Raw genomic sequence first — 57,671 nt, 5'->3', positions numbered from 1 at the left:
CCGTAACATCGTAGGTGCAGTTGTCGGTGTACAACCGTTTGGTGGTGAAGGTTTATCGGGTACAGGCCCTAAAGCGGGTGGTCCAATTTATCTATATCGCCTAATGCAAAACTGTTCTGCGAAAAAGTTGAATAAGCCATTTGCAACAGGTGCTGATTTGAACCCTCAGGTCAAGTTCAGCAACTCTGCATTGTTCCTTGAGTGGGCAGCTAAAACCTTCCCTGCTGTAAAATTGGCAAAAATTGAGAACTTCTGTTCAGGCCATCATTACGAGTTGCAAGGCCCAACAGGTGAAAGTAACCAATACATGGTGATCCCACGTCATGCAGTCTTGTCATTAGCTGAACAAGAAGCGGATCAACTACAACAGTTGAATGCGATTTTTGCAGTCGGTAGCCGTCCAGCAGTACTCGCAGATAATAGCTTTGTGTTAAAACACATGCCAAGCATGCCTAAAGCATTGGCTCAAGCGTTCCATGTCATCAAAGACATCAAAACTGGTGCATTTGATGCGGTATTGCACCATGGTACGACAGCACAACTTTTAGCTCTGCAACAGCAAATAGCTGAACGTCAAGGTGCGATTGTCGGTATTACTCACCTTAGCCCATCACAAACTGCCATTCCGTTGGAACGTTTTGTGATTGAGCGCGCGATCAGTGTTAACACTGCAGCTGCTGGTGGTAATGCAAGTCTGATGACTTTGAACTAAGCCCAATTTAAACCTGTAGTCCGCATTGGGGTTACAGGTTTTTACCGTGTTTCCTCTATTGCCAAGTCAACATCTCCTAGTCTGTTTACTTGGCATTTTTTATGCGACTTCGTTTGACTCAATCTGTTCGAAAATTTCCGATATAACAATACATCAATCCACCTGTAGCATGAATAAACTCCACGCTTTTGCTGAATATCTTTAGGCTAATTCGGCAAACTTTGTTACCATCTCTTTTTTCAATATGTTTGCGATTTTTACTGCATATGACTTCTTCTTATCAACAACAACTTGACGCCAAAATTGAACGAATTACAGCTCAATTTGCTGAATTCACTCCACCTTCGCTTGAAGTTTTTCAATCTTCTGAAAAAAACTTTCGCATGCGTGCAGAATTCCGTATTTGGCATACCGAAGATGATATGTTTTATGCCATGTTTGAACGTGATGAAGACAATCAGAAAAAAGTCATTCGTATTGATGACTTCCCAATCGCGGATGCCAGTATTAATCAGCTCATGCCTGTTTTATTGGCAGAATTAAAAAGCAATGATCTCCTCTCAAAACGCTTATTTGAAGTGCATTTTTTAGCGACCTTAAAAGGTGAAATGCTGGTTTCGCTGATTTATCGCTGCCCACTCAATGAACAATGGCAGGTTTTAGCTAAGCAACTCGCAGAAAAATTAAATATTAAGTTGATTGGTCGTAGCCGTGGTCAAAAAGTGGTACTTAGCGATGAATTTGTGGTGGAAGAACTGCAAGTTTTTGAGCGTAAATATCAGTACAAACAAATTGAAAGTAGTTTTACCCAGCCCAATGCGCAAGTCTGCCAAAAAATGCTCGAATGGGCCTGTAATGCTGCACAACAGTCGCACAAAGATTTGTTAGAACTTTACTGTGGCAATGGTAACTTCACCCTACCGCTTTCAACCCGTTTCAACCGTGTCTTAGCCACTGAACTGGCTAAGTCCTCAGTGTATGCCGCACAGTGGAATATCGAACAAAATAAAATCGACAATATCCAAGTCGCACGCTTGTCAGCAGAAGACTTCACCCAAGCTTATAACGGTGAACGTGAATTCCGTCGCTTACAAGAAGCAAATATCGACATGAGTAGTTATGAGTTCGATACTGTGTTTGTTGACCCACCGCGTGCGGGTATTGATGATGAAACATTAAAGTTGATTCAACGTTTTGAGCGCATCATTTATATTTCGTGTAACCCTGACAGCTTGTATGACAACTTAAAAACACTCAGCCAAACCCATAAAATTTCAAAGTTTGCGATGTTTGACCAGTTCCCGTATACGCATCATGTTGAAGCAGGAATTCTGCTCGAAAAAATCTAAACAATTTGTTGCAAAATATGCAACTTCAAAAATGAAGCCGTCACAGGCTTCATTTTTTACTTATTCTTAGAAAATAGTAATTTACATAAAATACAAGAATTTTCCCTGTCATAATAACGTTAACTTATGAAACTATAATCGGAATTTTTGGATACTGATTGTTGCTTTTATCTCTTTGCCCATCTTGCATTATTCTCTAGATTGGTTATATTTCACCCTATGTTAGGTTGTTAATGAAGTGTCTATGAGTTTTTGGCAAAAGCTGTTTTCAAATGAACAGCAAAACGAGCATAAAAATCAAATTGCTTGTGTTGAAAATGACTGCTCTTGTAAAACCAACGAACAACTTCTCGAAAAGCTGAAAGTAGCAACGGATGAAGATGTGATTGTTGGTATTAAAAAAGTTTTGGCTTCGCGTGGCTATAGCCGTAGGGAGTTAAATGAACTTCAGCATCGACCTCTACAATAGTAGAGTTTCTGAATATTCACCAAGAAGGCATTTAGATTAATCTAAATGCCTTTTTTAATGCCGACACATATAACTCCCCCCTAAGAAGGTTGAACAAGTGCAAAACAATTCACTTTTGCGACTAAAAATCACACAAAGCCTTAAATTTTTGCTACCTTACAGGCTCAATATAAAAATCAATAATGTTTCAAAATTAAAGGTTTAAGCAATGAAAAAATTACTCATGATTAATGCAAGTATCATCCTTTTGTCTTTGACCGCGTGCAGCAAAATGCCGAAGGCCTGTATTGAGTCATGGGAAAAGATGGAAAAACTTGGAAAACAAATGGGTTTAGCTGAAGAACAACTCAAAGAACAAAAGATGAAATTTGAAGAGGAAATCAAAACAATGAACGAAGAAGAAGCAACGCGGATGTGTAGTACTCAAAATTCACTTTTAGGCTTGGTTGGTCAGTAATCCGTTCTATTGCTAAAAAGAAAATGACATAGAAAAAAAGCCGTATTATTTGAATACGGCTTTTTGATTCATTATTTAAATACCTTGAAGCGCACCGTATCATCCACAAAGCCTTTTTCTTTAGCTTCACCCTCAACTGAACCAAAGACTAATTGTGCGCGTAATTTCCAACTGGCAGGCACACTCCATTCAGCATGGACTTCTTCATCCACAATTGGATTATAATGTTGTAAAGATGCACCTAGACCCAAGGTATGTAACGCAGTCCACGTTGAAAACTGAGCCATAGCTGTAGAATGCTCTGCCCAAATAGGAAAGTTCTCAGCATAAGATGGAAATTGCTCTTGTAAGCTCTGAATGACATCTAGATCTTCAAAAAATAAAACTGTTCCCACACCTGCTGCAAAACTGGCCATTTTAGCGGTTGTTTTAGCTGCACTTTCTTCGTCTTTAGCATAAGACTTCAGTTTTTCAGCCACAAAAGTCCAGAATTTTTCATGCTCCGCATTGAACAAAATCACAGCTCGAGATGACTGCGAGTTAAAAGATGATGGGCTTTGTTTAATAGCTGTTTGGATCAAATCAGTTAAAAATTCAGAACTGTGCTCAACTTTTTTACCAATAGCATAAATAGTACGACGTTTTGTAATTAAGTCGATGAACTGATTTGACATGTATTAAAATCCTTGTGGTTCTATTCAAAAAAAATTCATAGCAAATTTAAACATTAGTCTGCCATGAATGATGACCTAATGTATCAAGCAAAATTAATTCCAATATTTGACCAAATAATAAAATTTAATGCTTTAGATGTAGTTTAAATGCTTTGTGTTTACCACAAATACATAGTTCTGCTATCCATATAAAAAATCCTCCAAATGGAGGATTTTAAATTTGTTTAGAATTTGGCTTCTAAGACTTGAGTGGGAATTTTATTTTTCCATAAGTCCCGTAGCACGGGTAAATAGAATTTTTCACCCAATTCAACTAGTTCTGCATCAATTAACGCATGTATTTCATGCATAAATAAATAATCAAGTTCAACCGTTTTCAACTGTTGCTGTGTTTTGGCAAAGTCTTTGCGCTTTTGTTGTGCACGTTTCACTAGAGCATCTGCAAAATCTTTATCTTTAAACTGCTTAATCGCGTTTAAGCGTAACTCAATCACGCCCCAACCACTCAATAACAGCTTGAAAAGTTCGAAGTCAGTCGTGGTTGATTCCCATGTCATTTCTTCAAGATTTTCATTTTCAGGTAGAACAGGAAGCAATAATTCCATAACACTTGGGAAAATCTTTTTGAAATTTAAAACAAATTTAACAGGATGCTCACCCGGATAATCGTTAAATTGCACGTTTTTCTGAACATCTGTCAAATAAATATCAAGCATGGTAACTCATCAGCAGTTTATCTCTAGTCGACCATTGTACCGACTTCGCCCAAAGATAAAAACTGCTGATGTTCATTTGCTCTTTCATTGAGCAATTGAAGAAAATTTATTTTACATTTGGTGAAATCATTTGTTCTGGACGGACCACTTCATCAAACTGCTCAGCAGTGACTAAGTTCAACTCTACAGCCACTTGTTTTAGTGTTTTTCCTTCTTTATAAGCTGTTTTGGCAACTTTCGCTGCATTTTCATAGCCAATCACTGGGTTTAAAGCCGTAACTAACATCAATGAGTCATGTAAGAAGTGGTCAATTTTTTCACGGTTCGGCTCAATACCCACTGCACAGTGATCATTGAAGCTATTACATGCGTCACCCAAAAGCTGAATCGACTGCAACAAATTAAACGCAATTACAGGCATGAACACATTCAATTCAAAGTTACCCGATGCGCCCGCAACATTAATCGTGGTGTCATTGCCTAAGACTTGAGCCACCACCATAGTCATCGCTTCACTTTGAGTCGGGTTCACTTTCCCCGGCATAATACTTGAGCCTGGTTCATTTTCTGGAATACGTAATTCACCAAAACCACAACGCGGGCCACTAGCCAACCAGCGAATGTCATTGGCAATCTTATTCAAGCTTACAGCAAGCGTTTTTAATGCACCTGAGGCAAACACGGCTGCATCGCGCCCAGCCAATGCTTCAAATTTATTTGGTGCAGTCACAAAAGGTAGTCCGGTCAACTGTGCCAGTTGCTCCGCCGATTTTTCCGCATAATCAGGATGCGCATTCAGCCCTGTACCTACAGCCGTTCCACCTAAAGGCAGCTCATACAAACCTGAGAGTGCCTGTTGTAAACGCTTTAAGCCATGATCGAGCTGAGAAACATAACCGCTAAACTCTTGGCCCAACGTTAATGGTGTTGCATCTTGTAAATGAGTTCGCCCAATTTTGACGATGTCTGAAAATGCTTGAGACTTTGCATCTAAAGTATCTCGAAGCTGGGTAACCGCAGGAATCAGTAATTCATTGATCTGAATACTTGCTGCAACATGAATCGCCGTTGGAAATGAGTCATTGGTTGACTGAGCACGGTTCACGTGATCGTTCGGGTGTACAGGTTTTTGTGCGCCTAAAGGATTGCCGAGTTTCTGATTGGCGATATTCGCAATTACTTCATTACAGTTCATGTTACTTTGCGTGCCTGAACCAGTTTGCCATACTACCAAAGGAAACTGACTATCCCACTGCCCTGCAATCACTTCATCCGCAGCGCCGACGATGTATTGCGCCAATTCTTGTGGAATTTGGTTAAGTTCAGCATTGGTCTGCGCTGCTGCTTTTTTCACTAAGCCCATAGCACGAATCATTGGTCGCGGTAGACGTTCACTGCCAATTTTAAAGTTTTGCAAACTACGCTGAGTTTGGGCACCCCAAAGTGCTTCGCTTGGTACTTCAACTTCGCCCATCGTGTCGTGTTCAATACGTGTTTGCATTTTAACCTCTTCCTTTTTAAGTGAATTGCAAAATGATTATTTTGCGCTTGTTTTCCTTATCTTAATGATTAAGTAAAAGTATGTAAATGATAATTGTTATCAGCAAATTAATTAAAGACCCTCTAAACTTTGTCGGTAGAAACGCCATCCGTCCTCAAGGGTTTGTTGTAAACTGCGCTTCGCTTCCCAGTGTAAAACATTTTTTGCTTTACTACATTCGGATGCGACCTGATCTAATTCCACGATGTTCGAATCAACTATATCGACTGTAGCAATATCACTTTTCGTCACACTTTCTACTGTTTCAACCAACTGCTGTATCGACACACTTTGGCCTGCGATATTAAACGCTTCACAAGTAAACTGTTGATTGCTTAACCATTGTAACGAAGCAGCAATCGCATCACACGCATCCAGAATATGTAAAAAACTACGTTCGACCGTATGGTCTGCTGTTTGTGCTTTTTTTCTCAGTTCAATATGATCACGCTGTTTGGCAGCGACTTGCATCAACAGTGGGATAATATTTTTCGGTAAAGGCGGAAACAGCTCTCCGAGCATTGCATTTTCAAATGCGCCTGCGACATTGCCCATTCTTAAAATGGCAATTTTCCATTCATTATCTGTTTTTGCTGTATCTCGAATAATTTCTTCGACCATTTGTTGCGACTTGATATACGGGTTTGGGTAGCCGAAATTCAGTTCTAAGTCTTCTTCTAGATGTAGACTCGACTCACCATAAACTGCAAGACTGGAAAGATGCACCAAAGTTCGAACACCTGTGCGTTGCATGGCACGCAGTAAACTCATAATACAACTAACATTGTCATTATAATATTCCAAAGGCTTCAACACAGACTCTTCAAGCGATTTAAAACTTGCGGCATGTACCACTGCATCAATGGAATACTGCTCAAAAACTTTGTTCAAAGCAGGCGTATTTCGGATATCAATTTTGACAAAAGGCACGTACATGCCACTAATAAATTCTAATCGTTCAAGAGTTTGTAAATTCGCATTGGATAAATTGTCTACAATAATGACCTCTTGCCCATGCGCCATAAAGCTCAAAGCAATATGTGAGCCTATAAAGCCTAAACCACCAGTCACTAAAATCATTGTATACTACCTTTTTATTATGAAGTCCGAATGTACCAAGCAAGTTTTGGACATTCCTCTAGTGAAGTTTGATGAGTACTTTATTACTAATTACCTCCGCACCGAGTTCGATTCATGCATGGCATGCGCTGGGTTTAGCACAAGCACTGCATGCGAAAAATGAACTCTTTCGAGTGTTTTTCTACCAAGATGCTGTTCAAGTTGCCAATGCCCTACAATGGGTACCTGACGACCAACGGAATCTATGTTCTGAGTGGCAAAAACTCGCCATTCGCCTGCCAGTTTGTGTTAGTGCAGCCTTGGCTCGAGGAATTACCGATGCCGAAAATGCACAGCGTCATCAGTTAGCACAGCATAATCTTGCTACAGGTTTTGACTTGGTCGGCTTAGGGGAACTGGCCGATGCCGTTCAGTCTGCAGAGCGCTTAATTCAATTCTAAGTGCTAAGTTTTCAAGAATTTGTTGCTTTTAAAAGGTATATTGTGTGAAATCTGTACTGGTTATTTTAACCCAAGCCAATTTGAACTCTTTGCAGGTGCATGAAAGCCTCTCTGCTACGATGGTTCTTGCAACTTTTGGCTGTGAAGTCAAAGTCTTACTACAAGATGCTGCGCTCAGCTTATTAAACGATGCTCAGTCATTTGAACCCTTAAAGCATGCTTTTAAACTGGCGTCAAACATGGTTGATAGCTTTGAGTTTTATGACTTAAGCCCGATTTGGATTGAAACCAAAAATCAAGCTTCTGCCTTTGTTCAACAAACCGAGCAAGAAATAGAATGTGTTGAACTCAATGCCAATTTAATACAACAGTTTGACCATGTGCTGTATTGGTAAGGAGACAGTTATGAGCAAAACACTTTATCTCGTGCAGTCTCCATTTGCCGCGACAGAGTTAGCGCTGAGTAAATTGCAAAACCTGTATCAATCAGGGGATGATGTGGTTTTAATGGGAGATGCGGTCCTTTATATACAGCATCCTTTTATTCAGCAGTTAGCTTGTGTATTTGTGCTTGAGCAGGATGCTGAAAATATCGCTGCGGCCTATCCGAGTAACCTAGAAACCATCAGCTATGCTAGGTTTGCTGAGCTATGTTTAAACCACAGTCGTTGTATCAGTTTAAAATAATTTTGAGTGTTTAGATGAATTTAGAATTAGACCAAGATGGTCATTTAGTCGATTACACCATTTGGAATCAAGAGGTTGCAAAAGAATTAGCAAAATCTTTAGAGCTTGAATTGACCGATTGGCACTTTGAAATCCTCATGGCAGTGCGTCAGTTTTACCAGCAGTTTGGGCACTCACCTGCAACACGTCCACTGATTAAGTTTTTAATGAAAACAGTTAGTGCAGACATCAATAATGCCATACTGCAAGAAAAGTTTAATACTGGGCTTGTAGCGCGCCATCTGAGCCGTTTGGCTGGTGTACCAAAACCTGCAAACTGTTTATAAGCTTAAGCTTCTTTAACATCTGGTTGATTAACTAAAGCATCAACATAAACCTGTGTCGGTATCGCTTTGATGTCTTTGGCATGTATGGCATCACCACATTCGTTACAAACCAAATGTGGCTGAATACTATGCCCACAGGTTTTATGGATAAATTGCACGGGACGACCTTGCCCCTCGTCCATCCATTGATCGGCCCATGTTGCCATCGACATCAGCACTGGATATAAAGCCAAGCCTTTTTCAGTTAGACAGTACTCAAATCTTGCTTGACGATCCGTGTAGGGTCTTTTCTCCAAAATTTCATGTTCAACCAAGCGCTTTAATCGAGCAGACAACAGGTGCCGAGTCATACCTAAATTTTCTTGGAAGCTTTCAAATCGGCGCGTTCCTAAAAATGCATTTCGTAAAATCAGCACAGTCCAGCGGTCACCAATTACCGATAGTGTTCGTGCAATTGAACAAGGCTGCTCCCCGATCTCATCCCATTTCATTACAAAAGAACCATGTTGATTGTTCCCGTAACGTTAAAAGATTTAAAGACAGAAGAAAAGCCCTTTTATCTGGACTTCTCTTTAAACATCTAATTGTAGCTATGAACTACTCCATTACACACAACTGGCTTTTAAAGCCTTTTGCTGCGTCTGGAACATAAAGTCTACTATTTCAATTTCACCGTTTTGTAGCTCATTGAGACGTTTTTCCATGACGTAATACAAAGCTTTTTTATGTTCTTTAGACAGCGACATCTGTTGAAGCTGTTGTTTCAAATGAACCAAAAGGCTTTCTATTGGCTGATCATCTTCTATCATCAGGTATGCATAGCCAAAAATTGCACCACTTAATAAGGATTCAAAAGAAAATCCATGCGAGACATTGTAAGCAACCGATGAAAAAACACGTTCAAATGCGCTTAGTTTTCGAAGTGGGTCACGCGCAACACGGCTGCATGGGTCTTTATAAGCATACTGGCATGACTGATCAAAACTTTTTGCCAATCGTATTAAATCATTTTTGCGTTTTGACAGGTAATGCGTCAGACCTTGCGTCACTTCTGCAAGCAGTTTTTCAACATAATACTGCACTCGCGGATCGCCCATCGCTACTCCAATGGTCTGATGCCCGAGTAGGCTGGCATACCATGCAGTCATGGCATGTACGCCATTCCATAAGCGGTTTTTAATGAGCTGAATATCTGAAATTTGATCGACCAAGATCATTTGACGCATTTTACTGAGTAAAGGACTTTTGTTTTCTACATAGATTGGCATATCCATTTCAGCATTGAATAGAATTAAATCCATATGCTGTAAAATATGGCTCGGTTGAAAGTTTTGTCTCAAATCCTCAACATATTCACTGGCACGGCGTTCTTGATCTACGCTGAGTTTACTGACATCTTCAACTTCAATTTGATTACTCTCGTCATCAAGTTGATATTGCTTAAAAATATTGTATTTAATGCACAGTTGACGATATAGATTTTTATCGCTTAGCTTAGACACCATACGGTTGACTACCGTATCGCAGAAATAGTGTTGTTCTAAGATAAAGTCGGCAACAGCATGGTCTGTTAATTCCACCAAGGCTTTACGTACCTGCTCAAGAACCAACTGCTTGGCGCCTATTTTATTTAAGATAATTAACAGCGTCAGTGGAGTTTGAACTTGCTCATCTTGTGCCAAATAGCGTGCATAGAGGCCCTGTGCAATGGTTGCTGCTTCACTGACTAGAGCATTTTCAGCTAAACAAATCGCAATTAAACTCGACTCGACGTACATGGCATGCATCTGCTGTAAGTCTTCAGCATCAATAATATGCATATTTTCAATACGTTCATCATAAGACACTTGCCCATAGCGAATACAATATGCCCCAAATGCGTTAACGGCTGAGCGATATAAGCTATTCCGTGTAGACGCATAGATTTTTTTAGGACGCGTATAACCATCCCAATGCGATAAAATTTGTGCGATATAACCGCCACCAATCGCACCAAAACCGTGAATTCCAACAGTGAGTTGATTTAAAGTTTGAGGAAAGCTTTCTTGTAAATTGGGCATTTCCAGATGCGAGCTGTAGATATCTAATTCCATTAGATAGTCATACATATTTTCAAAATAATAATTGGCATGAGCCAACATACTTGCATTCGGTTCTTTAATATCTTTGAACAGTACACAGATGCCCCCAGCATCGTGTGCCGAATGGATACCATTTTCAGAGTCTTCAAACATGAAACACTGTGCAGGTTCAAGGTTCAGTTTTTGCGCTGCACTTAGGAAAATTTCAGGATGTGGCTTCCCCTGTTCAACTTCATCACCACAGACCAAGACATCAAAAAACTTATAAACATTGGCATTGATTAAATACTCTTCAGCAATTGCTCTTCGACTAGAGGTCGCCACGGCCATACGTAACCCCGCTTTACGCAACCGCTCTAAAACTTGCACCAATCCTTTTTTAATCGGAACACCATATTGGCGCACTGTTTCTAATTCTAATTCATCAGCTCGCTTACGAATGTCCCCGTAAGGAACTTCTTGACCATATTGCTTTTGAGCTAGCGCTTCAGAACTACGTGCACTTAAACCTAAACAAGCCATGAGGTAGGCATCTGAAAACTCGACCCCAATCTGCTCTTTGGATGCCTGTTTCAAGGTTTGAAACCGTAAACGTTCGGTATCAAACATTGTTCCATCCATGTCAAAAAGCGCACCATGCACAATATCATTTTTAAATTTAAACATTTAGCCTCCGTTTTTATGTTTGCACTTAGACTATACAAAAACCGGGCACAAATTTGATCCTCAGATTTCCTGAAACATTTTTGTTTATTTATTGATCAATAGATTAGGGTTTAAGCATTTTTTTGTAAACAAAAAGTAATTTTAGGTAATCGAACCGTAACCATAGCGATCATTTTTTAACAAATTCTATCTGGAGATGAGCCATCTAAAAATGAATTTGATCTTTATATTCATCAATGATCGACAACCATGCACGAGTAGCAGGATTCATGACTACGGTGGAATTCCATGCCATATTTAAGTTCCAGCGCAAACTTGGTTGTCCCACTAAACTGACACTGAATTTTGCGCGATCTAATTGCTCACAATAAATTTGTGGTAATAAAGCAATACCGACACCAGACTCGACCATTTTGGCAATAAAGTCCCACTGACTACTTTTACATAATACTTTGGGTTCAAAGCCTGCTGCCATAGCTGCTTCCAATATCACATGGTTCAATGTAAAGGTATCTGCATACAGTAGAAACGATTCTTCTTTGAGCTCGGCAAATTGCACCACGTCACGCTTTCTCCATTGTGAGTCATGGTTGGAAAGCAAACACAGCGGCGAATCAATAATTTGTATCCCCTGAATACTAGGCTTTAATTCTCCCAGTAAGATACCCACATCAATATTTTTCGCTAAAATTGCTTCTTCAATTCCTGTTGCACCGACTTCTAAAAAATTCAACTCAATATTGGGATAAAGTTTATGAAATTTAGCAATCAATGAGCTTAAAAGGACTGAACCTAAAGGTGGCAGACCGAGTCTTAGCACACCTTGCTTTACCCCTCGAATCTGATCAGCAGTTTCAAAAATTTGCTGTTGCTGTTGTAAAATCTGCAATGCATGCTGATACAGCTGTTCCCCCATATAGGTCAATTTAACTTCTCGCTTTCGTCCTGCTTGCCCTTTATGAAATAGGGGTAAGCCAATTTCATCTTCTAGTTGCCTTAATACTTTGCTGATAGTGGGTTGAGTTAAATAAAGTTCCTCAGCAGCTACACTAAAACTTTGGCTTTTCACTAGCTGCACAAATATTTTAAGGGTCTTAAAATCCAAAATTATTCCAGATAAGCATAATTATTATTTTATTATTCATAATTACCACCCTAGGTCAAACTTAAAATAACACTAACAATCCAAACATGGTGGACATCAGATGCGTCCGTTCAAACTGGTTTATCGTTCAATTCTTCAAGTCGGCCTGCTAATGGCCATTTGGTATATCGGTACGTTTGTACAAGCTACGCTGTCCTTGCCTGTATCTGGTGGAGTCGTCGGCTTAACACTTTTGCTTATTGCACTGTTAACAGGATTATTCAAACTAGAATGGATTAAGTCAGGCTCTGATCTACTCCTCACTGAGCTATTATTATTTTTTATCCCCTGTGTCATCGGGTTAATTAAATATAAACATCTCTTTCTTACTCAAGGCTGGCAACTGGTTTTATCTATTGTTGTTGGTACCATTTGCGTAATGACCTGCACGGCCTACTGTGTCTCCTTAGGCTTTAAGCTTGAAGAAAAGTTTCAAAAAAAGACCAAACGACCCCATCAGCTCAATACACAAGTTTAAGGAACCACCATGCATATTCATTTTGTAGCCTTAATCTGTTTTATCGGGACCATACTGGCATATATTTGGGGTAAAAATTTTTATCAGAAATATCCCTATCTGTTATTCTCACCAACCATTCTAATCCCTTGTCTCATCATCCTATGTATGATGATGTTCCATATTCAGTATGACAACTATATGTATTACAGTAAGTGGCTCGTATGGATGTTAGGCCCTACGACAGTTGCTTTCGCCATTCCAATCTTTGAGTATCGCAAAGTCATTCAACAACATGCTTTCTCTATAGCATTAGGTATTATCATCGGCATGATGATTGGAGTACTTAGCTCTTTTTACTTGGCACGTTTGTTTCATTTTGATGCTGTAACCAGTTACAGTTTGATGAGTCGTTCTATCTCTACCCCTTTTGCCATGGAGCTCAGCAAAGCCGTTGGTGGTTCTGTAGATCTGGTGATTTTATTCACTGTGATCACTGGTATAGTCGGCGGACTTTTGGCCAATTCTGTATTGTTAGTCCTAAAACTAGATTCCAAATTCGCTCAAGGAGCATCTTTGGGCAATGCAGCACATGGTTTTGGTACCAGCACTGCGTTCAAACGCCATAAAGAAGAAGGCGTAGCAGCCTGTCTCAGTATGGTTTTAGCAGGTATCTTTATGGTTCTTTTTGGTCCAAGTTTAATTAAAACAGTAGTTTATCTACTCAGCTAAGGCACAATAATAGCTTTAGCTAATACGACTAAAATTCTGCTCTTTAATGCCTTTAAAAGCAAAATACAGCATTAAGCCCATCATTAGTGCCAATAAAAAATAATAAGGCAAATGTTGGTTCACCTGATAGAGTCCAGTACTCAGCAACGGCGCGAAAACAAAACTTAAAGCCTGTGTTGCCGTACATAAACTGGCTATTTTAGTTTGTAGCGTGGTTGACGCTGTTTGGGCTGCCCCTGTGGTAAAAGCGGGCATTAAACAAGCTACAGCAATACCATAAAAAAGATAAGCGGCTTGAAAAACCCAAATCTGGCTAGCGCTGACTGAAAGTATTAACCCCAAGACCATTGTCGCTAGACCGAACCATAATAATTGTTTAATTGACCAATTGAGTCGTTTTGAAATCGCCAATTGCATTAAAACCAGTGCGATCCCCACAATCAATGAACACTGAGAAAAATAAATTGCACTTTGATAGGTATCGAAATGGAAGCGATCTTGAATATAAAAACCAGCAGTTAAATTTAAGGTAACAATCGCAACATATAAACTAAAACCTAACAATAACCAAATCCCTAATTTTGACCATTGCAATTTTTCTATCGGCAGAGTATCTAATTTCACCGTAGTATCCACTTGTTCCTGTACCTGTGGCGCTTGCTTTGCTTGAAAACCAAGTACAATCCAAACCGCCATACCCGTTAAAATAGCCACGGCACCCCAAAGTGGTGTCAACATGTTCCATGTCAATAACATGGTCGTCACCAAAGGCCCAATGACAACACCTATACTGTTTAGTGCGCCAAACTTTGCCATGTTTTGACTACGATCCTGCTCACTTTGAAAAGCCGTCATGACATAACTTTGCAGCGCAATTTGTGGCATTGCCATAAAAAAGCCCGTACTGGCACGGGTCAATATGAGTAAGCTAAACAAAACAATAAACGACATGGAATAACTCAGCCCGTAACTGAGAACACCTGCAAATAAGCCCCATGTCAGTGCCATACCAGTGAAACCAATACTTAATAATTGATAAATGCTGAATTTTTGGGTTTGCTTAGCGATATAAATAGCAGAAACTGCCATGACTAATGCCCCAGCCGACACCAATGCTCCACCTTGCAGCTCAGTCAACCCTAGTTGCCGAATAAAAGGCGCAAGCAAAGGTAAAATCATTGAGAAACAGGCGCCATTGGCAAGACTACCTGCAATAAAAATATTGTTATTGCTATTCATTTTATTATTTGAACCATATTTTAAGGCGAGATTACAAAGTAAAGAGGTAGCTGAACGCTACCTCTAGACATACAGTTAGTATTTCAATGTATAGCTCAGACCATAGGTTCGACCTTGAGCAGCTAAGCTTGAAATAGCCCCATAAACCGACTCAACCGATTGACTATAGACCGATTTGTAGTCTGTATTCCACACGTTATACACCCCAAAGCCAATCGTACCAGGACCTGCTTTTGCATTGGCAATCACATCCATCGTTGCAAAGCCTTTGATTTCAGCAGGAACAGTCGAACCGTACTTTTCAGCGTCTTTTTTTGCTTTATCCGTACCACCAATAGCTAAGGCTTGAACACGTAGACTCATGTCATTGTTAAACTGCCACTCAGAAAATGCTGTGCCTTTCAGTGGCGCAACTCTGATTGCATCTAGTTCTTGCCATTTCCCAGCAGTATTTTTGAACTGTCCACGGGTATACGCCATGGTTCCACCCACTGTCCAATTTGGCTGTAGTCGATATGACGCATTTCCTTCTACACCATAAACGCGCTCATCTGTATCTAAGACTTCAATGGTATAGTTTGGACGGCCAAACTTTAAACTTTTATCTGAGTCATTATAGAAAGTGGTCACGCCCGCATTTAGACCATTTGTAGCTTGCACACGCCAACCCAACTCGTAGTTATTCACTTTAATTGGGTCAATGGTTTGGCTGTTGACTGTAAAACTTGCAGGCACATCACGAAGCATACGTTGAATATCGGGTAAATTTGAGCCTTGGGAAAAGTTTGCAAAAATTTGTTGAGCATCGCTTAAGTGATAAACTGCACCCACATTAAACAATGTCGCGTCATGCTTTACTTTACCGCCATTTAAAGTCTTGGCTTGGTAGCCTGGTCGCAAGTCAGCAGTAATTGCCTCTAAATAAGGCGTTGATCCATCCACTTGGCTTTCTACACGTTCATAACGCACCCCTGCTTTTAAGCCTAAGCGATCTGTCACATCAAAGTCTGTTTGAATGAAGGTACCCAACTTTTCTGTTTCGACATCTGGCCCAAAAGCATAATAATTAAAAGGCTTATAATTTAGACCGTTACTAGCCACAAATGCAGCACTATCGTACATTTGAATATTTTGTTCATCTTGTTCATTTTCATAGTCAATACCATAGCTGAGTCCCAACTTCCGACCATTTAAGTCAAATTGTTTCTGCAAGGCAACTCGCGCACCGTAAACATCAATATCTGTTTCCGACTGATAAACAAGATATAAACCACCTCCCATAGCCTGAGCAGAAGGGAACCAGCGTGCTTGCTCATTCCGATAGTATGCTTCAGCATTTAAGGTATGCCCCAATACATTTTGATTTTCATATTGCGTATTAAATGCATAGCGTTCTGTTTGCGGTTGGGTCTCTAACTGCATGCCTTTGACCGCAGCAAGACTGGCAGTATAGGTTGGGTCACGTCTTAAATAGGCTAAACTCGGACCATAGTCAGGACCATATTCGCTATCTTGTTCGTCATTAAAATATTGAGCACCAAAACTCAAACTTTGACTATCTGAAATATTCCAAGTCAAACGACCATTGATATCTAATGTATCCGTATCTTGACGGTCTGTTTGCGCAACTTCAGGCCCAATACGGTTACCATGGCTGTCCTGAATTTCACCACGAGTGGTATAACTGGCACCGAAAGCCCCTTGTAGCGCACCTTGGTTAAACAAAATATTTTGTGATGCTTCATAGGCCATAGCATCTGATTTAAAGTTATTTCCCGCAGTCATCCCAACTTTAGTTTCAAAACTAATCGGGTCTTGACCACCACGTTTGGTAATAATATTAATAATCCCGCCTGTTGCTCCCGAGCCATAAATACTGGTTGCCCCTGAAACCACTTCAATACGCTCAATCATAGACGGTTGAATGCTATTTAACTGACGTGAACCATCGCGATAACCTGTTTGCGGTACACCATCAATCATGTATTGCACTACACGACCACGCATGGTCATACCATAGTTTGAGGTCGTTCCACTACTCGGTGTCAGAGATGGAACTAACATTCCCAAGATATCTGCAATACTCTTTCCTGCATTAGCCTGTTTTTCAATTTCAGCTTGATCAATGCTATAAACTGTCCCCGCAATATCCGCAATGCTCTTTGCAGAACGAGTTGCTGTCACCACAATCGGTGCCAGTTGTGTAGCCTCTTTTTGTTTAGCTTCAACACGGCTTGTTTGGCTATCTAATGTTGTAGTGACATCATCTTGTGCATACAATTGTGTACATACAGCAAGTGTTAAACAAGTCAACTGCATAGGTAACATAAAACGGCTCATATCTTTTTCCTTTTATTAAATTTCTTGATTCAAAAGTTTTGTTGAGTTTTTTGATGACGTGAAATGATGTATTGGCTCAGTAGTACACTGACCACAGACGCAACCGCCAATACCATATAAAAATTGCCATATCCGAGTGATTTGGCTAAAAATCCCGATGTAGCTCCCCCAATGAAATAAACCAGTAGCTCAAAACACACCAAAATGGTGAAGTCCGTGCCTGCCTGTTCTTTAGAACTGCTCTGCATGAAATAGGCATAGAGTGAAGTCATTGCTACATAACGAATCGCAAGCATGACAATCACAAATCCCCCCAAGAGTAAATGCCACTGGTTTAACCAGCCCAAAACAATGGCTGCGCCAATCACTCCATACAACACCGTTCGACACCACCCCGCCCAAATAAGCAACTGAGTAGCTTGCAACTTTTTCAGAAGAAATGCTGCCGTAACGGCAGCGAGCAAACCCACGCCTGCACCAATCACAGACATCAGCACCCCAATTTGAGCAAGCGTCCATTTTTGGTCAATGAGCATCGGATTGAGCATCGCCATTGCAGGTGCTTCAACCACGCGATAGCACAAAATCAGTGCTAAGGCCGATAAAATCTCTGGCCGTTTAAAAGCACGGATTAAGCTTGGAGCTTGTTTAGCGATATTCGTCTGTTCACTTGCATTCTCTTGAATGTAAAAAACAGCAAACATGGTCAATGCTGTCATGACTGCTAAACACACCAATGCGCTTTCCCAGCCGTAATATTGGTACAACCATAATGTTGCCGCACCACCTAACATACTCCCCAAAGCGACCCCAATACTTTGTGCCATACTGCCTAGACGGTATTCAGACTCTGAAAAAGCTTCAACGGTATAGCCATCAATAGCAATATCTTGAGTCGCAGCAAAGCTTGAGATCCATAAACCAATCACAACAAATACGATCAATCCATAAGAGAACTGGGTAAAAGCCAAGGCCAGAACGCCAAGAACCAATGCTATTTGAGTAAAAAGCAACCATGTTTTTCGTTTCCCTAACTTCTTGATATAGAGTCGGTCAATCAGTGGTGCCCATAAAAATTTAAAAGCCCATGGAATATAAAGCAGTGACAACATTCCAATCCAACGTAAATCCACCCCCTGATGTCGCAAAATAGCGGGTAATGCCACATTGTAAAAATACAAAGGCAAGGCATGCGCCAGATATAAAACAATAACAACGGCTAGGCTCAAAGCAGAGATTTGGCGTGTTGCTCTTTGTGAATTTAGGTTTTGCATATCCACCTCTGCACTGCCCATTGCAGTGCATCAGAATGATCAAGCGTGACGTAATAAGGCACCCGCCACGCAGCATGCAGTGCGGGTGTATTCAGTCGTTGTTGATCTGCCGGGTCTTGTGCGATTCGGACTAAACCCAAGCAATATTGAAAAAAAAGCTGTTTGTATGTTTTGTACCAAGCCGCTTGCAGTTGACGATATTCTTCCGGAAATTCCGTACCAACGTCGGTTTGCATGACCAAAGCAAAGTTTTGTTTCTTTAAGAAAAAACGTTCAATTTGGCTGAGCCATTGTTCAAATTCGGCGACTGTAACATCCTCCGAAAATCGCATATTCATGATGTGTATATGTTCTGAGCTATAGCTCATGTAAATTCCTCAGTCCTATTGAGTGGGTTGTGGTTTTGCATAAATGCAGTTGAATGAGTTAAATACCCTCCAAATTTTTCATAGAATTTATGTTTAAAGCAGTAATACAACATGGCTGTTTTTTCAGGCATCGGAATTAGGCGCTGTGCCTCATAGCACATTTCTTCCACTACTGCTGCATAAGGTTTAACAGTATGGTCAGGCTCACCAACAATTTTTTCGGATGGCGCATTCTCAAAAATGTAAAAACCCAACAAGCGCATTACTGGGCGCAAGTAGCCCTTGCCGAAAGCTGACTTTTCACCAAACAGTAAGTGCCAACCAAGGTCTAAAGCATCACCATCGTAATAACGCCCAAGGCGGTCACGCTTGCCTTCATAGATTTCGGTATAACCCACATCCTGACCATCTACCCCTACGATCAACAACCGATGGTGATCATCAGCCAGCATTTTTTCAAAATAAACAGCAAGGTCGATTTCAGACTTATTCAGCTGCCACTGCGGTATAACGTGGGGCTCATGCATCCATTTATGTAACAGTGCTAAATCCTCTGGATACTGCACTTGACGTAGGTAAAATTGCGTCTCATTCTCATAGTATTCATAAAAATCGGGAAGTTGCTGTGACAGTGTTTTCATGGGGAAGCCTTCTAATTTTTTAGTGTTTTACGATGCGATACGCTTTGTAGTTGTATCATCAGTTGATTTCGCTACCTGTTCTGACCAGCGTTTTAAGGTTTCAGGGCTGACAGGATTAGCAATTGGATCTAAAAATACAGGGACAGGACGTTCTGCCTCATCGTTATAACTGGTGGTAAATAAGCGCACACGGTTTAAACAAATCTTTTCAAACTCTGCTCTAAACATGGCAAATTTTTCAATACGTTCTGCCAACTCTGGATGCGACTGATGAAACGCATCAATCACTGATGAAATAGTCTGCCAAAACTCAACTTCACTATGCTCAGGATAGTCTTGTAGGAATACATTACAGATATAGCGGTAATGCACCATAAACAGCCCAGTGAAAATAAAATGACTGAGTTCCTGCGCAGGATGTCGCAGTAAAATTTGTCCCTCAATAGGTAAACCAGCCAACTCTGGGAAGTCTTCATCGACCAAGTTGACATCATCAATAAAGTCTTTCAGCACCATTTTCTGCGGTACGCCATTGGTGTGAATCAGCATGGTATTTTCCCCATGTGGAGAAAAAGCCAAGCCATATTTGTACAAACAAATTAAGAGTGGAGTAATAGATACTTCAGCAAAGCGTTTTAACCACTGTAATGGGCTCAAACCTGAGGCCTGAATCAACACAGCTAATATTGACTGTCCGTTGATGTCTCGATGTAACAAAGCTGCTTGCGAAAGTGCCTGTTCACCAGTTCCAATCACTGGGTCTATACTTTCACGCCATAAGCATCCAAACAGTTCTTTAAACTGATACGGCGCGCCTTCAATCTCATCAAAGCATGGCTGATGGATGGTCAATGTTGCGACTTCACCTAAGAATGCAACACCTGACTGTTTTAAGTCTGGATCTTGAGATTGAATCTGCTTTAGCCAAGCTGTGACGGCTGGGGCTGCGATGTTCCGTTTAGATGGCAATCCTCGATACACTGCGGTATTGAAAATACTGACTGGTAATTTGACATAATGCCGCTCAGGCTGACTAATGTTGCAAAGCGTGCGAATCGACTGCATCGGCACGTAGTCATCGTCTCCAATACCTAACTCGATAATACGCTGATCTACAATTTCATTAGCATACGTTGGCATTAACCATTGGTGCCACTGCCATGCATGTACGGGAATGAGGAAATAGTCACGACAAGAGCAGCCTCTGTCATGTAATTGTTGTTCAAAATTTGTGAGTTGTTCTGCACTTAACTCATGTTGATAGAGTGTCCCCGCTTGCCACTCTTTGGTAGAGCGAAATTCCGCTAGATCACGATGGACTGCTAGCCATAGTACTTTTACAGTTGGAGAAAGTTCTGGCGCAGCACTTAAATAATCATCATAACCAAAACCCATCCGACCTTTACTCATAATCAACCACGGATGACCACGCAACATGCCTTCAATTTCATGATGCGATGCGGTCAATACCGCTGCACTGCTTAAACGACTTTCATCAAATAAATGCGCTTCAGCTAACCATGTATTGTTCATTTCTTTGATCAAATACGCCTTAGTAAAAGGCTTAACTTCAGTTTGATTTGAAAAGGCGCGAATAAAAGTATGTAAGTTCCATGCAGGAATATCCTCAACCGCCCCCAACTCGCGTACCGAACCCTCCTCAATTTGCCAATGTCCCAATAAATAGTTCTGAGCTTTAAAGGTATAGCTTTGATCATCCAAAAGAAGTTGATAGCTGTGGTCTCTTAAATGAGTCACTTGAATAATTTCTTCATATAAAAATTCAGCAATCGCCATTTCGATTAAACGCTGTCCTGCTGAACGCCACTGTTTCTGATTCACTTGAAGTTGTGCAAAGTTCATATTATTTTCTCGAATGTATAGGCCGTCATAGATGGATGTAGACCTGTTTGTATTTTTTGCTGTTCAGTATTTTTGGACTTGGATAAAGAGTGAACTGAAACTGATACCCTCTGAGTGGATATGCCATGCTGCACATACACTTCGGGGTTTAACTCAGGTTTAAAATGCTGGAAAGTCTGCTCATTACTTCCTATTTCATAGAGCTGATAACCGAGCAATTGATTGGCAATCGTCGCTGCTCGAAATGCACCAAGTCCTAAGTCTGGTGTACCAACACCATGACTATGCATCTCTTGGTTTTGCACAAAAATTTCGCCCATCGCACTATGCTGTAAACGATAATCTTGACTGACTTTCCAGCGCCCCATTTGATCGGTTGCAATCAAAGGTTTTAAATATTTCAAAAATGAAAACTCAGGGCTGTAATAACCTGTGGATGCAACCACAAAGTCAACATCCATATAGAAGCGCTGTTGAGTTACCGTATGTTCAAGACTTAATCTGATATGCTGACTTTCCATCAACTCGGCATCAAGCAACTGAATTTGAGCGTGCAAATGTGTTTTTTGCAGGGTAGATGCAATACTACGGTGATAGAGCCTTTGGTAAATATCTCGTATGGTTTTGGCACTAATACCTTTGTACAACAACGCTTGATCTTTTAACTGCGCAGCTTTTTGTGACTCCGAAAGCGTGTAAAAATGCTGGGTATAGTTCGGGCTAAAATGTTCCAACCCTAAAGGGGCATATTCCATCGGGAAAAAGCCATTGGAACGCGTCAGCCAGTGCAACTTGAAGTCTGCTATTTTTGTACGATCATGTTGATACTGCTGATCGAACAAATCCAAGAAAACCTCAGCAGAAGACTGGCCTGAACCTAAGACCACGACATTACCTTTTAGTTTTTCTTTTTGATGTGTCAAATAGTCTGATGAATGAATACATTTCTCAGGAACTTGCTGCTGTAACTTATGTAAACAATCAGGTAAATAAGGCAAGTTACCTGAACCAATTACTAGGTTTCGGCACAAGTAACGGATAAAACGGCCACCTTGTTCAACCACGACCTCATAACCTTCACTTTTAGCATAAATGGCCTTAACTGTTGATTGGTATTGAATATGACTGAGTTGATCTGCCACCCATTGGCAATAATGGTTGTATTCACTACGTGGAATATGTTGCTGTTCAAGAAAGTAGAATTTATATAAGCGCTGTTGTGTTTTTAAATAATTCAAAAAACTCAACGGGCTAGTCGGATCGACCATCGACACCAGGTCTGCCATAAATGGAACTTGCAAAACTGTATTGGGGAGTTGCATACCTGCATGCCAGTCGAACTGCGCTTTTTTCTCAAAGAACAGATAGCTTAATTCCGTCTTTTCATGCAACAGACTGGCAAGGCTTAAGTTAAATGGCCCAAGGCCAATCGCAATAAAATCAAGCATAGAGAGCATCCTCTTGTTTGATACATAACGGATTGGCTAACTGAATATAGACCGACTGATTTTCAACAGCTGCTATTAATTCATCTAGTTCATATAATCGGGTCAACAAGTTGCCCTTATAGGGTAAAGTCTGCTGATACAACAAACTCTGAATTAAACTACTCTCTGGATATTGTTTTAAAAGCTCCAATAGATATTGCTGAAGCACTGTAAGTAAATCGTGTTCACTTACATAGCCTGTTGCACCAATGGCATTAATGATGCCGAATAAGGTATTACCAAAAAAATAATAACTAAAACGCTCATCGACAAATGCCTTTGGGCCAACCGCATGAGCTTTGTCATTCAGCTCTGGGAACTGTTGTAAAATTTCAGTTGCAAACTCTTCGATATAATAAAAGCCTTGATTGTCACGTAGCCACAGCAACTCTGGCCAACCATCTTTTAACTCAACCAAGACATTTTGCTGATGCGACTCAAAGGCCATTCCGTAACGATGATAAACATACATGAGTGGGCTCAGACTGATATTTAAGAAAGCCTTAAACCAGTCGTGGGCAATTTGTATTTTATCATCTTGCCTGTGTTGAACTGCGATTTGCTCAAATAATGCGTTAAAACGATTGCGTTCTTTTATAGGATGGTCCTGACATAATGAAGCAATACATGTCACTTGCTGTTTTAGATCAAATGGCTGATCACGCACGATACAGATTGTTTCATCAATAATTTCACCATCCAGCTGTAGAGCAATCCATGCAGGATCATTGACCGCTTTTAGGCTTGGGCATTGTTTTAAAATATCTCGGCCCAATTCACTATGCCAAAGCCGATGCGTCATTTCACCGCGATGGCATTCTTTGGCTAAGTTGACACGTATAGAGTTAGTAATCATCACTGAAAGCGAAGGTTTCAACATCCACGGCGCACTAAAACTAGCTAGAGTGCGAACAGATGTTGTTGGTGAGAAGAGCCATGCTTTTTCACCCAAGTCGATAATTTTCAATTTCGTTTTTAAACGTTTAAACCACGCTTTACTTTGTAAATAGCGGGCTTGCCACGGATGTAAGGGTAATAATTTATAATGAGCATAGGTAGACAGCGTGACACTTTCGGCTTCTGAGAGATGCCATTGAATTTCTTGCTTCAATTGCTCTGAAAATGGGTTATCAAGTGCTGTTCCTTCAGCAATATATTCGGGTGCCACTAGCCAATAGTGAAGTTGAGTTTGTCCTCTGGCTTCAGGTGAATATTTCTGCCAGTCTTCATGTACAAAGCCTGTTCTGCTTTTTGGCGCAGGATGCATGCTATGCCCTAAAATCAAAGCTTGTTCAGATGCGATAAAACTTTGCTCAGCCTGAACAAGCTCATCAAAATCATCTGCTCGAATATTTAAAAACTGTTGTAAAGCGTCACGGCTCTGAATCCAACGCTCTAATAATGAGGCTGCGTCTACTTGACCTTGGGTTTGCTGAACCAACTCTTCTAGTAGCAGACTGACCATTGCAATTGAGCTAAAGTTAAGCTTCTGACCTTTTTGAAAAATTTGAGGCAAAGCAGCAATACGATGTCGCCCAACACGGCTGACATAGCTTAAAGGAACAAAAAGCTGTGCTTGGATTAAATTGAGTGGTAAAGATAACAGCGTCAAACCTTGGCTAAACGCGAGTTGAGTTGAGTTTTGTTGATACTTCTCAAGCAAATTAGAATTGCCTGTTTCTTGTGAGTATGCATTGACTAGATGTTGCATCGCCAAGCGATTGGCTTGCTCTTTCATCTGACCATATCCTCTTATAAAAGCTTATTTCAAGCTCATTTCATGTAATTATGTTTCTTAAAGGTGTTCACGTTGGCCAACGCTGTAAAGCATGTTAATGGTAATTATTATCATTTATCTTTGCAATTTTGTTTACTTTTGAAAAAAACACCCAAAAAACAACATAAAGTATTGTTTTATATTTATTTTAAATTGTTAATCAGTTTTTTAAATATAGAGTATACGAAATTACACCATAGCTTTAAATGATAGTTTATGAATTTATAATTGATCTGAACTATAAATTTTCTCTATTTTAGATTGAAAAAAGCCCACTCAGATGACCTGAATGGGCTCTAAAATAAACTAAAAGTAAACGCAAGATTCGCTGTTTATTCATCCAACAAATCAGCAAAACTAGCAGAAAGTACTTTGGCCAAATCCTGAGGCTTTAAACCGATATCCAATCCGCGTTTTCCGCCACTGACATATAGTTTTTCCAACTGTTCTGCGCTTTGGTCAATTACAGTTTTTAACCTTTTTTTCTGCCCTACAGGACTAATCCCTCCGACCAAATAACCTGTCAGTCGTTCTGCATCTTTAGGATCGGACATTTTTAGTTTCTTGGCACCTACAGCCTGCGCCACTTTTTTCAAGTTCAACTGATGATGTACAGGAAGAATTGCAACAAAATAGTTTTTTTCATCGGTCACTAACAGTGTTTTAAACACTTCTTCGACACGTAAGTTTAATTTTTCCGCAGCTTCGAGCCCGAAGCTTTTTGCATTGGCATCATGCTCATATTCATGAATAGAAAATTCGATTTTATTGGCTTTCAAAAGTTTGGTTGCTGGTGTCATTACTGTTCAATATTTTCATTACATACATCGCAGTATAAGCCTTTTAAAAAGGAATGTTTAGCGGTAGACCTTTACATGAGCATCGAACTTACAAGCACTCAGTAAAGCAATGACTGTAAGTTCAATGTCAACCATGTATTCAGCTTGTTATCGCTGAAATATCGTCGCTTAGTCAGCACTTAATCCGAATTTCTTAAAGATTTGAGCACGGCGCTTAGGCAAGATATTGGCTTTGGTCAAATCACCTTGGTAGTGATCAAACACCCGTTGATCCATCATTTTAAACCACAGCTTTGGAATTAACGCTGGAATCAACATGGTGGCATAACCGCTCGGTAGCTCTGGGGCTTCATCAAAATGTCTTAAGGCCTGAAATGGGCGGGTTGGATAGGCATGGTGATCTGAATGGCGTTGTAGCTGATATAAGAATAAATTCGTCACAATGTTGTTATTATTCCAGCTGTGTTCAGGCATGGTTCGCGCATAGCTGCCATCTTCTTTTTGGCTACGTTTTAAACCATAGTGTTCAATATAATTAATAATTTCAAACAGACTCACCCCATAAAATGCTTGTGTCACTAGATATGGCGCTACTTTTTTACCAAACAATTTCAACATGGTTGCATGAAAGCCCGCACTCATTGCCCATCCATGAAACAGTTCATTTTCTTTGGAAAAGAATGACAGGCCTTTGCTTTTTAGGCGTTTATGTTCAATTTCAACCGCCGACTTCAATCCACCCAAAACAGTCCGCGGCCAAAACTCATAAAAAGTCTCCCCCATTTTCGATGAAGCAGGATCTTCTGGCGTCGCAGCACGTTTATGGTGTCCATAAGGGTGCTCTATACGGAAATGATTGTAGACCAACGGCACTAAAGTCATATGTGACCAATAATGATCTGATTTTTTAGGACGATGGCACAACTCATGTGCTGTATTTACTGCTACTCCATTAATTGCCCCCATGGAGACACCCAATAATATTTGGTCGAGCATTGATACATTTTGGCGGGTCACCACATAACCTGCAAACAGGTTGGCTGCCATTTGTAGCGGAATGAACAATTTCACAATACGGTCATAGTACGGGTCATTCACCAAGACCTTAATTTCATCATCTGAAGGGTTGTTCTCATCTGCACCAACCAAAGCATCGACCGCTGGAATGATGACATGTAATAATAGTGGTCCACCTAAGGCAAATATTTTCTTAGTGGGTTTTGGACCAAAATGATAGCCCGCTAAAATGCCCATGCCAATCACAGGAAGCCCAGGACTCAAGAGCCAGCCAAAACGCTTTTTATCCATCCCTGCTGCATTTTTAACGACTACGCTAGAATTCGTCATTTTCACTGATGCATTCATTACCATTCTTCCAATTTTCTTGTTATGCCTTTATATTTCTAGAAATGGGACATAAAAAACAGTTGCTAACGTCCAAGAAAACAGCGTAATCGTCCTTGACCTCAAATGACTAAAATTGACCCTAAATCAAATATCAAGACCCAAAAATAAAGAATAGAAATCGTAACGTATGGATGCTTTAAGTAAAATTTTTGAAGATATATACCTCAACCAATCTGAGTACCTCTACCTTAAACCGTATGGTGAGTGGGCTTTTCGCTATAGCGAACAATCCACAATGATGGCCTATGCGGTATTACAAGGTGATTTCAATATTTACCTAGAAAACAAACAAAGCATACGAGCGGAAGCAGGTGATCTGATCTTACTCCCTTCGGGGCCAAGTCATGAATGTCGGTCGTCAAGCAAAGACCAACTATTAGAAGTATTCGATATTTCTGACTTATTTGCTCAAAACCAACACAAAGAAGTCACTTTTGGAAGTGATGCGACACAACAAAAAACCGTAATCTTGGCCTTACATGCACATATGGACCCTATTATGGCGCGTCCATTGGTACAAGCCTTACCCGCGTTTATTCACCTGCAACACCAAGACCTCAGCACGGTTCCTGAATGGTTGCAAATTGGATTGCAGTTTCTCGCTCTAGAAGTCCAACGCATACGCCCGGGTCGCGACAAAATTTTGGATCATTTGGTCAGTATTTTATTAATTGAATGTGTACGTGATTATATTGACGCGCTGCAAGACTCGAACAATTGGCTGAGTGCTTTATCTCATCCTGAACTCTCCAATGCCCTTGCTAAAATTCATGCGGAACCTGCACAGCCTTGGACAGTTGAGTCCCTTGCAGAACAGTGTTGTATGTCACGATCTAAATTTGCCACATTGTTTAGCCAAATTTTAGGCACCAGCCCTTTGGCTTATTTGCAACAGCATCGTCTGCGTTTAGCCGCCCAATACCTGCGTAATGGACAAGGTAGCATTCAACAAATTGCACATCGGGTCGGATACAACTCAGAAACGGCTTTTAGCCAAAGCTTTAAACGACAGTATCAAATGAGCCCAAGCCAATATAGAAATCATCCAAACCCAACTTAAAGTGCTCGTCCTTAATGGTTTAATAGCAATCTTCTCTCTACTTATGTCTTTCTGTGCCCAGATAAATACCTTGAACTTGCAGACAAAGATTAGCATCTTGTGAAAATCACACTATAATATCCCGCATCCTTGCTAGAGATGGCTTCAAACCACTGCTTGTTTGTTCTTTTTCGCTCTAGCCACACTTTTTTAAGTCCAGTTTTCATCCGTGATTCGGCTTATTTTTCAATGTTTTATCTCTTGTATGTCCATGCTGACATATAAGAAAATTTAGGTGCCAGCATGGAAATCAAGGTTAATTATCTCGATAATCTTCGCCAAGAAGCGAAGTTCGATGATTTTACAGTCATTGCCGATCAACCGATTCGCTACAAAGGTGATGGCTCTGCACCCGGTCCATTTGACTACTTTTTAGCATCTTCTGCGCTTTGCGCGGCTTACTTTGTCAAAGTGTACTGTTTGGCACGTGACATCCCAACCGACAACATTCGCTTGTCTCAAAACAACATTGTTGACCCTGAAAACCGCTATAAACAAATTTTCAAAATTCAAGTTGAGCTCCCAGCGGATATTTCAGAAAAAGATCGCCAAGGTATTTTGCGCTCTATCGACCGTTGTACGGTTAAGAAAGTGATTCAAACAGGCCCTGAATTTATTATTGAAGAAGTAGAAAGCATTGATGCTGACGCACAAGCTCTACTTATTCCAAGCCTTGCTTCTGAAACCAGTACCATCATTGCAGGTAAAGACCTGCCTTTAGAAGAAACTATTGCCAATATGTCAGGTATTTTGGCTGGTCTAGGCATGAAAATTGAAATCGCTTCTTGGCGTAACATTGTGCCGAATGTGTGGTCTTTACATATTCGTGATGCACAATCGCCAATGTGTTTTACCAACGGTAAAGGGTCAAGCAAAGAAAGTGCTTTAGCTTCTGCGCTGGGTGAGTTCATTGAACGTCTGAACTGTAACTTCTTCTATAACGACCAGTTCTGGGGTGAAGACATCGCCAATGCCGAGTTTGTGCATTATCCAGATGAAAAATGGTTCATGCCAGGTCCAAATGGTGAAATGCCAGAAGGCGTACTGGATGAATATACGCTTGAAATTTATGACCCTGAAGAAGAACTGTTAGGTACGCATTTATACGACACCAACTCAGGGAAAACTGAGCGCGGTATTTGCGCTTTGCCTTTTGTTCGACAGTGTGATGCTGAAGTGGTTTACTTCCCATCAAACTTGATTGAGAACTTATACCTCAGTAATGGGATGAGTGCAGGAAACACCTTAGCTGAAGCACAAGTACAGTGTTTGTCTGAAATTTTTGAGCGTGCGGTTAAACGTGAAATTTTGGAAGGTGAACTGACCCTGCCAGATGTACCGCAAGAGGTTTTAGCGAAATATCCTAGCATTTTAGCGGGCATTCAAGGTTTAGAAGAGCAAGGTTTCCCTGTACTGGTGAAAGATGCCTCACTAGGCGGTCAATACCCTGTCATGTGTGTAACCCTTATGAACCCACGTACAGGTGGTGTATTCGCCTCTTTCGGTGCACACCCAAGCTTTGAAGTTGCGCTTGAGCGTAGCTTAACTGAGCTACTGCAAGGTCGTAGTTTTGAAGGTCTGAATGACTTACCTCGCCCAACATTTAGCTCAAATGCAGTCACCGAACCCAATAACTTTGTTGAGCACTTCATTGACTCAAGTGGTGTGGTGTCATGGCGCTTCTTTAGTGCCAAATCGGACTATGACTTTGTCGAGTGGGACTTTACCAATCAAAGCCAAAACTCAAATGCTGATGAAGCTGATGAGCTGTTCGGTATTTTGGAAAATATGGGCAAAGAAGTCTATATGGCCATTTACCAACATTTGGGTGCAACAGCCTGCCGTATCTTGGTCCCGGGTTACTCAGAAATTTACTTGGTTGAAGACTTGGTTTGGGACAACACCAACAAAGCACTACTTTACCGTGAAGACATCCTCAACTTACACCGTTTAGACGATGAACAGCTTGAAGCACTGGTTGAACGTTTAGAAGAATGTGAGCTAGACGACTATACTGAAATCAAGACGTTGATCGGGATTGAGTTTGATGACAATACCGAATGGGGTCAATTGACTCTGCTTGAACTTAAACTACTCATCTATCTTGCATTAGAGCAGTTTGAGGAAGCAAAAGACTTGGTTGAGGCATTCTTACAATACAACACCAATACCGTTGAACGTGGCCTGTTCTACCAGTGTATGAATGTCGTGCTCGAAGTGATGTTAGATGACGACATGGAACTGGAAGAATATGAAGCCAACTTCCGTCGTATGTTCGGTGATGAACGTATGGATGCGGTAATCGGCACAGTTGAAGGCCGTATTCGTTTCTATGGTTTAACAGAAACCAGTATGAAACTTGAAGGTTTAGACCGTCACTTACGTTTAATCGACAGCTATAAAAAGTTACACGCTGCTCGTGCCAAAGCTGTTGGACTAAAACCTTAAAATAAAAAGAAACAACCCAAATACGTTTGGGTTGTTTCTCACTTCACTATCACTATGTATTAAAGAAAATTAATCTAAAATATTTAAAATCGCCTCAACAGGGTTTTCACTATTACTTGCAAGTAACTGTTTATGCATAGTAATGTGCTGCATGGCCTGAATCTGTGCGGTTTCAATATTCATTAATTTTTCAATTTCAGCTGCCAATTTCTCAGGTGTTGCATCTTTTTGAATTAATTCTTGTATCACTTTCTTGCCTGCAATAATATTCGGCAATGAATAATATTGAATCTTGATCAAGAATTTCACCACATGATAAGTGAGCCAGTTCAACTTATAGAAGGTCACCATTGGTCGGTGTAACAGCATAGCTTCTAAGGTTGCTGTACCAGAAGCCAATGCCACAATATTGGCTGCATTCATCACTTGGCGTCCAATTTTAGACTCGGTGCCTGAGTTTTCAAGTAAATCAATTTGGTCGACCAGTGCTTTTGGATACTGCTTAAGCAAAGCTTCGATTTGTTGCTTACGCGCATCATTAATCGCAGGTATCACAAAGCGATAGTTTGGATATTTGGCGTAGAGCAATTTTGCAGCATCTAAAACCAGTGGACCGAGTCGTTCAATTTCACCACGTCGGCTTCCCGGTAGTAAAGCAATATGCTTTTGACTCAGATCTAAACCCAGTTCTTCTTTGGCTTGTAAAATTGGGTTTTCCAAAGGCAATTGGCTGGCCAAGGGGTGTCCTACAAATGCAGCGGGAACATCCCATTTTTTATAAAATGCTTTTTCAAACGGGAACAAACACAACACCAAATCAATTGAGGCTTTGATGCCATGCACTCGTCCCTGACGCCATGCCCAAACCGAAGGACTAACGTACTGCACTGTTTTTATGGGCAGTTGTTTTTGCTTTAAACTTTTTGAAAGACGTAAATTAAAATCTGGCGCATCAATCCCTATAAATACATCGACAGGATGAGCAGTCCACTTCTCTACCAGCCCATCACGCACTGCAAAAAGTTTTTTAATGTCTTTTAGAACCTCAACCAGCCCCATGACCGACAAAATATCCATCGGATAAAAGCTGTTAAAACCCTCTGCAAGCATTTGTGGGCCACCAATGCCCTCAAATTCTGCATCAATTCCTTGCTCACGAAAACTACGAATAAGTTGAGCACCTAAAGTATCCCCTGATACTTCACCCACCACGATTCCAATTTTAAGTTTCCGATTTTGCAAAGCATTATTCCTTATTTTTCAACCCATGCATCATAACATAGCGTCTTTTGGGATGGGTATTGGTCGACTCTTTCTATTTATACTGCAGATATAAGATGAATGACCTATTTAACACATCTAAAGAACACGAAAAAAATTTGGGTTAATTTAAATTTTCGATCATTTAATTATTGCACTAGAGACCTATTAGAACATAGAATTACTGAGAATCATTATCGTTAATTCTATCTGTGCTTGGTTGCTCTATTTACGCTGCTCAATCCTAGTATTTTGGCTACGTAGATTGCTTATACGCATAATAGAGATCATTGTGTTTTGCTTAAATATTAAATTTAGGTTCAATGATTAGTGAGCACAACGTTAAGCCGCCCCTTTATGACTTCATTCATGTGATCTTTATGCCCCTAAGTCAGCTTAAATACCCTATAACCGTTATGTTTCGGTTTTTGATCGCATTTGGCTTAGGCTATTTATGTACATCCATGTTATCAGAGTTGCTTACCCTTGGTTTTCACCCTCACTTAGCTAAAGCAGAATCCATTTATTTGGCGGCTTTTCTATCTCTGATTTTCTTTACCATTTTTGTTATTTTGAGTTTTTGTGTTCAATCCTTAAAAAAGTTAAGTCTTGTGACCTTTTCACTGGGTCTATACTTTTTTCTCATGCTGAAGTTCGTAGGTTAAACCATGCAAAAATCCGTTCGCCAATCAATGGCATGGCTACACTCTTGGCTTGGTCTGACATTTGGTTGGCTATTGTTTGCAATTTTTTTAACTGGTACTGCAACCTATTATCGTCATGAAATAAATCTGTGGATGCAGCCGCAATTTGTCACCATGCAAGTCAAACAAGACACCGCGATACAGTCAGCATATCAATACTTACAAAAAAATGCCACAGATGCGCAAAGTTGGTATATAGGTGTGGCAAGTACAAGTTCACCAGTCAATAAAATTTACTGGCAAAAAGCCGATGGTGGTTATGAAAGTAAGACTTTAGATGCAACTACTGCAAAAGAAGTCAGCCTATCTGCAACTCAAGGTGGTGAATTTTTCTATGGCTTCCACTACCAGCTGTACGGTGTGCCCTATTTTATCGGCAGGCTTCTAGTTACTATCGCAGCGTTTTTAATGATGATTATCCTCATTTCAGGCATCATTACGCATAAAAAAATATTCACGGAATTCTTTACCTTAAGGGCATTTAAAGGACAACGTTCGTATTTGGATTTTCATAATGTCACTTCTGTGATTGCTTTGCCTTTTTTTCTCACTATTACATTTACAGGTTTAGCCATTTTCTTTTATCTCATTCTGCCGAATGGTATGAAAAAACTCTACCCTGAACAACCCTTTCAATATTTCGATGAAATTCGAAACATTAGCATCGCATCAGATATAAAACCAACACCAGCAACTATGCAAACCATAGGCTACTTTATAGAGCAGTATGAACAGCGCTGGGGTAAAACTGAAATTGATAATATCACGGTCAAACATCCTAATACGGACATGGCTCAAGTGAACTTTGTTGCGTCAACTGACTCAACCATTACACGTAGTCCTGACCAACTCAGTTTCAATGCTGAAACTGGTGCACTACTTGGTGATACACGCAATAATAGTGCGATTGCGACACTCAATAATGGTGTTTATGGCTTACATATGGCGCACTTTGCACAGCCACTATTACGTTTCGCATTCTTCTTTTCAGGGCTTTTAGGTTGCGCCATGATTGCTTCAGGACTTTTGTTATGGAGCTTAAAACGTCAATTACAAAATAAGAAACAAAGCTTCCACTTTGGACATTATTTGGTAAATCGTCTCAATACCGCAGCTATTATTGGCTTGCCAATTGCCATGCTGAGCTATTTGTTCACAAATCGTTTACTTCAGTTAGAAGCAGGTCAACCCAACTATGAGATTTACGCCTTTTTTGGCACTTGGTTACTCAGTTTATTCATCGCACTGCTTACTCCACAGCAACACCTTTGGAAAACTCAATTAAAGGGATTCATTTTACTTGCTGTGTCTTTGCCTATTTTCAATCTTTACTATTTAATCAGCCATCAATATGTACATAACTTGAATGAATATTGGTTGTTTTTTCGCGTTGATTTTATGATTATGATCCTTGCAGTATTAGCAATTTTTTTACATCAAAAAATCCAGCCGATTCAACAAAAAGCAGTTCAAAAAATTCAGAAAAAATATGCCAATACTGCTGCTCAGGAGACCCATTCATGACCTATATCATTATTGGGATCCTTATCGCATTATCCTGCTATATCCTTTTTCTGGTGAGTGAAAAGCAACGACCTAAAACTCACAAATCACGTTGGTCGAAATGTGCAGAACATTATCAAATCTGTCGCTATTTTGCTTTTGCTGTATTGGCTGTAGCATTAACTTTATTGATTCAATACACGGGTCGCGGTGTAGGAAGTGTTAGTTTCTTTATATTTGCAAGCCCTATCCTTTTTATCCTGATTCTGCGCATCAATGACTTAAAGCCCAAGAAAACAACCAAATCTAGCTAAGCATTTATTTTAAACTCGCACACTTCTTATTTAGATCATGACCTAAATAAAAAGCTGTGCGAGTCAATATAAACAGAAAAACTCAACAGAATTTTATAGACTGATCAAAATCATTTAAGTTAAAGTACCCTGCTTTTTTGGTTATAACATGTTTAATAATCAGCACTTTATACAACTTTCCACAGGGTAAAACCTTGCGTTCAATTTTAAATTGGTCACAACAAGAAATCATCACTCCTCTTCGACAGTTATGGATTTGGTCGAAACATCATTTTGGCTGGACACTTTTGATTTCGGTCTTTTTAAACCTGATTGTCTTTATTTGTTTCCCGAGCAGTTGGATTCCTACACAGATTCAAAGCAAGATCTTTGATGAAATCACGATTGAAGTCAGTAAAGGAAGGAAGAGTACGTTGAAATTTAAACAACAGCATCATTTATGGGTCGCAAACTGCGCATTGGTGGTAAAACCTGTTCAGACACTATGTGACCAATCGGTTCATCGTCACCAATTTACGGTAAGGCAGATCGAAATTTATTATTTGAAACGTGTTTTTTGGGACTTAAAAAATTCAAAAAAGGAGGTCTTTATTCATCAGCTCACTGTACCTGATCCACGTCAGCAGCACTTCGATATGGCCTATACCTCAACATTCGCAGACTTTGAAAAATGGAAACGTCACATCACCCGTCACATCTATGTTGTACGTGGGATGATCGCTCTCAATTTTTTATGGCTATTTACTCTTATATTGTTTAAATCACAAACCGCTTCTTAGCAAACATAATTCCTTGCTATATCTTTTTTTAGAATAAGTAAATCAACAATCAAGACAACGGCTTATATTAAAACGTCATAAGATATGCACGTTTTTGATATTTGGCATATAACAATGTTTGGTCCAATTGAATTTATTCTCGCAGGTGTTTTAGTCGGTTTTTGTGTGGGAATTACAGGTGTCGGTGGTGGCTCTCTGATGACCCCTATCCTGATAAGTCTTTTTAGAATCGAACCTCACATTGCGATTGGTACAGACTTACTTTATGCCGCAATCTCTAAGTTCTGTGGTTCATTTGTGCATGCCAAAAAGTTAAATATTGTCTGGCCAATTGTACTTTGGCTTGCAATCGGTAGTATTCCTGCTTCTTTTGCAACACATTGGGTACTCGACAACTATTTAAGCCAATCTACACATTATAAAGCTGTACTGACCATGGTCTTAGGCTTTATGTTAACCATTACAGGTTTGTCGATTGTCTTTCGTAATCAAATTGAAAAATTTTTCAATAAATTACGCAAAGATGAACTCCCAGACATGACTGAAGACTTAGAAAAAGTCCAGCTTCAAACCAGCAAGAAACGCAAATACATTGTCATAATGGGTGTGGTTCTTGGTGTCTTCGTAACACTATCTTCAGTTGGCGCTGGTGCGTTTGGCATTATGGCTTTGGTCATTATGTTTCCAAACTTACCAATGATTCGTATTATTGGTTCTGACGTAGTACATGCTGTCCTCCTTACTTTTGTAGCAGGTTTGGGCCACATGACTTCAGGCAATGTCGACTTTCACCTCCTGATGTGGTTATTGGTGGGTTCGATTCCTGCAATTATTGTCGGAACACTGATTAGTTCGCGTCTTCCTGAAAAAATTATTCGCAAAGTCCTTGGCATCACACTCTTTGCTCTAGGGGTAAACTTTATGTTGAATCCTGTTAAAGCAAAACCAGTTAAACCTGCAGAAACTGCGCAAGTCGTTCAAATTTCTACACATCAGAATGCCTCAGTTTAGGCATTCTGATTTAAAATAACTCCAAGATTCATCACTTTTTTTTCAAAGATTCATTCGACTTTTTTATAACCTTTTCTCAGCTAAACCGTGTTATATTCAGCTCATAAAGCAACTTAATACGATCGAACCAGTGACGGCAATGAATACTCTACAGTCAAACTCTATTACCCAAAACGATATCGATGACGTGAACTTACAAAGCATTCATCCGCTTGTAACACCTGCGGAATTAAAAACTGAATTGCCTCTCACTGAGTCTGCATATCAAACTGTACTTCACGGTCGTGAAACAATACGCAATATTTTAGATGGTAAAGATAAACGCATTTTTATGGTTATTGGCCCATGCTCTATTCATGACCCAATTGCTGCACACGAATATGCAGATCGTTTAAAAGCGTTAAGTGAGAAAATTAAAGACACCATTTATATCGTTATGCGTGTTTATTTTGAAAAACCACGTACCACTGTGGGTTGGAAAGGTCTCATCAATGACCCAGACATGAATGACTCATTCAACATTGAAAAAGGGTTACGAATTGGTCGTAAGCTTCTGGTTGAGTTAAATGAAAAAGGTTTACCGTGTGCAACCGAGGCACTTGATCCAAACTCACCACAGTACTATCAAGACTTAATCTCTTGGTCAGCGATTGGTGCACGTACCACTGAAAGCCAAACACACCGTGAAATGTCTTCAGGTTTATCTTCACCTGTAGGTTTCAAAAATGGTACAGACGGTGGTTTAACTGTTGCAACGAATGCAATGCAGTCTGTTAAACATGGACACCACTTCTTAGGCCTAAACAACCAAGGACAAGTTTCTGTAATTCGTACTTCAGGTAACCCATACGCACACGTAGTGCTTCGTGGCGGTAACGGCAAGCCAAACTACGACGCAGGTTCTGTAGCAGATGCTGAAGCAGCATTGGCTAAAGCTAAAGTCAGTACGAAAATCATGATTGACACCAGTCATGCAAACTCAAACAAAGACCCATTCCTCCAACCGCTTGTTCTGAAAAATATTACAGAACAAATAATTGATGGTAATAAGTCTATTATTGGCATTATGGTTGAAAGTCACCTTAAAGGTGGACGTCAAGAAATTCCTGAAAACTTATGCGACCTCGAATATGGTAAGTCTGTAACCGATGGTTGTATTGACTGGGATACCACAGAAAAGGTATTACTAGAGATGCACGAAGCACTTAAAGACGTTTTACCAAACCGATAAGTTTAAAAAACGCCATCTTCGGATGGCGTTTTTCATTCTATGATTAAGAAAAAATTATGAACGCTATTGAAACTCACTTAAGCCAAACCCTGAATTTTCAATTCATCCACGAGCATTTACTGACTTCTGGACAACCAACTGCAGAACAGTTAAAGCAAATTAAAGAGTATGGTGTAAATACTGTGATCAATCTTGCGCTCAGTAATGCCAGTAATCATTTGCCCAGTGAAGATCAAATTTGCTTAGATTTAGGACTGAACTATATACATGTACCTATTTCGTCGGACATGCCTTCTGATGATCAATGTTTATTGATCTTAGATATGATTGATCATTTAGTTCAAGAACAAACCATTTGGGTACACTGTTCGAAGAACTACAGCGTCAGCAGTTTAATGTATTTATATCGTCAGTATTATATGAATATGGATATGCCGACAGCCCATGAGGCCATGCATCAAATTTGGGAACCCAATGACACATGGACAGGTTTAGCACATGCTGTTGCTTTACAACTTCAAGGTCGTAAAGCAACACAAGAGTTAAAACTTGCGATGATCAATCCTGATCATTTTGCATGAGAAATCAACACTGTTGCAGTAGATAAAATACCTTCTTGACGACCCGTGAAACCGAGTTTCTCTGTGGTCGTTGCTTTGATACTAATCTGCGTAACTTCAACATCAAGAACGTCTGCAATGCTTTGCCGCATTGCCAGATTATGCGACGCTAACTTCGGACGTTCACATGCTACGGTAATATCAGCATTATTTAATTGATAGCCACGGTCTAAAATAAGCTGATAGACATGTTTAAGCAATACACGACTGTCTGCTCCCTTAAAACGAGGGTCAGTATCTGGAAAGTGTTGACCAATATCCCCTAAAGCCAACGCACCCAATAATGCATCTGTTAAAGCATGCAAAACAACATCACCATCTGAATGTGCTTTCAAACCGTGTGTATGTGGAATCTGAATCCCAGCCAGCGTGACAAACTCACCCTCTTCAAAAGCATGTACATCAAGCCCCTGTCCAATTCGAATATGTGCAACCATGCTCAGTTTCCTTTAAGAAATAAATGATTGAAATCTTGTATTCACGCTTTCTCTTTCGCTATAGTTACAAGCAGCGCAACATAGTGAAAGTATAAGCGATCATGCTGTTGAAAACCGACATAAAACTTATGAAAAAATTTAGTATTTTAGTGTGTCTAAGTTGTCTTTGTACCAGCTTTAGTTATGCTCAAGTCATTGACTGTGACGCTCCTTCATCGTCTGGTCTTAAAAAGATCTGTGGCGATCAATTCAAAGACATTCGGCACAAATTAGACACGCAATCAATGACTGCTTTTTTAATCAGTGATGCCCCACAGCGTTTATTAGTCGATACCCAGCAGCTATGGTTGAACCGTCTACAACAGTGCAAATCCTTAGATTGCTATCAACAGCAGATGGACTTTCGAATTGATGATCTGAATTTCTATACTTCACTTAATCAAAGTTTGACCCAACACTATTTAAAGTTTGAACATGGGACGATTGCTAAGCAACCTGTACATCTACAAGTTCATCAACTGTCTAAAGATAAAATTAAGATTGAAGGTATCGCCTACCGTAATCCTAATAATCGTATAGAGACTCAAACCATTTCATTTTTGGCCTACACTACACCAGATCAGAAACAAAACATCACGGACAATGAAAACAACTGCCATTATCAGTTCAACTTTCAAAAAGCCATTCTTTCTGTAAAAAGTGAAAACAAAGCATGTAATCGTTTTGTTGGTGTGTATCGTGTTTATGACTAGGCTACCAAATAGATCAACCTAATGAACATCAGGAGGTTAAAAACGTGCAAATATTAGTACAATGCTGCAACCTCCTAGAACAGAAAAAATTGACCATTGCCTTTATCGAAAGTGCCAGTTCTGGTTATTTGTCCAGTCAGTTTTCGATTTATAAACATAGCGGAGCTGACATTTTACTCGGTGGACTGGTCAGTTACGATCCCAGTATCAAATGTGAAATTTTAAAAATAGATCCAGCATTGATTCAGCAATATACAGCAGAGTCGATTGAAGTCACTGAAGCTATGGCAATTCACGGTCATCGACTGTTTCGTCATGCCGATATCATTGTCTCATGTACAGGGTTATTGAAACCTGGAGGAAGTGCGACGCCTGAAAAACCAGAAGGCACCTTTTACACGGCTATTTATTATCAAAATACATTAAGTAGCTACCAGTATTTGTTGCTAGGAACTGCGCTCGAGCGACTTGAACAACTTACGAAAAACGTAGCTCAAATGGTCATTGAACGTATCCAAAATACTTAAAGCATTATACTCAAGTTAACTTTTCTACATTTTGTAACCGCTAAAGTGAAACATCATCAGTAAAAAATATGAGGTGCCTCATGGTGATGAGAATAATCCATCCACTACTTTTCAGTAGCTTATTTTTTTCAAGCCACAGTTTTGCAACTGTAGGTGGACCACAAAATATTGAAGTTTTAGGACTCGACCAAACTGATCAGAAAATTTATGTGATGCGACATTATTTAGATGGTCGGGGTCGTTTGCCACAATTGTATTATTATCAACTCAACAGCAAAACCCCCTCCAAACTGATTGAAGTAAAATCTTTATATATCAATCCAAAAACTCAAAAAATTGACTATGATCAAGACAGTCAGAAGTTTGACCGTGACATTGCAAAAATTAAAAAACGACTCAAAGCTTTAGCGCCGATTCCGCCCAAGCAGGTTAAAATTCAAGTCATCAGTAAGAAGACTTCAAAAGAACCCTCTTGGTATGACCCTACACTCTCCATCCCGAAGTTTAACTATCAATATCAAGTGAAATACATCAATTTGAAAAGTCCCATACACAAGGCGGTGGACTATAAAAATGGGCTACGCATTTCACAAACTTATAAAGTTCCTCATCAACAAAAAGCACTGGTGACAGTTCAATATCTCGGGATTCCTTTTGAAACAGGTTATAACATTGAGGACCCTGTACTTCTCACCCGCTAAAAAAATAAGGTCTAAAATTATGAAAGTAGAGCCTTTTGTCTGAGGGCATTAGATTTTGGCCAAAGCCCCCTATATCCTTTCTATTGCTAGTTATTGCGGGTCAGAGCCTATATAATCTGCATTTGCACAGAATTAGGAATGTCTATACTTAGTTCCACTTGATGTATTGACCGAAACAATTTAGTAGCACCACTTGCTAGATGCATAAATTAATTCAACAACATTGAAAAACTCATCATTTTCTAAATTACTTACGTATTAATATTCAAATCTTCTAATTGTTGGGATACTGTACAACCAAGTATGAAAAAGCTTGTTTTTTTAAAAAATCTTCGCTAGTATTCATTTCGCTTGAACTTGTTGATATATAACAAATTCAAGATATTAGGGCCTATAGCTCAGTTGGTTAGAGCAGCGGACTCATAATCCGTTGGTCCACAGTTCAAGTCTGTGTGGGCCCACCATATAAAACAACCACTTAGGTGCATTAATCCTAGGTGGTTTTTTATTGGCTATTTTTATATAAACATTTTGAATTCAAGTATTAGTCGTTTCTGCTTATTTAAAAAAAGATTCGAAATTTTCATTTAAGCAATCCTTTCTAATCTTCATCATTCTCAGAATCACGACCTAATTTATCTTTGCTTTAGATTTTCCTGTCAAATCTTATTTTCAGGCATTTTTTATGATAACTGTAACAAATTCTTTGCCTAAACTTGCAGCTATAGATTCAAATGATATGAGACAAGCCATCATGACTGATCGTACCCCATTGTTTCTATACCCTCCTACAGAAACCTATACTGTAATCACTTAGCCTCACTACTCACAAAAATATGGCTAAGTTAAGCATTGAATAACTGTGAACATAACATCCAACACACTATATATGACTAGCAAGTATAAATTTTAAGCATCCAAACATGATGCTCTAACAAAGTATCTCATTTAGAATAAGAGCTATTAACGATTATAGATGATTGAAAATTAAATTTTTAAGTCAATCAAGCTAGTTATAACTAGCATCAAAAATCAGTGCATTTATACATTATTACCACTAAATACTGATTTCCTTTTTCTTACGAGACTCAATGAAGAATTCAACAACCGACCACAGAACAACCAAACCGAAAAGGACAAATGCCCATAAAAAAGTCGAAAGATAAGTCATTTTAACAATCCTGAACTTTGTTACACCAAAGTTAAAGTATGAAAGTTCACACTCTTTTCTTAGACCAAAGTCTAATCTTTCATTTCGATTATGAATAGTAGTATTTTTAAAAAAATTATACTTATTTTCTATTAATAAATATCTATAAAGACTTATTGCATACCTTTTAATCATAATTATTTAGCCTACTAATGGAAAAATCTGACCTCTAATGTCTGATCAGAATTAAGTTAGGGCTTGACTCAAACGCCAAACAAGCAGACATTAGCCACTTTAAAAAACACTTGTATATTTATGCTCATGTTAAAGAAACTGATTGGCGAGTCTGCATTTAAGCTCGCAGGCTGGAAATACCATGTGGAACCAAATGTTTTAGAAGATAAGCAAGTCATCATTGGATTTGAGCATACCTCTATGCTCGATGCTGTTTTATCACTGGCCATTTTTCAAATCTACGATATGAAAATCCATACCCTGATTAAAAAAGAATTATTAAAGGGGCCAATCAAGCCACTACTCGAGGCGATTGGTGGTATTGCAGTTGACCGTAAGTCAAATAAAGACATCGTGTCGCAAATGGTTGAACACTTTTCTCAACATGAAAAATTCAACTTGGTTATTGCACCAGAAGCAACCCGTGCAAAAACAGGCGAAGCACGTAAACCAATTCGTACAGGCTTCTGGCATATTGCAAAAGCCGCAAATGTCCCTATTGTACTCATGTATGCGAATTCGCAAACCAAACAAGGGGGTATTTTTGGAAAAATCTATCCCACAGAGTTAGATCATGATTTGGCCCTCATTAAAGCACTTTATAAAGAACATGTTGGTTTAGATATCGAAATTCCTGAACCTAGAAATGATCCCAAATAAGCTCATCTAAATGACCTAAAAGAATGTGAATAACCCCTCTCTTTTAGGTCTAAATTAATTCTTTCTAAGGGCTCATTTTTGAAATGAATTGCTTCACAATCTAAATTTGAAATAACTGGCTTTATTTCAAACAATTTTATTTATTTTTTGTTTAATCTGACTCATTTCAGAAAAACACCTACTTTCGCATAAAAAAGTGCTTATGGTAGAATTTGCACAATTTGATAGGCACAAAGCCAATCTACAAGGAGCATATTTCGCATGGCGGGTCATTCCAAGTGGGCCAATATTAAGCATCGTAAAGCAAAACAAGATGCTAGCCGTGGTAAACTTTTTACCAAATTTATTCGTGAATTAACAACTGCTGCAAAGCTTGGCGGTGGTGATGCTGCAAGCAACCCACGTCTCCGTGCGGTTGTAGAAAAAGCACTTTCTGTGAATATGACACGTGACGTCATTAACCGTGCAATCCAACGTGGTGTTGGTGGTGAAGATAACGACGATTTAAAAGAAATTACTTACGAAGGTTATGGCGTTGGTGGTGTTGCAGTTATTGTAGAAACCATGACTGACAACTTAAACCGTACTGTACCAGATGTGCGTCACTGTTTCTCAAAAACAGATGGTAACTTAGGCACAAATGGTTCAGTTGCTTTCTTATTCACAAAGCGTGGTGAGATCACTTTTGAAGATGTGTCTTTAGAAGATCAAATCATGGACGTAGCCCTTGAAGCAGGTGCTGAAGATATCGAAGTGGATGAAGATGAAATCTTAGTCATTACTACACCTGAATCTTTTGGTGATGTGCAAGATGCTTTAACTGCTGCTGGCTTAAAATCTGATAATGCTGAAGTGGTCATGAGTCCTTCAACAAAAGCTGAAATTTCTGATATCGACCAAGCGAAAAAGATCATGAAAATGATTGATATGCTGGAAGATTTAGATGATGTACAAAACGTTTATACCAACGTTGAGTTCTCTGATGCAGTGTTGGCAGAATTAGACACCTAGTCTTTGCTTGATCAAAATGCGCGCTCAAACATAACTTTGGGAGCGCATTTTTTATGTCTGATTTAAGACACTTTCAATAAATTTTGCTTTTTTGCAACGATATTTATCCATGCTTAAATGCTGGCTGTCGTGTTTTAATTGATTATAAGCCATGACTAAATTCTGATTTTTCAACAAGCGATCACGAAAGATCAAAAAACTTTGCCACTGAGAGTTTTTCACAACCAATTGAATAGCAACATCATCCTGCTGTAGCGACTCTAGCATACACAGTTCATGCGTTCTTAAAGTATCAAGCTTTTCAACAAAACCTAAACTGGAAATACTAACGATGGCTGAGTCAAAATCTACAGCATCAACAGCCACATAAATATCCAAATCACCTTTAGAAACTGCATGAGGAATGGCAGATGAACCAATATGTTCAATCTGTGCTTTGGGTATGAGAGCTAAAAGTTGTCGCTGATAGTATACAAATTTTTGATGGCAAGATGCTTGATACTCAGTAGCTGCATAGAACCTCAGCATACGCTAAACCTTACTCAACAAACCGCTACAGTTAAATACATTATATTCTTTAATCACAAAGCTTGAATGAAGTGCCACCACATGCTCAATTTTACCAATGCGTTTGAGTAAAATATCACTGTAATTTTCCATATCTCTTGCCACAACTTCAACAATAAAATCTGCTGACTGCCCTGTCACTAAAAAGGCATTGGTCACTTCAGGAATGCTTTCCAACTCTTCCAAGAACTTGGAAAAAGTGTCGGTATCATGTTTACTCAAAGATACTTGGAGTAAAACATGTAGACTAAACCCGAGTTTTTGATAGTTAATATCTCGCTTAACTTTAGTCATAATCGCATTATCAATCAGATGCTTAATACGACGATGCACCGAACTGACCGATAAATTAATACGCTCTGATAATTCGTTTAGATTGATATCTTCATTACTTAAAATTTCTAAAATTTGCTTATCAAAACGGTCTAATTCCATTTTTTAACTCTCATAATGCATTATGTTTATAGGTGTTTATTTCATATTAAGCTTTTCAGATGAAAGATAAAGCTTATTTGCATATTTTTTTCATTTATTTTCAAATTTATAAAAATATATCAATCATTTAAATAAAAAATTGCTATAATTTTTTATAAAAATTACAAATAGACTGAGAAACTTTCTATTCAACACCCCACATCATTTTCTTTAAATAGCAGACAAAGGCTTGATGTATAACGTCCGCCTTTGCCTATTTGACTACAGTTGATCCTAAATGCCACGCCAGTCGACTCGGGCATTGCGCTCGGTTTGATAGACTCTTAAAACATACTGCCCCAAAGGTAAATTGCTTAAATAGGTTTTATAGGCACTGAATTCTTCAGATAGGCTATCCTCATGGTCTTTTTCCCAAGGAGTACCTTTAATTTCAAGCACAGGGGCTAACATTGAACACACAGCAATATCCGCCAAACCTAAACGATCTCCCACAAAGTAACGCCCATGATTAGCAATTAACTTTTCATTCAAGACCTCAATTAAACGCTGCATTTCAACTTTCGAGTGCTCAACTTTGTCGGCATTGAGTTCATAACCTTTCGACATCAAAGTTTTAATCAGAGGTTTGGTGTATTTTTCAAATTTACGTAAATAGCCCTTTTCACCCAACATAATTTGTAGCGATTGGTCATTATCGGATAAAGCATGTGCCAACCCCCAACGGCGAACGTGTAGCCCTAAATCATTGGCTAGAGCATTAACATCTAAAGCCTCTTTACGAAGCTGAGCTTCGCTACGTAACAGTCGATGTTCTGGATAACGCTCATCCAGATATAACGCAATCTCGGTGGTATCTGCGACCCATTTGTCTTGATCACGTAAAATAGGCAATTTATTCTGCCCTGTCTTTAACTGCGCAAACGCCCGATGGACCCCAGGCACTACATTTTGCGCGACAAAATCTAGCTCTTTATGATCGAGCAACCAGCGAGCTTTCTCACAAAAATGAGATAAAGGAAACTGGTATAAAGTTCTCATAAATGCTCCACACTTATTTTTCTATTTTGGCTTTTTAGCAAAGCCATCTATTTCAGTTGGATACTTTAGTCACTGTATTTAAGATTTACAATGTACTTTTTACCCAAAACTGCCCAGCAAATGTTCAACAGCCTTTATCAAATTTATACGTTTTTTTCTCTACAATATCTCAAATCTGAATAAGTAAAAATTTAACGACCTTGCTTAGACTACAGCTAAAATACATATTTTATATTTTTCAAATGTTTAGAATATTCATCAAATGATTAAACTTAGCATATTTTATTTTTAACTTTTTAGCTGCTAAGCAATTCAAAATCCTTCATTTAATCATTCAAACAATCCCAAGTAGCGTATAGAGATTAAGTAAAGGTGCTTTTATGTCTCATACTCTCTCTAAAAATATTCACGTGATACAAAATGATCAGGATGCGATTAATGCAGCCTATCATGTCGCTGACTTTGCCTTAGAAGGTCGGGATCAACGTGATCAGAACCGTCAGCTTCCATTTGCTGAAATCGAATTATTCAGCAAAAAAGGCTTAGGCGGTATTCGTATTCCTCAAGCTTTTGGAGGCGCATTTGTTTCCAATAAAACTTTAGCTCAGGTTTTTCGCATTATTAATAAAGCCGACTCAAGTGTCGGTCAAATTCCACAAAATCAAATTGCGCTACTCAATATGATTGATATTTTAGGTAGCGAACAACAAAAACAGTTTATTTTTAATGAAATATTAAACGGCAAACGCCTTGCCAATGGTGGCCCCGAACGAAATACCAAAGACACTAAAACATTAAATACGACATTAAGCATTGAAAATGGTCGTTACTATGTCGATGGTGAAAAGTTCTATTCTACAGGCAGTAGCTTTGCCCATTGGTTAGCCATTAAAGCCATTCACCCTGAAGGTTATGTGGTACTGACGCTTGTTGATGTCACAGCACAAGGTGTCGAAGTCATTGATAACTGGAACGGTTTTGGTCAGCGTACAACGTCAAGTGGCACAGTAAAATTACAACGGGTTGAAATCGATCCACTCCTTATCTTTGATGAGCGGAAACTAGCTGAGGACGTTACTTATCGCGGTGCCTTCTCTCAGCTAATGCAAGTAGCGATTGATGTGGGTATTGCAGAAGCTGCGTTTGAAGACACATTGTCAGCGGTTAAAAAAGCCCGACCGATTGTCGATGCGCAGGTTGAGAAAGCCAGTTTTGAACATTACACCTTACAAGAAGTCGGCAAATCTGCAGTGCTACTGGATGCCGCTATCCTACTGCTCGACGAAGCTGCCGAATATTTAGATGAACTTGACCAACTGAGCGTTGTCAGTGCGGAACAAGCAGCTCAAGCCTCCATTTTAGTCGCCGAAGCCAAGGTCTATGCCAATGATGCTGCACTACAAATTTCTGAAAAACTCCTAGAGCTTGGTGGGAGTCGTTCGAGCCTAAGCCAACATAATCTAGATCAACATTGGCGCAATGCACGTGTGCATACCTTACACGACCCGATCCGCTGGAAGCTGCATGCACTGGGGAACTACTATTTAAATAATACTTTCCCTGCCCGCCACGCTTGGATTTAAGGAGAGCATCATGACTTCATTTCAACCCATTCTTCCGCTTCAATCCCAAGACACGGCGTATGCACATATTATTCAAAGTGATGCTGAAGCCTTAGAAATTGCCAAAAATTTGGCTGAGCAGTTTAAACAGCAGGCTATCCAACGCGATGCTGAACGAATTTTGCCTTTTGAGGAAATTGAAGCCTATAGCCAATCTGGGCTTTGGGCTATTACTGTACCGAAGGAATTCGGGGGGGCCGATGTTTCCAGCTATACGGTCGCGCAAATTATTGCGCTAATGAGTGGTGTGGATGGTTCGATTGGACAAATTCCACAGAACCATTTCTATGCCTTAGAGGTTTTACGTAATAACGGTACTGAACAACAAAAGCGTAAACTCTATGCAGAAGTGCTCAAAGGCGCTCGCTTTGGTAATGCCTTGGCTGAGTTTAAAACTAAAAATGCAACACAAAAACAAACTGCACTGAGCCAAACGGAACAAGGCTATGCGGTCAATGGTGAAAAGTTTTATTGCACGGGCAGCCTGTTTGCAGACCGCATACCGACCTTAGTCAAAGATGCCGATGACAAAGAGTTTCTGGTCTTTATCCCACGTAGTAGTACAGGGCTAGAACTGATTGATGATTGGTCAGGTTTTGGTCAACGTACCACAGGTAGCGGTACAGTCAAATTTAATCATGTCGCTGTAGGCGCAGAAGATATTGTTCCTTTCGATACAGCATTTTCCAGACCGACTCTGGTGGGGCCTTTTGCGCAAATTATGCATGCAGCGATTGAAACGGGCATTGCACGTGCTGCTTTTGAGGAAACACTGGTTCGTGTACGTCAGGCTCGTCCATGGATTGACTCTGCTGTTGAACAGGCAACCGATGATCCTTTAACACAGTTTGAACTGGGACGAGTGGTTGCCGATGTACGTGCCAGTGAAGTCTTACTCAAACAAGCGGCACGCTCCATTGACGCAGCACGTCCTAATCCAACCACTGATAACATTGCTAAAGCATCACTGGATGTAGCGAAAGTTCGTGCCCACAGCACAGAAACCGCATTAAAAACAGCTTCGAAATTGATTGAACTGGCAGGCAGTCGTGGTAGTCAACGTGAAGATGGCCTAGACCGCTTTTGGCGTAATGCACGTGTTCACACGCTACACGATGCGTCACGTTGGAAATATTACTTCATTGCTAATTATCTTCTTAACGGGGTACTTCCGCCACGCAGAGGGACATTGTAATGACACTATCATCTCAAAATAAAAATCCGAAACAAATCATTCTGAATGCCTTTGATATGAATAGCGTAGGTCATATCAATCACGGTTTGTGGACACACCCACGCGATGAGTCGCATCGTTTTAATGAGCTCAGCTATTGGACCGATTTGGCGCAAACTTTAGAGCTAGGTTTATTTGATGGTTTATTTATCGCCGACATTACGGGTGTCTACGACGTTTATCAAAATAGTCTGGATTTAACCCTAAAAGAGTCGATTCAGCTTCCAAGCCATGACCCTAGTACACTCGTTTCTGCTATGGCCGCCGTTACACAGCACTTAGGTTTTGGTGTCACTGTGAATCTGAGCTATGAGTCGCCTTACCAATTTGCACGGCGCTTTGCAAGCCTCGACCATTTAACCCACGGTCGTATTGGCTGGAATATTGTCACCGGCTACTTAGACAGCGCAGAACGGTTAATTGGTCAAAAAGGTTTAAAAGATCACGACTTGCGCTATGAACAAGCCGAAGAGTTTCTCGAACTTTGCTATAAATTTTGGGAAGGTTCTTGGGAAGACGATGCCATACAAAAAGATAAGTTAAACCGTGTCTTTACTGACCCTTCAAAAGTTCATGCCATCCAGCATCAAGGCAAATTTTTCCAAAGTCAGGGCGTTTTTCAGGTTTCCCCATCTATTCAACGTACACCTGTGCTTTATCAAGCGGGTGCCTCAAGCAAAGGCTTAGCCTTTGCAACCCAACATGCTGAAGCCATGTTTATTGGTGCTGACACGCCTGAAAAACTTAAACAGCAAGTCGATAAAATTCGTGCGCTTGCATTAAGCCATGGGCGCAATGAGCAAGCTATTAAACTCTTTGTCGGTATTAGTGTGGTGACGGCTGAAACGGACGAGTTGGCTCAAGAAAAACTCGCCGAATATATTCGCTATGCCAGTCCAGAAGCAGGTTTGGCGCATTTTTCAAGTTCAGTCGGAATAGATTTGGCTCAGTTCACAGATGATGAAGCGATTCCCTATAAACAAACCAATAGCATTGCCTCGGTCAATAACAAATTTAAAGAGCAAAAAGTTACCCGAGCAGATTTAAAAGCCCAGCATGTACTGGGAGGACGCTACCCGCTAATAGTCGGGAGCGGAAAAACTGTAGCAGAAAAACTCATCCAGCTATTAGATGAAACTGGCGTAGACGGCTTTAACCTTACACGAACCGTTGCTCCAGAGTCACATCAAGACTTTATTCGTTGGGTCATCCCAGAGTTACAAGAGCGTGGCCGTTATAAAACTGCCTATGAAACAGGTAGTTTACGCCACAAATTATTCGCTCAAGGTGATCGACTGTCCGCAGACCACCCAGTACAGCAGTATCGCTGTCAAAGCTCGCCCCCTCATACTCAAACACAGCAAAAACAAACCGCATAAATTTTAAAATACGAGAAATATCATGGCTCAAACTGCAAAAACAAAATTTACCATTATTGGGGTAATTGTCGCCGCTATCGTCATCGCACTAGTGGCTTGGTCTTATCATAAAAAATCGAGTAACACTGAACTGGTGATTGGGATCAGCCCACCCTTTGCAAATCCGTTAAAAGTGGCTGTAGAAGAAGCAAAACAGCAAGGCATCAACGTCAAACTGGTGGAATTCTCAGATTGGAACACTCCAAATATCACGCTCAACCATGGTGATATTGATGCCAACTATTTCCAGCATCAACCCTTCTTAGATAACGCTATCAAAGAAACTCAATTTAAACTAAAAGCATTGGGTAAAGGCGTCACCACACACGTCGGTTTATATTCAAAAAAATATGACTCGATTGATGCGATTCCTGAAAATGCACGTACAGTTATTCCAAATGATCCAGTCAACCAAGGCCGTGCGCTTTTACTGTTACAACAGGCTAAATTGATTAGCTTAAAAGACCCAAACAATCATCTATCGAATCTGCAAGATATTGTGAGCAATCCTAAAAAGCTTCAGTTTATTGAAGTTGAAGGTCCACAAACTGCACGTGCCGTTGATGATGCTGACTTGGTCTTTAGCTATCCACATTATTTACGTCTTGCAAAAACCATTGACCCAAATGATGCGCTGATCTTAGATGACAACACCAATACCCTGTATTCGATTTTATTTGTGGTGCGTGACGACTACCAACAGAAACACCCAGAGAAAGCCGCGCAACTTGAAAAGTTCATCAAGATTTATCAAACATCGGACAAAGTTAAACAGACTTTGAATAGTGAAATTGGCAAAAAACTTTGGTTCCCTGGTTGGAAGTGAGTATAGGCCATGACGCAATCTTTCACTCAAAATCGAAAAAAATGGCTGATTGGCTTGAGTGTCATCGTGGCAATTTTTGCTCTAGCGGGTTACCGCTATAGCAAAAGCCATGCGCAGGATGATGTCTTAACGATTGGCATTAGCCCACCTTATGCAGAATTGCTGCAAAGCGTGGCAGATGATGTAAAAAAACAAGGTATTCAGGTCAAACTGGTTGAATTTTCGGACTGGCATGCGCCAAATGTTGCTGTGCAAAATGGTGACATAGATGCAAACTTTTCTCAGCAAAGCGTCTTTCTACGCAATGCAATTCGCGAAACAAATTATGACCTGCATGCATTCGCCACAGGCACAGGAAGTCATGTCGGACTATATTCTAAAAAATATCAGTCCTTAGATGCACTACCCACTCAAGCCCGTGTGGTTATTCCCAATGACCCTGTGAATTCAGCGCGTGCACTGATTTTACTGCATCGTGCAGGTTTGATTCAGCTCAAAGATATCAACAATGAATTGTCTACCGTAAAAGATATTGTGAGCAATCCTAAACAACTTCAGTTTATTGAAGTAGAAGGCCCACAAACTGCCCATGCATTTAATGATGCCGATTTAATTTTTGGCTTCCCGCATTATTTAAAAATGGCTAAGGTCACAGATCCGCATCATGCCCTTTTTCTTGATCCGATAGACAAGAAATACGCCATTTTATTTGTGACACGTAAAGACTATCCAGACCAAAACCAAAAACTTGCGACTTTTGTGCAAGCATTCCAAAACTCAAAACATGTTCAAGAAATTTTAGACCGTGATTTTGGCCAAGGTCTGTGGTTTGAAGGCTGGAAATAAGGAGAAAAAGAATGGTCAGCTTTGGTTCTCATGTGGATTTTTCCATTCCACATATCAAAATTCGTAATTTAAACAAACACTATGCAGTACAAGGGCATAGTGTACATGCACTCAAAAATATTGACCTCGACATACCGACAGGGAAAGTGTTTGGCATTATTGGCAAAAGTGGCGCAGGTAAATCTTCCCTACTCCGCACCTTAAATGGTTTAGAACGTATTAGTGAAGGTCATATCCATATTCATCAGCAAGACTTGGCGGCATTGAACCATGCTGAGCTGATTCAGCTCCGCCAACGCATTGGCATGATTTTCCAGCATTTTAATTTAATGTCTGCCAAAACAGTCTACGAGAATGTCGCACTGCCCCTCATCGTTGCCAATTATCCCAAACAAGACATCGAACAACGAGTCAATGAAGTTTTACAGTTGGTTGGGCTGAGCGATAAGGTTCAGCATTACCCATCACAACTGTCTGGTGGTCAAAAACAGCGTGTCGGTATTGCCCGTGCATTGGTTCACCATCCTGAAATTTTACTCTGTGATGAAGCAACATCTGCACTCGATCCAGAAAGTACCTCTGTGGTGTTGTCCTTGCTCAAAGAGATCAATCAGAAGTTGGGTATCACCATTGTATTGATTACCCATGAAATGCAGGTGATTCGGGAAATCTGCGATCAGGTCGTGGTCATTGATGGCGGTGAAATTGTGGAATCAGGTGAAGTTTGGTCTGTGTTCTCTCAACCGCAGCAAGGCATTACCCAAGAACTGCTGAATCTAGAACAACTCGATTTGCCTTTTCGCTTAAATGCGGGACCCACGCAGCTCGATACACATGCCATTTTCAAAATTCGCTCGACTTCAGATGCGCATCATCCACCTGACTTAAAACAGATTTTGGAGTACTTTCCACAAACTGTGCATTTGTATCAAAGTCAGGTCGACACCATCCAAAACCATTTAATTGGAACATTGATTATTGCTGTTCCCACACAGGGCTTAGAAATTCAATCGCTACTACAAAAACTAAAAGCGCATGTCACACATGTAGAGGTACTTGGCTATGCACGACCAACTCATTGATTTATTACTGACAGGTACTATCGACACCTTAATCATGGTCGGTGCATCTGCATTTTTTGCCTTACTCATTGGTCTGCCAATGGCAGTGGTTCTCGTCAGTACCTCTGAGCATGGCATTTATCCCTCTAAAAGTATCAACCATAGCTTAGGCTGGTTGGTAAACATCACCCGCTCCGTTCCCTTCCTTATATTAATGGTGGCCTTGATTCCACTCACACGTTGGATTGTAGGCACCAGTTATGGCGTTTTGGCAGCAGTTGTCCCTTTAACTTTGGCGGCAACCCCCTTTTTTGCACGAATTGCAGAAGTCAGTTTACGTGAAGTGGATCAAGGGTTGATTGAGGCTGCGCAAGCGATCGGCTGTAACCGTACTCAAATCATTTGGCATGTGTTGTTACCTGAGGCACTACCCGGAATTGTCGCGGGTTTTACCGTGACCATTGTGACCATGATTAACTCCTCTGCCATTGCAGGCGCCATTGGTGCAGGTGGTTTAGGTGATATCGCCTATCGCTATGGTTATCAGCGTTTTGATATACAGATCATGTTGGCCGTGATTGTCGTGCTCGTGATTTTGGTGATGTGTGTACAAGCCATTGGAGACAATCTGGCAAATCAACTCGATAAGAGAAAAGTTTAGTCACATCTCCCATATTAAGTAGAGCACTCTACCCCCACTTAAGTTTTTAACCCCTCCTTTTTCTAAGGAGGTTTTTTAATATCAAGTTCACTGCCTACTTATAATCGCTTTTGATTTATGACAGCAATCTAATCAACTGAGTCAACATTGCTTTTCTTTCAAATTCATATAGAAAAATATGACTCTCAATATACAGATAGACATGTATAAGCTATAACGTATCCTCAAGCCTAAATAAGAATAATCCCCCTAAGATGAGTCATTCCTCTAGAATTAAAGTACTCGCTTTCGACATCTTTGGAACTGTCGTGGACTGGCATTCTTCAATCATCCAAGAAGTGGAACGCCTAGCCTTGAACATCAATGCCAACCAATTTGCATTAGACTGGCGTGCAGGCTATCGACCTGCAATGGACCAGGTTTTATTGGGTCAGCAGCTGTGGGCTTCCATTGATGATATTCACCGCCTCATTTTGGATGAGCTTTTAGTGAAATATCAAATCTCCACACTGAGCGAAGCTCAAAAGAATGATTTAAACTTTATTTGGCATCGTCTCAACCCTTGGCCAGATACAGTCGTAGCGCTTAATCAATTAAAACAAGATTATATTATTTGTACCCTTTCAAATGGCAACATCCGTTTATTGGTCGATTTAGCAAAGTATGCAAAATTGTCTTGGGACACTATTTTCTCTGCTGAAAACTTTAAAGCCTACAAACCTTCTCCTAAAACCTATTTAGGCGTCGCAGACTTACTTAATGTTGCACCAAGTCAAGTGATGATGGTGGCTACCCATCAAGATGACCTTGCTGCAGCACGTGGCTGTGGACTTCTGACGGCTTATATTGAACGCCCCTTTGAGTATGGTGCAGCCCAATTGAAAGACTCTAGTCCTTGCATAGACAATGATCTACATGCAACAGATCTGTTAAATCTAGTTTCTTTATTAAAAGAAAAGGCTTAAAAGGCTCGTATATAGGGCTTAAATGAGGACGTTCTACCCGCAACATGATTTACAACTTTGATTCTTCTGCCCTGAGACCTGACTTTGTCATGGCTTTCATGTAAAATCACTGGCAATTTTTATATAACACGTTGTGAGTTATTTCATGGGTTTTAATTGCGGTATTGTCGGCTTGCCGAACGTTGGTAAATCTACACTTTTCAATGCATTGACTAAAGCTGCTATTGCTGCTGAAAACTTCCCATTCTGTACAATTGAACCGAACACAGGCATCGTTCCTGTGCCAGATCCACGTTTAGACAAACTTACCGCAATTGTAAAACCTCAACGCGTAATTCCAACGACGATGGAATTTGTAGATATTGCAGGTTTAGTTGCGGGCGCATCTAAAGGTGAAGGCTTGGGGAACCAATTCCTTGCAAATATTCGTGAAACGGATGCGATTGCTCACGTTGTACGTTGTTTTGAAGATGAAAACGTCATTCACGTTAACGGTAAAATTGACCCGCTTGATGACATCGCAACCATCAACACGGAACTTGCACTTGCTGACTTAGAAACTGTGACAAAAGCTGTAACTCGTTTAGCAAAATCTGCAAAAGGTGGCGACAAAGAAGCACTTGCAACCAAAGCGGTTTTAGACAAAATTTTACCTTTACTTGATGAAGGCAAACCTGCCCGTGCTGCTGACCTAGACGACGACGAACGTAAATTGGTTCGTGGTTTTGGTTTAATGACTTTAAAACCAACCATGTATATTGCGAACGTTGCAGAAGATGGTTTTGAAAATAATCCGCATTTAGATGCTGTGAAAAAACTGGCAGCTGAAGAAAATGCAATCGTCGTTCCGCTTTGCAACCAAATCGAAGCTGAAATTTCACTACTTGAAGATGAAGACCGTGCTGAGTTCCTTGAAGCTTTAGGTATGGAAGAGCCGGGGCTAAACGTGGTGATTCGTGCAGGCTACGGTCTTTTGGGTTTACAGACTTACTTCACGGCGGGTGTACAAGAAGTTCGTGCTTGGACCGTTAAAGTGGGTGCAACTGCACCACAAGCGGCAGGTGTGATCCACACTGACTTCGAAAAAGGTTTTATCCGTGCTGAATGTGTTGCTTATAATGACTTTGTTCAATACAACGGTGAAGCAGGCGCGAAAGAAGCAGGAAAATGGCGTTTAGAAGGTAAAACCTACATCGTTCAAGACGGTGATGTTCTACACTTCCGCTTTAACGTATAAGCCATTTCGAATATAAAAAAACCCGATACCAATCGGGTTTTTTTATAAGCTTAAACCAAGCTTAAAAACAGCATTAAATAACATATAAACACCTGATCCATTTGGATCTCACACAATATTATAACTTCTATTCTTTTGTATTATCGCTAATTTAATCACAGGCACTAATGCCCTCATTGAACAAACGAAAATGAAAAAGATCAGCACATTTATTGCAGCAGGTTTATTCACCACCCTTAGTGCAACAGCATTTGCATGCCCTCAAGGCACAACGCTATCAGGTGGCACAGGTGCAAATCATAAAGGTGGTAAGTGTGTCCCGACCATGAACATGGCAAAGCATGATCATGGCATGAAACAAGAGAAAGTAGCAAAGCAAGATAAAATGGCTAAACATGATCCAGCCATAAAGCAAGATAAAATGGTGGAACATGATTCAATGAAAGCCAATGATATGACCCATAAATCCCATAAAGATTCTCATGCTCCAAGCCCGAATGCATCCAAAGTTCAGCCAGATACACATAAAGTCTCGAAGACATCTTAAAACAGCATAAAAAAGCCAGTGAAATTCACTGGCTTTTTAAACTGATTTTATTAAGGTGATATCACAGAGACATGCTTATTGTCCATTGTCGCACGTTGTTTACGCGCTGCATCTAGCATCCGTTGCTCGATATCTTTTCTAAAACCAAGCATAAACACCATTTCAGCCAAAACAAATAATGGACCAATGGCGAGGCCAATTACATCGTCCATAAACGCTGGCTTTTTCTTTTCATAAAAATGTCCAACGAACTGAAACACCCAACCCACCACAAAAATACCAATACTTAAACTTAACCAAAGACCCAAATCAAATTGCGCAATTTTATACGCCAATGGATAAGCCATGGCATAGATCACCAGCATGATCAGACCAAAAATTCGATCTAAGCTCAGGTAGTAAACAATACTCGCTAAAATCAAAACCATCGCCAAAGTGATTTCAAAACCACCCACAGCCCAGCCTGCTCTTGCGGTTAAGCACATAATTGAAAACACAATCAGGGGAATACCCACAAAGTGGGTCATAATATTCTTATGATCGAGGTGGTAAGCCGCATATTGGCTAAGTAACTGCTCAAGCTTTGACATTTTAATCGTCCTTGTAAAATACTTTTATTCAATATATAAAAAAAACTCGACCTAAGTTGTCGGCTAAGTGACAATTACAAATATGGAAATTTTTAAGATTCATTATAAGGATTGAATGTGCTTAAGGAAGCTGAACTCCACATTTTAAAAAATAACATTTGGTATTCCCAACTACCTATTTTATTTCAAGATTTCATTTCACAGTACGCTACACAAGTGCATATAGAACGGGATCAGGCCGTGTTTCATCATGGCGATGCTTTCGACGGAATCTATGCCGTCCTTCATGGGAAAATCCGCTTAGGCTATATTGATATTGAAGGAAATGAGTCAATTGCGGCAATTGCTGAGCCTATCATGTGGTTTGGAGAAATTTCATTAATTGATCAACAACCTCGCTCCCATCATGCAATTGCTGTTGAAAAAAGTACCATTCTAAAAATTTCCAACACTGCCATTGAAGACTTACTCCACACACATCCGCAATTTTGGTTTCATATTGCGCAGCTGAGTTCGCAAAAGTTACGTCTCGCATTTTTGGAATTGATCGCTATCCAAAGTCAAAATATTAGCCAAAGGTTGGCTCAACGCTTGCTTTTTATTTTGAATGGCTATGGCAACCATGTGCATATTGAAAACCATATGATACATCTTTCTCAAGAACAGCTAGCTCAAATGTTAATGTGTTCAAGGCAAACCATTAACCAAGAATTACATCAACTAGAACAACAAGGGATTTTGAAAATATCGTTTAAAAAAATTGAAATTCTTAATCTTCCAAGGCTTCATACGCTAGCACACGCAACAATGTAATTTTGAAAATAAACTTAAGATCTTCTCTCTCCACTCGCATTGTTTGAAAACAATATTTTTTATGATTCATATTCACTTAAGGAGCCAAAATTCATAATTAAACATACAATTTACATATTTCCGTTTACATTAGACCTCTTGCGAAAGTATCTTTAATGACTATTTTAGATGTTGATATTTATTTAAAAATCAACGCTTATCACTGATTAAATTTTGACTAACGCAAGAGGTCTATTAAATATCTTTATATTTCAGTTAGGCGCGAATGCCTATGACATAAAAGATGAATACGATGAAAAAAATCACAACACTTCTCACAGCAGGACTTTTCTCAGTACTAAGCGCATCAGCATTTGCCTGCCCTAAAGGTACAACTTTAACTGGTGGAACAGGCCCAAATCACAAAGGGGGTTCTTGTGTAGCAGTGAATGGCGTAGCTCAAAAAGCAAAAACATCCGAAGTAAAAGCCGAAACTACAAAAATGAAAGATAAAACGACGACTACCAATAAAACAGCCACTGCTAAATCTAAAGGTACTGTGGAAAATGTAAAAACTGCGACAGCAACCAAAGTGAATGCTGAAACCAATACAAAAGCAAAAAGCTCTAATCAGGCAAAAGTAAAAAGCGAAACAAAGAATCAAG

59 protein-coding genes and 1 tRNA gene (1 of these 60 running past the window's edge) are annotated in these 57,671 nt (G+C 39.9%); 36 read left to right on the top strand and 24 right to left on the bottom strand.

Features of this window, described 5'->3' with window-relative positions; all coding sequences use genetic code 11:
* The 3 genes from putA to DPG01_RS09530 all read left to right on the top strand — a co-directional run.
* On the top strand, nt 1–712 hold the final stretch of the coding sequence (gene putA / locus DPG01_RS09540) for a trifunctional transcriptional regulator/proline dehydrogenase/L-glutamate gamma-semialdehyde dehydrogenase (RefSeq protein WP_110974923.1). It extends 3,044 nt beyond the left edge of the window; the window shows 712 of its 3,756 coding nt (coding positions 3,045–3,756); the start codon falls outside the window, past its left edge; its stop codon occupies nt 710–712.
* Between the two features lie 266 nt (nt 713–978).
* Complete coding sequence (gene trmA / locus DPG01_RS09535) at nt 979–2,061, top strand: tRNA (uridine(54)-C5)-methyltransferase TrmA (RefSeq protein ID WP_110974922.1); 1,083 nt, start codon at nt 979–981, stop codon at nt 2,059–2,061.
* A gap of 244 nt (nt 2,062–2,305) precedes the next feature.
* Nucleotides 2,306–2,530 carry a hypothetical protein gene (locus DPG01_RS09530; RefSeq protein ID WP_086209219.1) on the top strand — a complete coding sequence of 75 codons (225 nt, stop codon included), beginning with the start codon at nt 2,306–2,308 and terminating at the stop codon, nt 2,528–2,530.
* A 54-nt stretch (nt 2,531–2,584) separates the two neighbouring features.
* Here DPG01_RS09530 and DPG01_RS19070 read toward each other — a convergent pair whose 3' ends face one another.
* Nucleotides 2,585–2,662 (bottom strand): SWIM zinc finger family protein, encoded by a 78-nt coding sequence (locus tag DPG01_RS19070; protein ID WP_110974934.1) that lies wholly within the window; start codon nt 2,660–2,662, stop codon nt 2,585–2,587.
* Nucleotides 2,663–2,738: 76 nt separating this feature from the next.
* On the opposite strand from DPG01_RS19070, the gene DPG01_RS09520 reads away from it, so the two are divergent.
* Complete coding sequence (locus DPG01_RS09520; RefSeq protein ID WP_110974921.1) at nt 2,739–2,987, top strand: hypothetical protein; 249 nt, start codon at nt 2,739–2,741, stop codon at nt 2,985–2,987.
* Nucleotides 2,988–3,058: 71 nt separating this feature from the next.
* On the opposite strand, the gene DPG01_RS09515 is transcribed toward DPG01_RS09520, so the two are convergent.
* From DPG01_RS09515 to DPG01_RS09500, 4 genes are all read right to left on the bottom strand, one after another.
* Complete coding sequence (locus DPG01_RS09515; RefSeq protein ID WP_086209221.1) at nt 3,059–3,661, bottom strand: nitroreductase family protein; 603 nt, start codon at nt 3,659–3,661, stop codon at nt 3,059–3,061.
* Nucleotides 3,662–3,885: 224 nt separating this feature from the next.
* Complete coding sequence (locus tag DPG01_RS09510) at nt 3,886–4,377, bottom strand: hypothetical protein (RefSeq protein ID WP_110974920.1); 492 nt, start codon at nt 4,375–4,377, stop codon at nt 3,886–3,888.
* Nucleotides 4,378–4,483: 106 nt separating this feature from the next.
* Entirely contained in the window at nt 4,484–5,878 is a 1,395-nt protein-coding gene (gene fumC / locus DPG01_RS09505) for a class II fumarate hydratase (RefSeq protein WP_110974919.1), read from the bottom strand.
* 111 nt (nt 5,879–5,989) lie between these two features.
* Nucleotides 5,990–6,997 carry an NAD-dependent epimerase/dehydratase family protein gene (locus DPG01_RS09500; protein ID WP_110974918.1) on the bottom strand — a complete coding sequence of 336 codons (1,008 nt, stop codon included), beginning with the start codon at nt 6,995–6,997 and terminating at the stop codon, nt 5,990–5,992.
* Nucleotides 6,998–7,068: 71 nt separating this feature from the next.
* On the opposite strand from DPG01_RS09500, the gene tusD reads away from it, so the two are divergent.
* Genes tusD through DPG01_RS09480 form a run of 4 tightly spaced genes read left to right on the top strand, consistent with a single transcriptional unit; the run spans nt 7,069 to nt 8,450 of the window.
* Entirely contained in the window at nt 7,069–7,437 is a 369-nt protein-coding gene (gene tusD / locus DPG01_RS09495; RefSeq protein WP_086209225.1) for a sulfurtransferase complex subunit TusD, read from the top strand.
* A 44-nt stretch (nt 7,438–7,481) separates the two neighbouring features.
* Nucleotides 7,482–7,832 (top strand): hypothetical protein, encoded by a 351-nt coding sequence (locus DPG01_RS09490; protein ID WP_086209226.1) that lies wholly within the window; start codon nt 7,482–7,484, stop codon nt 7,830–7,832.
* A 10-nt stretch (nt 7,833–7,842) separates the two neighbouring features.
* Nucleotides 7,843–8,124, top strand: a complete 282-nt coding sequence (locus tag DPG01_RS09485; RefSeq protein ID WP_110974917.1) for a DsrH/TusB family sulfur metabolism protein — start codon at nt 7,843–7,845, stop codon at nt 8,122–8,124.
* A 14-nt stretch (nt 8,125–8,138) separates the two neighbouring features.
* Nucleotides 8,139–8,450: a TusE/DsrC/DsvC family sulfur relay protein gene (locus DPG01_RS09480; RefSeq protein ID WP_004979945.1), complete on the top strand. Its 312-nt coding sequence runs from the start codon at nt 8,139–8,141 to the stop codon at nt 8,448–8,450.
* 2 nt (nt 8,451–8,452) lie between these two features.
* Here DPG01_RS09480 and DPG01_RS09475 read toward each other — a convergent pair whose 3' ends face one another.
* From DPG01_RS09475 to DPG01_RS09465, 3 genes are all read right to left on the bottom strand, one after another.
* Nucleotides 8,453–8,941 carry a winged helix-turn-helix transcriptional regulator gene (locus tag DPG01_RS09475; RefSeq protein WP_110974916.1) on the bottom strand — a complete coding sequence of 163 codons (489 nt, stop codon included), beginning with the start codon at nt 8,939–8,941 and terminating at the stop codon, nt 8,453–8,455.
* A gap of 114 nt (nt 8,942–9,055) precedes the next feature.
* The gene (gene mtlD, locus DPG01_RS09470; RefSeq protein WP_110974915.1) at nt 9,056–11,197 is read right to left on the bottom strand and encodes a bifunctional mannitol-1-phosphate dehydrogenase/phosphatase; all 2,142 of its coding nucleotides are present in this window, start codon (nt 11,195–11,197) and stop codon (nt 9,056–9,058) included.
* Nucleotides 11,198–11,402: 205 nt separating this feature from the next.
* The gene (locus tag DPG01_RS09465) at nt 11,403–12,302 is read right to left on the bottom strand and encodes a LysR family transcriptional regulator (RefSeq protein WP_110974914.1); all 900 of its coding nucleotides are present in this window, start codon (nt 12,300–12,302) and stop codon (nt 11,403–11,405) included.
* A gap of 100 nt (nt 12,303–12,402) precedes the next feature.
* Here DPG01_RS09465 and DPG01_RS09460 point away from each other — a divergent pair, with 100 nt between their 5' ends.
* Both DPG01_RS09460 and DPG01_RS09455 read left to right on the top strand, forming a co-directional pair.
* On the top strand, nt 12,403–12,819 hold the full coding sequence (locus DPG01_RS09460) for a CidA/LrgA family protein (RefSeq protein ID WP_086209232.1): 417 nt from the start codon (nt 12,403–12,405) through the stop codon (nt 12,817–12,819).
* A 9-nt stretch (nt 12,820–12,828) separates the two neighbouring features.
* Nucleotides 12,829–13,530 carry an LrgB family protein gene (locus tag DPG01_RS09455; protein ID WP_110974913.1) on the top strand — a complete coding sequence of 234 codons (702 nt, stop codon included), beginning with the start codon at nt 12,829–12,831 and terminating at the stop codon, nt 13,528–13,530.
* A gap of 15 nt (nt 13,531–13,545) precedes the next feature.
* Here the strand turns inward: DPG01_RS09455 and DPG01_RS09450 are convergent, their stop codons facing one another.
* The 10 genes from DPG01_RS09450 to DPG01_RS09405 form a co-directional block, all read right to left on the bottom strand.
* Entirely contained in the window at nt 13,546–14,769 is a 1,224-nt protein-coding gene (locus DPG01_RS09450) for an MFS transporter (RefSeq protein WP_110974912.1), read from the bottom strand.
* Nucleotides 14,770–14,844: 75 nt separating this feature from the next.
* A complete protein-coding gene (locus DPG01_RS09445; RefSeq protein WP_110974911.1) occupies nt 14,845–17,109 on the bottom strand; it encodes a TonB-dependent receptor in 2,265 nt (754 codons plus the stop codon).
* Nucleotides 17,110–17,138: 29 nt separating this feature from the next.
* Entirely contained in the window at nt 17,139–18,383 is a 1,245-nt protein-coding gene (locus DPG01_RS09440; protein ID WP_322873880.1) for an MFS transporter, read from the bottom strand.
* Nucleotides 18,371–18,751, bottom strand: a complete 381-nt coding sequence (locus tag DPG01_RS09435; RefSeq protein WP_086209236.1) for a hypothetical protein — start codon at nt 18,749–18,751, stop codon at nt 18,371–18,373. Before DPG01_RS09435 ends, DPG01_RS09440 begins: the two co-directional genes overlap by 13 nt.
* Entirely contained in the window at nt 18,748–19,392 is a 645-nt protein-coding gene (locus DPG01_RS09430) for a GNAT family N-acetyltransferase (RefSeq protein ID WP_086209237.1), read from the bottom strand. The genes DPG01_RS09435 and DPG01_RS09430 overlap by 4 nt, the downstream gene beginning before the upstream one ends.
* A 27-nt stretch (nt 19,393–19,419) precedes the next feature.
* Nucleotides 19,420–21,255, bottom strand: a complete 1,836-nt coding sequence (locus DPG01_RS09425) for an IucA/IucC family protein (protein ID WP_110974910.1) — start codon at nt 21,253–21,255, stop codon at nt 19,420–19,422.
* Nucleotides 21,252–22,703: a lysine N(6)-hydroxylase/L-ornithine N(5)-oxygenase family protein gene (locus tag DPG01_RS09420; protein ID WP_110974909.1), complete on the bottom strand. Its 1,452-nt coding sequence runs from the start codon at nt 22,701–22,703 to the stop codon at nt 21,252–21,254. The genes DPG01_RS09425 and DPG01_RS09420 overlap by 4 nt, the downstream gene beginning before the upstream one ends.
* Nucleotides 22,696–24,480: an IucA/IucC family protein gene (locus DPG01_RS09415; protein WP_110974908.1), complete on the bottom strand. Its 1,785-nt coding sequence runs from the start codon at nt 24,478–24,480 to the stop codon at nt 22,696–22,698. The genes DPG01_RS09420 and DPG01_RS09415 overlap by 8 nt, the downstream gene beginning before the upstream one ends.
* A gap of 371 nt (nt 24,481–24,851) precedes the next feature.
* Nucleotides 24,852–25,319, bottom strand: coding sequence for a Cys-tRNA(Pro) deacylase (gene ybaK, locus DPG01_RS09410; protein ID WP_086209241.1), 468 nt, complete (start codon nt 25,317–25,319; stop codon nt 24,852–24,854).
* A gap of 168 nt (nt 25,320–25,487) precedes the next feature.
* Nucleotides 25,488–26,684: an alkane 1-monooxygenase gene (locus tag DPG01_RS09405; RefSeq protein WP_110974907.1), complete on the bottom strand. Its 1,197-nt coding sequence runs from the start codon at nt 26,682–26,684 to the stop codon at nt 25,488–25,490.
* A 169-nt stretch (nt 26,685–26,853) separates the two neighbouring features.
* Here DPG01_RS09405 and DPG01_RS09400 point away from each other — a divergent pair, with 169 nt between their 5' ends.
* Nucleotides 26,854–27,786 (top strand): AraC family transcriptional regulator, encoded by a 933-nt coding sequence (locus DPG01_RS09400; RefSeq protein ID WP_110974906.1) that lies wholly within the window; start codon nt 26,854–26,856, stop codon nt 27,784–27,786.
* A 282-nt stretch (nt 27,787–28,068) separates the two neighbouring features.
* Nucleotides 28,069–30,273: an OsmC domain/YcaO domain-containing protein gene (locus tag DPG01_RS09395; protein ID WP_110974905.1), complete on the top strand. Its 2,205-nt coding sequence runs from the start codon at nt 28,069–28,071 to the stop codon at nt 30,271–30,273.
* Nucleotides 30,274–30,342: 69 nt separating this feature from the next.
* Here DPG01_RS09395 and lpxB read toward each other — a convergent pair whose 3' ends face one another.
* Complete coding sequence (gene lpxB, locus DPG01_RS09390) at nt 30,343–31,515, bottom strand: lipid-A-disaccharide synthase (protein WP_110974904.1); 1,173 nt, start codon at nt 31,513–31,515, stop codon at nt 30,343–30,345.
* 686 nt (nt 31,516–32,201) lie between these two features.
* Between lpxB and DPG01_RS09380 the strand changes: the two genes are divergently transcribed.
* The 6 genes from DPG01_RS09380 (at nt 32,202) to DPG01_RS09355 (ending at nt 37,656) form a co-directional block, all read left to right on the top strand.
* Nucleotides 32,202–33,761 carry a PepSY-associated TM helix domain-containing protein gene (locus DPG01_RS09380; protein WP_110974902.1) on the top strand — a complete coding sequence of 520 codons (1,560 nt, stop codon included), beginning with the start codon at nt 32,202–32,204 and terminating at the stop codon, nt 33,759–33,761.
* Nucleotides 33,758–34,054 carry a hypothetical protein gene (locus DPG01_RS09375; RefSeq protein WP_110974901.1) on the top strand — a complete coding sequence of 99 codons (297 nt, stop codon included), beginning with the start codon at nt 33,758–33,760 and terminating at the stop codon, nt 34,052–34,054. The genes DPG01_RS09380 and DPG01_RS09375 overlap by 4 nt, the downstream gene beginning before the upstream one ends.
* A gap of 194 nt (nt 34,055–34,248) precedes the next feature.
* Nucleotides 34,249–34,833: a hypothetical protein gene (locus tag DPG01_RS09370; RefSeq protein WP_110974900.1), complete on the top strand. Its 585-nt coding sequence runs from the start codon at nt 34,249–34,251 to the stop codon at nt 34,831–34,833.
* Between the two features lie 114 nt (nt 34,834–34,947).
* A complete protein-coding gene (locus DPG01_RS09365) occupies nt 34,948–35,844 on the top strand; it encodes a sulfite exporter TauE/SafE family protein (RefSeq protein WP_086209251.1) in 897 nt (298 codons plus the stop codon).
* A gap of 139 nt (nt 35,845–35,983) precedes the next feature.
* On the top strand, nt 35,984–37,075 hold the full coding sequence (locus DPG01_RS09360; protein ID WP_110974899.1) for a 3-deoxy-7-phosphoheptulonate synthase: 1,092 nt from the start codon (nt 35,984–35,986) through the stop codon (nt 37,073–37,075).
* Nucleotides 37,076–37,131: 56 nt separating this feature from the next.
* Nucleotides 37,132–37,656, top strand: a complete 525-nt coding sequence (locus tag DPG01_RS09355) for a protein tyrosine phosphatase family protein (RefSeq protein ID WP_086209253.1) — start codon at nt 37,132–37,134, stop codon at nt 37,654–37,656.
* Here the strand turns inward: DPG01_RS09355 and ispF are convergent.
* Nucleotides 37,644–38,132 (bottom strand): 2-C-methyl-D-erythritol 2,4-cyclodiphosphate synthase, encoded by a 489-nt coding sequence (gene ispF / locus DPG01_RS09350; RefSeq protein ID WP_110974898.1) that lies wholly within the window; start codon nt 38,130–38,132, stop codon nt 37,644–37,646. The genes DPG01_RS09355 and ispF overlap by 13 nt on opposite strands.
* 101 nt (nt 38,133–38,233) lie before the next feature.
* On the opposite strand from ispF, the gene DPG01_RS09345 reads away from it, so the two are divergent.
* From DPG01_RS09345 to DPG01_RS09315, 6 genes are all read left to right on the top strand, one after another.
* Entirely contained in the window at nt 38,234–38,884 is a 651-nt protein-coding gene (locus DPG01_RS09345; protein ID WP_162900276.1) for a hypothetical protein, read from the top strand.
* A gap of 44 nt (nt 38,885–38,928) precedes the next feature.
* A complete protein-coding gene (locus DPG01_RS09340; RefSeq protein ID WP_110974897.1) occupies nt 38,929–39,411 on the top strand; it encodes a CinA family protein in 483 nt (160 codons plus the stop codon).
* An 80-nt stretch (nt 39,412–39,491) separates the two neighbouring features.
* Nucleotides 39,492–40,112, top strand: a complete 621-nt coding sequence (locus DPG01_RS09335; RefSeq protein WP_110974896.1) for an aminotransferase — start codon at nt 39,492–39,494, stop codon at nt 40,110–40,112.
* Between the two features lie 387 nt (nt 40,113–40,499).
* Nucleotides 40,500–40,576 (top strand) — tRNA-Ile (locus DPG01_RS09330).
* 1,007 nt (nt 40,577–41,583) lie between these two features.
* The gene (locus tag DPG01_RS09320) at nt 41,584–42,156 is read left to right on the top strand and encodes a 1-acyl-sn-glycerol-3-phosphate acyltransferase (protein WP_110974932.1); all 573 of its coding nucleotides are present in this window, start codon (nt 41,584–41,586) and stop codon (nt 42,154–42,156) included.
* A gap of 261 nt (nt 42,157–42,417) precedes the next feature.
* Nucleotides 42,418–43,167: a YebC/PmpR family DNA-binding transcriptional regulator gene (locus tag DPG01_RS09315; RefSeq protein ID WP_110974894.1), complete on the top strand. Its 750-nt coding sequence runs from the start codon at nt 42,418–42,420 to the stop codon at nt 43,165–43,167.
* Between the two features lie 51 nt (nt 43,168–43,218).
* On the opposite strand, the gene DPG01_RS09310 is transcribed toward DPG01_RS09315, so the two are convergent.
* From DPG01_RS09310 to DPG01_RS09300, 3 genes are all read right to left on the bottom strand, one after another.
* Nucleotides 43,219–43,692 (bottom strand): GrpB family protein, encoded by a 474-nt coding sequence (locus DPG01_RS09310; protein ID WP_086209593.1) that lies wholly within the window; start codon nt 43,690–43,692, stop codon nt 43,219–43,221.
* Between the two features lie 6 nt (nt 43,693–43,698).
* Nucleotides 43,699–44,169 (bottom strand): Lrp/AsnC family transcriptional regulator, encoded by a 471-nt coding sequence (locus tag DPG01_RS09305; RefSeq protein WP_086209319.1) that lies wholly within the window; start codon nt 44,167–44,169, stop codon nt 43,699–43,701.
* 273 nt (nt 44,170–44,442) lie between these two features.
* A complete protein-coding gene (locus tag DPG01_RS09300) occupies nt 44,443–45,207 on the bottom strand; it encodes a glutathione S-transferase family protein (protein WP_086209320.1) in 765 nt (254 codons plus the stop codon).
* Nucleotides 45,208–45,587: 380 nt separating this feature from the next.
* Between DPG01_RS09300 and DPG01_RS09295 the strand changes: the two genes are divergently transcribed.
* The 10 genes from DPG01_RS09295 to DPG01_RS09250 all read left to right on the top strand — a co-directional run bounded on the left by DPG01_RS09295 (nt 45,588) and on the right by DPG01_RS09250 (nt 55,624).
* Nucleotides 45,588–46,790: an SfnB family sulfur acquisition oxidoreductase gene (locus DPG01_RS09295; RefSeq protein WP_110974893.1), complete on the top strand. Its 1,203-nt coding sequence runs from the start codon at nt 45,588–45,590 to the stop codon at nt 46,788–46,790.
* A 10-nt stretch (nt 46,791–46,800) separates the two neighbouring features.
* Nucleotides 46,801–48,024: an SfnB family sulfur acquisition oxidoreductase gene (locus DPG01_RS09290; protein ID WP_110974892.1), complete on the top strand. Its 1,224-nt coding sequence runs from the start codon at nt 46,801–46,803 to the stop codon at nt 48,022–48,024.
* Nucleotides 48,024–49,442, top strand: coding sequence for an LLM class flavin-dependent oxidoreductase (locus DPG01_RS09285; RefSeq protein ID WP_086209323.1), 1,419 nt, complete (start codon nt 48,024–48,026; stop codon nt 49,440–49,442). Before DPG01_RS09290 ends, DPG01_RS09285 begins: the two co-directional genes overlap by 1 nt.
* A 22-nt stretch (nt 49,443–49,464) precedes the next feature.
* Nucleotides 49,465–50,307: a MetQ/NlpA family ABC transporter substrate-binding protein gene (locus DPG01_RS09280; protein WP_110974891.1), complete on the top strand. Its 843-nt coding sequence runs from the start codon at nt 49,465–49,467 to the stop codon at nt 50,305–50,307.
* Between the two features lie 9 nt (nt 50,308–50,316).
* A complete protein-coding gene (locus DPG01_RS09275) occupies nt 50,317–51,153 on the top strand; it encodes a MetQ/NlpA family ABC transporter substrate-binding protein (protein WP_110974890.1) in 837 nt (278 codons plus the stop codon).
* Nucleotides 51,154–51,164: 11 nt separating this feature from the next.
* Entirely contained in the window at nt 51,165–52,235 is a 1,071-nt protein-coding gene (locus DPG01_RS09270; RefSeq protein ID WP_110974889.1) for a methionine ABC transporter ATP-binding protein, read from the top strand.
* Entirely contained in the window at nt 52,216–52,875 is a 660-nt protein-coding gene (locus DPG01_RS09265; protein ID WP_110974888.1) for a methionine ABC transporter permease, read from the top strand. The genes DPG01_RS09270 and DPG01_RS09265 overlap by 20 nt, the downstream gene beginning before the upstream one ends.
* Before the next feature lie 254 nt (nt 52,876–53,129).
* A complete protein-coding gene (locus DPG01_RS09260; RefSeq protein WP_110974887.1) occupies nt 53,130–53,840 on the top strand; it encodes a haloacid dehalogenase type II in 711 nt (236 codons plus the stop codon).
* 145 nt (nt 53,841–53,985) lie between these two features.
* Nucleotides 53,986–55,077, top strand: a complete 1,092-nt coding sequence (ychF, locus tag DPG01_RS09255; RefSeq protein ID WP_004693442.1) for a redox-regulated ATPase YchF — start codon at nt 53,986–53,988, stop codon at nt 55,075–55,077.
* A 190-nt stretch (nt 55,078–55,267) separates the two neighbouring features.
* The gene (locus DPG01_RS09250) at nt 55,268–55,624 is read left to right on the top strand and encodes a hypothetical protein (RefSeq protein ID WP_110974886.1); all 357 of its coding nucleotides are present in this window, start codon (nt 55,268–55,270) and stop codon (nt 55,622–55,624) included.
* A 50-nt stretch (nt 55,625–55,674) separates the two neighbouring features.
* Here DPG01_RS09250 and DPG01_RS09245 read toward each other — a convergent pair whose 3' ends face one another.
* The gene (locus tag DPG01_RS09245) at nt 55,675–56,214 is read right to left on the bottom strand and encodes a DUF962 domain-containing protein (protein ID WP_086209329.1); all 540 of its coding nucleotides are present in this window, start codon (nt 56,212–56,214) and stop codon (nt 55,675–55,677) included.
* Nucleotides 56,215–56,331: 117 nt separating this feature from the next.
* Between DPG01_RS09245 and DPG01_RS09240 the strand changes: the two genes are divergently transcribed.
* Nucleotides 56,332–57,027, top strand: coding sequence for a Crp/Fnr family transcriptional regulator (locus DPG01_RS09240; protein ID WP_110974885.1), 696 nt, complete (start codon nt 56,332–56,334; stop codon nt 57,025–57,027).
* Between the two features lie 292 nt (nt 57,028–57,319).
* The coding region (locus DPG01_RS09235; RefSeq protein ID WP_162622334.1) for a hypothetical protein at nt 57,320–57,671 on the top strand (352 nt) is incomplete at its 3' end.

The organism is Acinetobacter sp. WCHAc060042, assembly GCF_003231195.1.
In the GTDB taxonomy this organism is placed as follows: domain Bacteria; phylum Pseudomonadota; class Gammaproteobacteria; order Pseudomonadales; family Moraxellaceae; genus Acinetobacter.
This window is presented reverse-complemented; position numbering and strand designations above follow the sequence as displayed.

Coding starts and splice junctions, on each gene's coding strand:
- DPG01_RS09285 (WP_086209323.1), top strand. CDS start 48,024: ATGACACTATCATCTCAAAATAAAAATCCGAAACAAATCATTCTGAAT.
- DPG01_RS09360 (WP_110974899.1), top strand. CDS start 35,984: ATGAATACTCTACAGTCAAACTCTATTACCCAAAACGATATCGATGAC.
- DPG01_RS09480 (WP_004979945.1), top strand. CDS start 8,139: ATGAATTTAGAATTAGACCAAGATGGTCATTTAGTCGATTACACCATT.
- DPG01_RS09295 (WP_110974893.1), top strand. CDS start 45,588: ATGTCTCATACTCTCTCTAAAAATATTCACGTGATACAAAATGATCAG.
- DPG01_RS09320 (WP_110974932.1), top strand. CDS start 41,584: ATGTTAAAGAAACTGATTGGCGAGTCTGCATTTAAGCTCGCAGGCTGG.
- DPG01_RS09455 (WP_110974913.1), top strand. CDS start 12,829: ATGCATATTCATTTTGTAGCCTTAATCTGTTTTATCGGGACCATACTG.
- ybaK (WP_086209241.1), bottom strand. CDS start 25,319: ATGACACCAGCAACCAAACTTTTGAAAGCCAATAAAATCGAATTTTCT.
- mtlD (WP_110974915.1), bottom strand. CDS start 11,197: ATGTTTAAATTTAAAAATGATATTGTGCATGGTGCGCTTTTTGACATG.
- DPG01_RS09425 (WP_110974910.1), bottom strand. CDS start 21,255: ATGAACTTTGCACAACTTCAAGTGAATCAGAAACAGTGGCGTTCAGCA.
- DPG01_RS09510 (WP_110974920.1), bottom strand. CDS start 4,377: ATGCTTGATATTTATTTGACAGATGTTCAGAAAAACGTGCAATTTAAC.
- DPG01_RS09375 (WP_110974901.1), top strand. CDS start 33,758: ATGACCTATATCATTATTGGGATCCTTATCGCATTATCCTGCTATATC.
- ychF (WP_004693442.1), top strand. CDS start 53,986: ATGGGTTTTAATTGCGGTATTGTCGGCTTGCCGAACGTTGGTAAATCT.
- DPG01_RS09270 (WP_110974889.1), top strand. CDS start 51,165: ATGGTCAGCTTTGGTTCTCATGTGGATTTTTCCATTCCACATATCAAA.
- DPG01_RS09260 (WP_110974887.1), top strand. CDS start 53,130: ATGAGTCATTCCTCTAGAATTAAAGTACTCGCTTTCGACATCTTTGGA.
- DPG01_RS09420 (WP_110974909.1), bottom strand. CDS start 22,703: ATGCTTGATTTTATTGCGATTGGCCTTGGGCCATTTAACTTAAGCCTT.
- DPG01_RS09290 (WP_110974892.1), top strand. CDS start 46,801: ATGACTTCATTTCAACCCATTCTTCCGCTTCAATCCCAAGACACGGCG.
- DPG01_RS09500 (WP_110974918.1), bottom strand. CDS start 6,997: ATGATTTTAGTGACTGGTGGTTTAGGCTTTATAGGCTCACATATTGCT.
- DPG01_RS09280 (WP_110974891.1), top strand. CDS start 49,465: ATGGCTCAAACTGCAAAAACAAAATTTACCATTATTGGGGTAATTGTC.
- DPG01_RS09250 (WP_110974886.1), top strand. CDS start 55,268: ATGAAAAAGATCAGCACATTTATTGCAGCAGGTTTATTCACCACCCTT.
- DPG01_RS09515 (WP_086209221.1), bottom strand. CDS start 3,661: ATGTCAAATCAGTTCATCGACTTAATTACAAAACGTCGTACTATTTAT.
- DPG01_RS09520 (WP_110974921.1), top strand. CDS start 2,739: ATGAAAAAATTACTCATGATTAATGCAAGTATCATCCTTTTGTCTTTG.
- DPG01_RS09530 (WP_086209219.1), top strand. CDS start 2,306: ATGAGTTTTTGGCAAAAGCTGTTTTCAAATGAACAGCAAAACGAGCAT.
- ispF (WP_110974898.1), bottom strand. CDS start 38,132: ATGGTTGCACATATTCGAATTGGACAGGGGCTTGATGTACATGCTTTT.
- fumC (WP_110974919.1), bottom strand. CDS start 5,878: ATGCAAACACGTATTGAACACGACACGATGGGCGAAGTTGAAGTACCA.
- DPG01_RS09275 (WP_110974890.1), top strand. CDS start 50,317: ATGACGCAATCTTTCACTCAAAATCGAAAAAAATGGCTGATTGGCTTG.
- DPG01_RS09335 (WP_110974896.1), top strand. CDS start 39,492: ATGGTGATGAGAATAATCCATCCACTACTTTTCAGTAGCTTATTTTTT.
- DPG01_RS09300 (WP_086209320.1), bottom strand. CDS start 45,207: ATGAGAACTTTATACCAGTTTCCTTTATCTCATTTTTGTGAGAAAGCT.
- DPG01_RS09440 (WP_322873880.1), bottom strand. CDS start 18,383: ATGCAAAACCTAAATTCACAAAGAGCAACACGCCAAATCTCTGCTTTG.
- DPG01_RS09395 (WP_110974905.1), top strand. CDS start 28,069: ATGGAAATCAAGGTTAATTATCTCGATAATCTTCGCCAAGAAGCGAAG.
- DPG01_RS09405 (WP_110974907.1), bottom strand. CDS start 26,684: ATGAATGCATCAGTGAAAATGACGAATTCTAGCGTAGTCGTTAAAAAT.
- DPG01_RS09315 (WP_110974894.1), top strand. CDS start 42,418: ATGGCGGGTCATTCCAAGTGGGCCAATATTAAGCATCGTAAAGCAAAA.
- DPG01_RS09430 (WP_086209237.1), bottom strand. CDS start 19,392: ATGAAAACACTGTCACAGCAACTTCCCGATTTTTATGAATACTATGAG.
- DPG01_RS09475 (WP_110974916.1), bottom strand. CDS start 8,941: ATGAAATGGGATGAGATCGGGGAGCAGCCTTGTTCAATTGCACGAACA.
- DPG01_RS09345 (WP_162900276.1), top strand. CDS start 38,234: ATGCTGTTGAAAACCGACATAAAACTTATGAAAAAATTTAGTATTTTA.
- DPG01_RS09450 (WP_110974912.1), bottom strand. CDS start 14,769: ATGAATAGCAATAACAATATTTTTATTGCAGGTAGTCTTGCCAATGGC.
- DPG01_RS09460 (WP_086209232.1), top strand. CDS start 12,403: ATGCGTCCGTTCAAACTGGTTTATCGTTCAATTCTTCAAGTCGGCCTG.
- DPG01_RS09365 (WP_086209251.1), top strand. CDS start 34,948: ATGTTTGGTCCAATTGAATTTATTCTCGCAGGTGTTTTAGTCGGTTTT.
- tusD (WP_086209225.1), top strand. CDS start 7,069: ATGAGTACTTTATTACTAATTACCTCCGCACCGAGTTCGATTCATGCA.
- DPG01_RS09380 (WP_110974902.1), top strand. CDS start 32,202: ATGCAAAAATCCGTTCGCCAATCAATGGCATGGCTACACTCTTGGCTT.
- DPG01_RS09415 (WP_110974908.1), bottom strand. CDS start 24,480: ATGAAAGAGCAAGCCAATCGCTTGGCGATGCAACATCTAGTCAATGCA.
- DPG01_RS09265 (WP_110974888.1), top strand. CDS start 52,216: ATGCACGACCAACTCATTGATTTATTACTGACAGGTACTATCGACACC.
- DPG01_RS09355 (WP_086209253.1), top strand. CDS start 37,132: ATGAACGCTATTGAAACTCACTTAAGCCAAACCCTGAATTTTCAATTC.
- DPG01_RS09245 (WP_086209329.1), bottom strand. CDS start 56,214: ATGTCAAAGCTTGAGCAGTTACTTAGCCAATATGCGGCTTACCACCTC.
- DPG01_RS09445 (WP_110974911.1), bottom strand. CDS start 17,109: ATGAGCCGTTTTATGTTACCTATGCAGTTGACTTGTTTAACACTTGCT.
- DPG01_RS09485 (WP_110974917.1), top strand. CDS start 7,843: ATGAGCAAAACACTTTATCTCGTGCAGTCTCCATTTGCCGCGACAGAG.
- DPG01_RS09435 (WP_086209236.1), bottom strand. CDS start 18,751: ATGAGCTATAGCTCAGAACATATACACATCATGAATATGCGATTTTCG.
- trmA (WP_110974922.1), top strand. CDS start 979: ATGACTTCTTCTTATCAACAACAACTTGACGCCAAAATTGAACGAATT.
- DPG01_RS09305 (WP_086209319.1), bottom strand. CDS start 44,169: ATGGAATTAGACCGTTTTGATAAGCAAATTTTAGAAATTTTAAGTAAT.
- DPG01_RS09400 (WP_110974906.1), top strand. CDS start 26,854: ATGGATGCTTTAAGTAAAATTTTTGAAGATATATACCTCAACCAATCT.